This is a genomic window from Pseudomonas sp. P7548 (assembly GCF_013386585.1).
In the GTDB taxonomy this organism is placed as follows: domain Bacteria; phylum Pseudomonadota; class Gammaproteobacteria; order Pseudomonadales; family Pseudomonadaceae; genus Aquipseudomonas.
In genome coordinates this window covers 115,343-173,013 of the sequence record NZ_JACARO010000002.1, presented here as the reverse complement: position 1 = coordinate 173,013, position 57,671 = coordinate 115,343, and the positions used below count along the sequence as shown (strand labels likewise).

The following is a 57,671-nucleotide window of genomic DNA, read 5'->3' as shown; positions in this document are numbered from 1 at the left end:
TCGACGAGCCGCCTTCGACCATGTAGGTGGCCAGGGTCCACGGGCTGCCGGAGAAACCGATCAGCGGCACGCGGCCGTTGAGTTCGCGGCGGATGGTGCTGACGGCGTCCATCACGTAACCGAGGTCTTTGTGCGGATCCGGGATCGGCAGGGCTTCGATGTCGGCCAGGGTGCTCACGACTTTCTTGAAACGCGGGCCTTCGCCGGTTTCGAAGTACAGGCCTTGGCCCATGGCGTCAGGGATGGTGAGGATGTCGGAAAAGAGGATGGCCGCGTCCAGTTGTGGGTAGCGGTCCAGCGGCTGCATCGTGACTTCGCAGGCGAACTCCGGGTTCATGCACAGGCTCATGAAATCACCGGCGTTGGCGCGGCTGGCGCGGTATTCCGGCAGGTAGCGACCGGCCTGGCGCATCATCCACACAGGGGTGACGTCCACGGGTTGCTTGAGCAGGGCACGAAGGAAACGGTCGTTCTTGAGGGCAGTCATGTCGGCATCCGCAAAAAAAGTGCGGGCATTTTCTCAGAGCCAGACGCAAAAGGCACGGAGTGAGCCGTGCCTTTTGTCTATCGGGTCAATTTGTCGCAATGACTGGCGTCGCAAACCCCAATGTGGAATGGGGTTTGTGTGGGAGCTGGCTTGCCTGCGATGGCATCACCTAGGTCTAACTGATAGACCGAGTTGCCTGCATCGCAGGCAAGCCAGCTCCCACATTTTGAGCCCATTTCAACCCAGGGCCAGGGTCAGACCTGCAGGTAATCCAGGATCCCTTCGGCGGCATTGCGGCCTTCGAAGATCGCGGTGACCACCAGGTCAGAACCGCGCACCATGTCGCCACCCGCGAAGATCTTCGGGTTGCTGGTCTGGTGCTTGTACTGGCCTTGCTCCGGGGCCACGACGCGGCCCTGGCTGTCGGTCTGGATCTGGAACTGCTCGAACCACGGCGCCGGGCTTGGGCGGAAACCGAAAGCGATGACCACGGCGTCGGCCGGGATGATCTCTTCGGAACCCGGGATCGGCTCGGGGCTGCGGCGGCCACGGGCGTCCGGCTCGCCGAGACGGGTCTCGACCACCTTCACGCCTTCGACGCGGTCTTCACCCACGATCGCAATCGGCTGGCGGTTGTAGAGGAACTTCACGCCTTCTTCCTTGGCGTTCTTCACCTCTTTGCGCGAACCCGGCATGTTGGCTTCGTCACGACGGTACGCACAGGTCACCGACTTGGCGCCCTGGCGGATCGAAGTGCGGTTGCAGTCCATCGCGGTGTCACCACCGCCCAGCACCACGACCTTCTTGCCCTTCATGTCGACGAAGTCTTCCGGCGACTTTTCGAAACCCAGGTTGCGATTCACGTTGGCGATCAGGAAGTCCAGCGCGTCGTAGACGCCTGGCAGATCCTCACCGGCAAAGCCGCCCTTCATGTAGGTGTAGGTGCCCATGCCCATGAACACGGCATCGTATTCTTCGAGCAGTTGCTCCATGGTCACGTCTTTGCCGACCTCGGTGTTCAGGCGGAACTCGATGCCCATGCCGGTAAACACTTCACGACGGTTGCTCAGGACGGTTTTTTCCAGCTTGAACTCGGGGATACCGAAGGTCAGCAGGCCGCCGATTTCCGGGTTCTTGTCGAACACCACCGGAGTCACGCCGCCACGTACCAAGACGTCGGCACAGCCCAGGCCAGCAGGGCCGGCACCGATGATGGCAACGCGCTTGCCGGTCGGCTTGACCTTGGACATGTCCGGGCGCCAGCCCATGGCGAACGCGGTGTCGGTGATGTACTTCTCCACCGAACCGATGGTCACCGCGCCGAAGCCGTCGTTGAGGGTGCAGGCACCTTCACACAGACGGTCTTGCGGGCACACCCGGCCGCAGACTTCCGGCAGGGTGTTGGTCTGGTGCGACAGCTCGGCGGCGGCGAGGATGTTGCCCTCGGCCACCAGCTTGAGCCAGTTGGGAATGAAGTTGTGCACCGGGCACTTCCATTCGCAATACGGGTTACCGCACCCCAGGCAGCGGTGGGCCTGGTCGGCCGAGTGCTGGGGTTTGAAGGGCTCGTAGATTTCCACGAACTCTTTCTTGCGTTGACGCAACAGTTTCTTCTTCGGATCTTTGCGCCCGACATCGATGAACTGGAAGTCGTTATTCAGACGTTCAGCCATGTTAAAACCTCATCAAACTCTTCAGGCGCATATCACTGCGGGTTGGCACGGATGCTGGAAAGCAACGATTTCAAGTTGGCAGCCTTGGGCTTGACCAGCCAGAAACGACGCAGGTAATCATCGAGGTTTTCGGCGAGGTTGCGGCCCCATTCGCTGCCGGTTTCCTCGACGTACTCGTCCAGCACGTGCTGCAAGTGGTTCCGGTAGGACTCCATGGCTTCGCCGCTGATCCGCTGGATCTCGACCAACTCGTGGTTGACCTTGTCGACGAAGGTGTTGTCCTGGTCGAGCACGTAGGCGAAACCGCCGGTCATGCCCGAACCGAAGTTGTAACCGGTCTTGCCCAGTACCGCGACAAAGCCCCCGGTCATGTACTCGCAGCAGTGATCGCCAGTGCCTTCCACCACGGTGTGAGCACCGGAGTTACGCACGGCGAAACGCTCACCGGCAGTACCGGCCGCGAACAGCTTGCCACCGGTGGCGCCGTACAAGCAGGTGTTGCCGATGATGGCACTGTCCTGGGTCTTGTAGACGCTGCCTTTAGGCGGAACGATCACCAGCTTGCCGCCGGTCATGCCCTTGCCCACGTAGTCGTTGGCGTCGCCTTCTAGGTACATGTGCAGGCCACCGGCGTTCCACACGCCAAAGCTCTGGCCTGCAGTGCCCTTGAAGCGGAAGGTGATCGGCGCCTTGGCCATGCCCTGGTTGCCGTGCTTGCGTGCGATTTCGCCGGAGATGCGTGCGCCGATGGAACGGTCGCAGTTGCAGATATCCAGTTCGAATTCGCCACCGCTGGCTTCGCTGATTGCGCGACCTGCGATGTCCACCATCTTCTCGGCCAGCAGGCCTTTGTCGAACGGCGGGTTACGGTCCACACCACAGAACTGCGGCTTGTCGGCCGGGACGTGATCGCTGCCGAGCAACGGCGTGAGGTCCAGGTGGTGCTGCTTGGCGGTCTGGCCTTCGAGGATTTCCAGCAGATCGGTACGACCGATCAGCTCTTCGAGGGAACGCACGCCCAGCTTGGCCAGCCACTCACGGGTCTCTTCGGCGACGTAGGTGAAGAAATTCACCACCATGTCGACGGTGCCGATGTAGTGATCCTTGCGCAGCTTCTCGTTCTGAGTGGCGACGCCAGTGGCGCAGTTGTTCAGGTGGCAGATACGCAGGTATTTGCACCCCAGGGCGATCATTGGCGCAGTACCGAAGCCGAAGCTTTCGGCGCCGAGGATCGCAGCCTTGATCACGTCGAGGCCGGTTTTCAGGCCGCCGTCGGTCTGTACACGCACCTTGCCGCGCAGGTCGTTGCCGCGCAGGGTCTGGTGGGTTTCGGCCAGGCCGAGTTCCCACGGTGCGCCGGCGTACTTGATGGAGGTCAGCGGCGAAGCACCGGTACCGCCGTCGTAGCCGGAGATGGTGATCAGGTCGGCATAGGCCTTGGCCACGCCAGCGGCGATGGTGCCGACGCCGGCTTCTGCTACCAGTTTCACCGAGACCAGGGCCTGCGGGTTGACTTGTTTCAGGTCGAAAATCAGCTGCGACAAGTCTTCAATCGAGTAGATGTCGTGGTGCGGTGGAGGCGAGATCAGGGTCACGCCCGGCACTGCGTAACGCAGCTTGGCGATCAGACCGTTGACCTTGCCGCCCGGTAGCTGGCCACCTTCACCCGGTTTGGCGCCTTGGGCCACCTTGATCTGCAGCACTTCGGCGTTGACCAGGTATTCCGGGGTAACACCAAAGCGGCCGGTCGCGACCTGCTTGATTTTCGAGCTCTTGATGGTGCCGTAGCGCGCCGGGTCTTCACCGCCTTCGCCGGAGTTGGAACGCGCACCCAGGCGGTTCATGGCTTCGGCCAGGGCTTCGTGAGCCTCGGGCGACAAGGCGCCCAGGGAGATACCGGCGGAGTCAAAGCGCTTGAGGATCGATTCCAGCGGCTCGACTTCGTTGATGTCCATCGCCGTGTCCAGGGTCTTCACCTTGAACAGGTCACGGATCATCGACACCGGGCGGTTATCCACCAGCGAGGTGTATTCCTTGAACTTGGCGTAGTCGCCCTGCTGCACGGCGGCTTGCAGGGTGTTGACCACGTCCGGGTTGTACGCATGGTATTCGCCACCGTGCACGAACTTCAGCAGGCCGCCTTGCTGGATCGGCTTGCGCGCGCTCCAGGCTTCAGCTGCCAGGGCTTTCTGCTCGGCTTCGATGTCGACGAAACGCGCGCCCTTGATGCGGCTTGGCACGCCACGGAAGCTCAGTTCGCACACCTCTTCGGACAAGCCGATGGCTTCGAACAATTGCGCGCCACGGTAGGACGTGACGGTGGAGATACCCATCTTCGACAGGATCTTCAGCAAGCCCTTGGTGATGCCTTTACGGTAGTTCTTGAACACCTCGTAGAGGTCGCCCAGTACTTCACCGGTACGGATCAGGTCGCCCAGCACTTCGTAGGCCAGGAACGGGTACACCGCCGAGGCGCCGAAGCCGATCAACACCGCAAAGTGATGCGGGTCACGCGCGGTGGCAGTTTCGACGAGGATGTTGGAGTCGCAGCGCAGGCCTTTCTCGGTCAGGCGGTGATGCACCGCGCCGGTGGCCAGCGAGGCGTGGATCGGCAGCTTGCCTGGGGCAATGTGACGGTCGGTCAGCACGATCTGGGTACGACCGGCGCGCACGGCTTCTTCGGCCTGGTCGGCGACGTTGCGCACGGCGGCTTCAAGGCCGAGGCTCTCGTCGTAGTTCAGGTCGATGATCTGGCGGTCGAAGCCCGGGCGATCCAGGGTCATCAACGAGCGCCACTTGGCCGGCGAAATCACCGGCGAGCTGAGGATTACGCGGGAGGCGTGCTCAGGCGATTCCTGGAAGATGTTGCGCTCGGCACCGAGGCACACTTCCAGGGACATCACGATGGCTTCGCGCAGCGGGTCGATCGGTGGGTTGGTCACCTGGGCGAACTGCTGGCGGAAGTAGTCGTACGGCGTGCGCACGCGCTGGGACAGCACGGCCATCGGCGTGTCATCGCCCATGGAGCCGACGGCCTCGTAGCCTTGCTCGCCGAGCGGACGCAGCACCTGGTCGCGCTCTTCGAACGTGACCTGATACATCTTCATGTACTGCTTGAGCTGGTCGACGTCGTAGAAAGCCGAACCGTGGTCGTTGTCTTCCATGGTCGCCTGGATGCGCAGGGCGTTCTTGCGCAGCCATTGCTTGTACGGGTGACGCGACTTCAAGCGGTTGTCGATGGCGTCGGTGTCGAGGATCTGCCCGGTTTCGGTGTCCACGGCCAGGATCTGGCCAGGGCCAACACGGCCTTTGGCGATCACGTCTTCTGGCTTGTAGTCCCACACGCCGATTTCGGACGCCAGGGTGATGAACCCGTTGGTGGTGGTGACCCAGCGCGCCGGGCGCAGACCGTTACGGTCGAGCAGGCACACCGCGTAGCGACCGTCGGTCATTACGACGCCGGCCGGGCCGTCCCACGGTTCCATGTGCATCGAGTTGTACTCGTAGAACGCACGCAGGTCCGGGTCCATGGTTTCGACGTTCTGCCACGCTGGCGGAATAATCATGCGCACGCCACGGAACAGGTCGATGCCGCCGGTGACCATCAACTCGAGCATGTTGTCCATGCTGGAGGAGTCGGAACCCACGCGGTTGACCAGCGGGCCGAGTTCTTCCAGGTCCATCAGGTCGTTGGCGAACTTGGTGCGACGGGCCACGGCCCAGTTGCGGTTGCCGGTGATGGTGTTGATCTCGCCGTTGTGGGCGAGGAAGCGGAACGGCTGGGCCAGCGGCCATTTCGGCAGGGTGTTGGTGGAGAAGCGCTGGTGGAACACGCAGATTGCGGTTTGCAGGCGCTCATCGCTCAGGTCTGGATAGAAGGCGGTGAGGTCCGCCGGCATCATCAGGCCTTTATAAATGATGGTCTTGTGGGAAAAGCTGCAGATGTAGTGGTCGGTGTCGGCGGCGTTGGCCACGGACGAGCGACGACGGGACGTGAACAGCTTGATCGCCATGTCCTGGTCGCTCAGGCCTTCGCCCGCGATGAACACTTGCTCGATCTGCGGCAGGCGTTCCAGGGCCAGGCGGCCGAGTACGCTGGTGTCGATAGGCACTTTGCGCCAGCCGACGAGTTGCAGGCCGGCAGCGAGGATCTCGCGGTTCATGTTCTCGCGAGCGGCCTCGGCTTTGACCGGGTCCTGGTTGAAGAACACCATGCCCACGGCGTACTGCTTGGGCAGGTCGACTGCAAATTGCTCTTTTGCGACAGCGCGCAGGAACAGATCGGGCTTTTGAATGAGCAAGCCACAACCGTCACCGGTCTTGCCGTCGGCGTTGATCCCACCGCGGTGGGTCATGCAGGTCAGGGCCTCGATGGCCGTTTGCAAAAGGGTATGACTGGGTTCGCCCTGCATATGGGCTATCAGGCCGAAACCGCAGTTATCCTTGAATTCATCGGGTTGGTACAGACCTGCTTTCATAGACACTTTCTCACCAGGCTGCCTCTTATAACGAGGCAAATTTCTTTTCAATTCAACCGGTTACCTTCCACGCCGAACGTACGCCGGCTTAGCGGGGGCAAAAGGGAGGTCATTGTACACACCGACACGAACGCTCACAAATTTAGCGACGAAATGTCGCAAATCTATGTCGCATTTATGAAAGGTTTAAAGCGATATGCTGTGCTAGTCAAAACTTTTTTAATTCTGACCGCTACGACTCAAAAGCCACTGTGACGCAGACACCACAAAGCGCGCGGTCTCTAGAGACAGCACGCACTTGCGGTTTTTTTGAGGTGCCGGGAGGGCGGCCTGGGTAAGGCCGCCGGATCGTCAGCGAGTTGTTGCGAGTTCTTGTTGAACGCTGGCAACAGTGCGAGGCCAAGGTTTACCAGCCTGAACCTTCGCTGGCAAGGCCTTGATGGCAGAATCAGCCGCTGCACGGCTGGCGAAACTGCCATAGGTGATCACATAGAGAGGCTTGCCGTTGAGCACTTTCTTGAAATAACGGTACTCGCCGCCCTGCTCTTTCACAAACGCCTGGGCGTTGGCTTCGGAGCTGGTGCCGAGGATCTGCACCACGAAGTTGCCGGAAGGCTGACTGCCATACCAACCGCTACCCGCAGCACCGGCCTTGGCAACGGTGGCGGCCGGTTTCTCGGCAGGCTTGGCCGCTGGAGCTGGCTTGGCGGCTGGCGCAGGCGCGACCGGCTTGGTCACAGGCGCAGGCTTGGCGGTGGCAACGGTCGGTGCAGGGGTCGGCTTGGCAACTGCCGCCGGCTGGCCCGCTGGCACGCCCGCAGGCGGGGCAGTGGTGGTCACGGTTGGCGGCGTCGCGCTGGAACCTTCCACCGGCACGCCGTCGTCGCCTTCGGAGATGCCACCGGCTTCTTCAGCCAACGGACCGCGCATGACCGGCTGGCCGACCATCGGCAGGTTGGTCGGTTGGCCGGAATTGGCGAATTCGACATTTGGCGTGGGTTTGCCCAATGGCAACTGCGCCTGTTCGGTTGGCGCGCCGGCAGTCGTCGGTGCCTTGCTGCGGCCCGGGATCAACCAGGCGGCGGCTACAGCAACCACGACAACCGCGGAAATAGCCAATACGTGCTTCTTAGGCATAGTGAACCCCATCTTTGGACGCTTCACCGCAGAGCGGCTGGCAATCATGGCTTCGATCATTGCATCGCGGGCAACCTGGTTGATGGTGCCAGGCCAGCCGTCGGAGCTTTCGTGAATATCAGAGATCTGCTGGGCGGAGAAAAGTTCGATGCCCGCCCCCGCACCTTCCAGGCGCTGAGCCAGGTATTCGCGGGTTTCTTCCTCTTCGTACGGTTGCAGCTCGATGACGTGAAACAGCTCTTGATCACCGCTGATCTGCTCCAGATCGGCGATCAACGACGACTCACCGAACAGGAATACATGCGGACGGCCTTCCGGCGTGCCCGCCGCCAGCGCCAGCAGCGCTTCCAGGGCAGATTCGTCGAGCTGCTCGGCGTCGTCGACCAGCAAGTAGACTTCCTGGCCGGTCAGGCCCAGTTGTACCACCTGCTTGAGGATCGCGTTCGGCTCGGCAGTGGCCACGTCCAGGGCCTGGGCCACTTGGCGCAGCACACCCGCCGCATCACCGGCACCACGGGCCGACACCACCACGCTCTGTACCGACTGCTTGTTGGTGCTGGCCACCAGCGCCTGGCGCAGCAGGGTTTTGCCGCTGCCCAACGGGCCGGTCACGACCAGCAGCAGCTGGCTGTAACGCGCCAGGTGGTGCAACTGGCCGAGCACAGGCTTGCGCTGGGCCGGGAAAAATTTGAAGCCAGGCACCCGCGGAGCAAAAGGGTCGTGGCTTAACTGGTAATGGCCGAGGAACGCCTCGTCGGCATGCAAACTAGTCATCGGGATCTTATTAACCTTTAAGCTGGGCCAGGGCGCGGTAATCCGCTCCCAGCGTGGCCTGTAAAATCTCTTTCGGATAATCGTCGGTCACCACCGCTTCACCCATGCGGCGCAGCAGCACCAGTCGCAGTCGACCGTCGATCACTTTCTTGTCTATTGCCATATGTTCGAGGAAATCCGCCTCGGTCATTTCCTCCGGCGGGATGACCGGCAACCCGGCACGCTGGAACAGGCGAATGCCGCGATCGCGCTCCTGGGCGGTGATCCATCCCAGGCGCTGCGACATGTCCAATGCCATCACCGTGCCAGCCGCCACGGCCTCCCCATGCAACCACACACCATAGCCCATGTGCGTTTCGATCGCATGGCCGAAGGTGTGGCCCAGGTTCAAGGTGGCCCGCACGCCGGACTCGCGCTCATCGGCATTTACCACCAGCGCCTTGGCGGCACAGGAGCGGGAAATAGCTTCGGTGAGTGCAACCTGGTCCAGGTTGCGCAGGGCGTCGACGTGCTCCTCCAGCCAGGCCAGGAACGGCTCGTCGCAGATCAGCCCGTACTTGATGACTTCCGCCAGGCCCGCCGACAGCTCGCGGGGCGGCAAGGTGTTGAGGGTGGCGGTGTCGATCAGCACGGCATTGGGCTGGTAGAACGCACCGACCATGTTCTTGCCCAGCGGGTGGTTGATACCGGTCTTGCCACCCACCGACGAATCGACCTGGGACAACAGCGTCGTGGGTACCTGGATAAAGTCCACACCGCGCTGGTAGCAGGCGGCCGCGAAGCCGGCCATGTCGCCGATCACCCCGCCGCCCAGGGCGATCACGGTGGTGCGGCGGTCATGCCGTGCCGTCAGCAGGCCATCAAAAATCAGTTGCAGGGTTTCCCAGTTCTTGTGGGCTTCGCCATCGGGCAGGATTACCGAGATCACCGAGTACGCCGCCAGGCTGCGACTCAGACGCTCAAGGTACAGGGGCGCGACCGTTTCGTTGGAGATGATCGCCACTTGCCGCCCCGCGATATGCGGCGCCAGCAACTCGGGCCTGTCCAACAAACCTTCGCCAATATGGATTGGGTAGCTGCGCTCGCCTAGATCGACCTTAAGTGTCTGCATGTGTCCCCGCGTGAAGATATATTTACGATCGGCAACGCTCGGTTCTGACGTCGCCTGATGGCTCTACGCCATACTCCGAAGGACCATGGCGCGCCGCCGAGAATAGCGCATTTCGGGCCTGGCTTTAACGGGGTGGCAACTGCTGCAAGCGCTCCAGAATGTCGAGGACGACCATTCGAGGCGGCCGCTCATCGGTTTCCACCACCAGATCGGCGATCTCCCGATAAAGCGGGTCGCGCAGCGTCAGCAGGTCCCGCAAGGTTTTTGCCGGGTCAGCTGTGCGCAGCAACGGGCGATTGCGATCGCGGGCGGTGCGGCCCACCTGCTGCTCGACCGACGCATGCAGATAGACCACCCGACCACCGGCATGCAGCGCACGACGGTTTTCATCGCGCATCACCGCACCGCCGCCGGTAGCCAATACCACGCCGTCGCAGCCGCACAGCTCGGCAATCATCGCCTGCTCGCGGTCGCGAAAGCCCAGCTCGCCTTCCTTATCGAAGATCCAAGGGATATTGGCACCCGTGCGCAATTCAATTTCCTTGTCGGAATCTTTGAACGGCAGGCGCAGCTCTTTGGCCAGCAAACGGCCGATGGTGCTTTTTCCAGCCCCCATCGGTCCTACAAGAATCAAATTTCGCACAGAATCAACGACTCACAGCAATCGCCTGGTTATTCATAATACGCGGAGTCAGGAATACCAGCAGCTCGGATTTTTTCTCCGCCAGCACATCGCGCCGGAAAAGGCGGCCAAGATACGGCACATCGCCCAAAAATGGCACCTTATCTACCACTTTGCTTTGGGTATTGGAGAAAACCCCGCCGATGACGATGGTCTCGCCATCTTTGACCAGCACCTTGGCGTTGACCTCGTTTTTCTTGATCGGCGGCACATCGTTGAGTTTGTTCAGGTAGTCGGGCTCGTCCTTGGTGACCTTGACCTCCATGATCACGCGGTCGTCGGGGGTGATTTGCGGGGTCACCTCCAGCGACAGCGAGGCCTCCTTGAAGGACACCGAGGTGGCGCCGCTGGAACTGGACTCCTGGTAGGGAATTTCGGTGCCCTTGAGGATTCGCGCGGTTTCCTTGTCGGACGTCACCACCTTGGGCTGCGAGACGATTTCGCCATTACCGGTTTTTTCCATGGCGGTCAGCTCAAGGTCCAGCAACAGGTTGTCGGTGATAAAGGCGAGGCCAAGGCCTGAAGTCCCCGTCAGCGAGCCTAAATCGACAAACGGCGAACTGGGCGGGCTTTCCGGCAACTCGGCGCCTTCGGCCAACGGCTTGTCGATGCCCCCCGCGTTCCAATTGCCTCGGTTCAGCCGCCCGCCCCAGCGCACGCCCAGGCTTTTGTCGTAATCGACATTGGCCTCGACGATTCGCGCCTCGATCATCACCTGGCGCACCGGCACATCCAACTGCGCCACGATGCGCCGCAGCTCGTCGAGCCGCTCGCCGGTCTGATAGGCAATGATGTTGTTGGTGCGATCATCAACAGCCACCGAGCCTCGTTCATCCGTGGCGCCGTCCAGGCCGCTCACCGACTGGAACAACTTGGCCAGGTCGGCCGCCTTGGCGTAGTTGACCTGCAACAACTCGCGACGCAAAGGCGCCAGTTCGGCGATCTGCTTGCGCGACTCCAGTACCAGCAGTTCGCGGGCGGCGAGCTCTTCGGCAGGCGCCACCAGTAACACCCCCGCCTTCACTCGCTTATCCAAACCCTTGCTTTGCAACACCAGGTCCAGCGCCTGATCCCACGGCACGTCCTTGAGCCTCAACGTGATTGAGCCCTGCACCTCATCGCTGGCCACCAGGTTCAAGCCGGCCACGTCGGCAATTTGCTGCAACACGGCGCGCAGCTCGATGTTCTGGAAATTCAGGCTCAACTTGTCACCGGTATAAGTGCTCAGAGGCGCACTGACAGGTGGCGGCAGCTGGATCAAATCCACGCGATTGGGCACAGCGAAAGCCATCGGTGCTGTGAACGCTATCCATAGCGCCACACCGAAGGACGAGAAAGTCCTTTTCATTGGTTGATTCCGTTATGAGTTGACGTTTAACAAGAGGGTTCGCGAGCGCTCTAGCCAGGCACCCTGTTCATCGGGAAACAGCTCGGCGAGCTCCACATGACCCGACGTAATGGCGGTCACCCGGCCATGGTTGGGGCCCAGGTAGTCGCCGACCGCCAGCCGATGCACCTTCGACGCCGCACGCAGCAAGGCGAAGGTTTGCCTGCCACGGGACAGCGTGCCGACCATTTCGAACCGGTCGACTGCCAACCCCTCCAGCACTCCACGGGCACGGGTCAGGTCCGGTGCGGGTGCCCGCCGACCAGGCAGATAATCGCTAGGCGACACCGCCGACTGAAAGGGGTCACGCAGAGAAGCCGCCGCGTAGACAAACCGCTCTTGCGGCGCGACCGGCAGGCCGGGCCGAGCATGCGGTGATGAGCTGCGATAGGCCTTTACCAGTAGATCGAGGCGCAACATCGAGCCGTCCCGGCGAAGCGCTACATCCTGCACAGTGACGATCCTCGACAGGCCACCCAAGGCGCTGACGAAGGCAGCGAGGTTGTGATACGCGCCAAAAATACCGAGCTGCAACGGTTCCGCGACATAGAGCGAACCAGCCTCTGCATCCAGTACGGTGACGTCCTCAACCACCAGATCATTGGTCGCCGCCAGACGCGCGATGTCATCCAACAAACCAAGCACATCGGACACACCAGGCAACTGCCGCAACAGCCCCGACACCGTGTCCTGCATCAATTGAACCTGACGCGCGCGGTCTTCGAGGCTGGAAGCAACGCCGGCCTTTTGCTCAAGCACCTGGCGCAGGGCAACTTCACGCACCTCAGCCGCCTTCAACTGCTCACGGGATGGGCCCATGACCAATCCATCACCCACCCACAACACCACGCCTGCGAGCGCGCAGCCCAACAGGGCCTTACCCGGCAGGGGCCATTGGGTAGCGTTGTGAGAGAGTGTGGATAAGTCGAGCCTGGGCAGGCTCAAGGCTGGGCCTCGGTGGACTCGCCCTGGCGCACCATCAATTGAAACTCGTTGTTTCCGCGCCCGCCCTCCGCACGCACATGCTGCAACTGCGTGGCGTGGGTACCTTGCGAAGCCTCCAGGCGCCGCATCAGTTGAGCGATGTCCTGGCTGGACTCCGCGCTGCCGCTGACGCTGATCGTGTCGCCGTTGGCCACTACTTCGTGCAGGTGTACGCCCTCGGGCACTGCGCGGGCCAGTTGATCAAACATCTGGGTGCTGGAGGAGCGGGCATCATGCAGGTCTTGCACGACTTTCATCCGCTCAGCCAATTGCTGGCTCTGCTCCTGCAGGCTGTCGATGGTCTTGATGCGCGCGTCGACGACAGCCACTTCCTTGTTCAAATGGCTGTTGCGCGCCACTTGTCGGTCGATGGCCTGATCGATCACCTGGTCTGCCAGCCACACCGCTGCGAGTGCGGCACAGCCGAACGCCAGCAAAAACATCAGAAAGTATTTGCGCTTGCGCTGCTCCAGCGCCTGGCGCCAAGGCAAAAGGTTGATGCGTGTCATCAAGCAAAACTCCTCAGGGCCAACCCGCAAGCAATTCCCATCCCTTGGGCATCCACGGCCCATTGTGCGCCATCGACTCGATGGCCCGGCGTGAAGCTGGCGAAATCCTGACTGCAAGCGCGCTCCAATGCAAACCCTTCGACGTCCACCACCTGTGCCACGAGGCCGGCGCGGGTCAAAACCGTTGCGCGCGCTTCGACTTGTTCCCTGAGACAGGCGGCCAGCAGCACCTCGACCCGGGCAGGGTCCTGGGGCGAAGGTCCCTTGACCTGAAAGTCGATGGCCACCTCATCCAGCGGGTAAGGAATGTACTGGTCGGCCTCCATCTGGATGCGCCAAGCCATTTCTTCGTCGCTGAGCCCCGCCTCCAGCTCGATCACGCGCGTAATGACTGAAGGCCCGGCAACGGCAACCGCCGCCAGCCGTGTGGAGGCCAGCGACCGGGACACCGCCTCGTGCAAGGCGTGCCCGACTGCCTCGAGGTCCAGCAGCGTGCCATCAACCACCGCATGGGCCGCCAGCGCCTGGGTGGCATAGCCCTGCACCGTATACACACTGCCTGAACGGCCCAACTCAACCAGCTTGATCCCCGCGTCATTGATATCGACGCCCAGGACGCTGTCGTTTTTTCGCCTGAAAAATCCCTTTCTCATAAAACTCCCTAAAACTTTGCCTGTCATACCAGCCTGATTGCCGCTGGGCGCCCTGCATTCGGTCGGCTTGTTTAAGTGGTGCGAATGACGCCCCAAGCCGAAAAATGCTTTAATGCCCAGCGTTTTTTCCCGCTTTTTATCTGCAGCTCGGGTCGATCCATCGTTTGCCATGCATGCCCCGACGCGTAACTCTTTCTTTTCTCTGGAAATCCAAAAGCCTTGATTCGTCTGCTGAAGTTTTTCGGGTACTCCATTGTCGCGATTGTCTGCGGGCTGCTGCTCGTGCTCAGCGGTGCCTACCTCTACCTTAGTCCGGGTTTGCCCTCCGTAGAGGCCCTCAGAAGTATCCAGTTGCAGATTCCTTTGCGGGTCTACAGCAGCGATGAAAAGCTGATCGCGGAGTTCGGCGAAATGCGCCGCACACCGATCCGTTTCGCCGATATTCCACCCAATTTCATCAGCGCCTTACTGTCGGCCGAAGACGATAACTTCGCCAACCACTACGGCGTCGACCCCAGCAGCCTGGTGCGTGCAGCCACGCAGTTGGTAAAAAGCGGACACATTCAATCCGGGGGCAGCACCATCACCATGCAGGTGGCGAAGAACTTCTTCCTCACCAGCGAGCGCAGCTTCTCGCGCAAGGCCACCGAGATCCTGCTGGCCCTGCAAATCGAACGTCAGCTGACCAAGGACGAGATCCTTGAGCTGTATGTGAACAAGATCTACCTGGGCAACCGCGCCTACGGGATCGAAGCCGCGTCCCAGGTGTACTACGGCAAGTCCATCCGTGACGCCAGCCTGGCGCAAATGGCGATGATCGCCGGCCTGCCGAAGGCCCCTTCGCGCTTCAACCCCCTGGCCAACCCGGCGCGCAGCAAAGAGCGCCGCGACTGGATCCTGGGGCGCATGTACAAGCTGGGCAAGATCGACCAGGCCGCCTATGAAAGCGCCGTGGCCGAACCGCTGAACGCCAGCTACCACGTGCCGACGCCGGAAGTGAATGCGCCGTACATCGCTGAAATGGCCCGCGCCGAGATGGTCGGCCGCTATGGCAGCGATGCCTACACCGAAGGCTTCCGCGTAACCACAACGGTGCCGAGCGACCTGCAGGAAATCGCCAACAACTCGGTGCATTCCGGGCTGATCACCTACGACCAGCGTCACGGCTACCGCGGCCCCGAGTCGCGCCTGCCGGGCAAGACCCTGAGCGCCTGGACCACCGAGCTGGGCAAGCAGCGCCCGATCAGCGGCCTGGAGCCTGCCATCGTCACCCAGGTGAAGAAAGATGGCGTGCAAGTGCTGACCCGCACCGGCGAAGCCCATGTGAGCTGGGACAGCATGAAGTGGGCGCGCCCCTTCCTGAACACCAACAGCATGGGCCCGATGCCCAAGCAGCCGTCTGACGTCGCGCAAGTGGGCGACCTGATCCGCGTGCAGCGCCAAAAGGACGACAGCCTGAAGTTCAGCCAGGTGCCGCTGGCCCAGGGTGCGCTGGTGTCCCTGGACCCGCAGAACGGTGCGATCCGCGCGCTGGTCGGTGGTTTTGCCTTCGAGCAGAGCAACTACAACCGCGCCACCCAGGCCAAGCGCCAGCCGGGCTCGAGCTTCAAGCCGTTCATCTACAGCGCGGCCCTGGATAACGGCTACACCGCCGCCAGCCTGGTCAACGATGCACCGATCGTGTTCGTCGACGAATACCTGGACAAGGTCTGGCGCCCGAAGAACGACACCAACACGTTCCTCGGCCCGATCCGCGTGCGTGAAGCGCTGTACAAGTCGCGTAACCTGGTGTCGATCCGCCTGCTGCAGGCCATGGGTGTCGGCAAGACCATCGACTACATCACGCGCTTTGGCTTCAACAAGTCGGACCTGCCGCCGAACCTGTCCCTGGCCCTGGGTACCGCGACCCTCACGCCCATGGAAATCGCCACGGGCTGGAGTACGTTTGCCAACGGCGGCTACAAGATCTCGCCGTACCTGATCGATAAGGTCGAAAGCCGTAACGGCGAAACCCTGTTCACCGCCAACCCTCCACGGGTGCCAGGCGATGTGGTCAACGGCGTGGCCGCTACCGACGGCCTGGCAGCGCCAAGCCACGGCGGCATCACCATCGAACCGACACCAGGTGCAGCGCCCGCCGCAAGCACCACTGCACCGGCCGAGCCCCAGGCGCCGGCGGTTGCCGAACGCGTGGTGGATGGCCGTACCACCTACATCCTCAACAGCATCCTTGAGGACGTGATCAAGAAAGGCACCGGCCGTCGTGCACTGGCCCTGGGCCGTGCAGACATCGCCGGCAAGACCGGTACGACGAACGACTCCAAAGATGCCTGGTTCTCCGGCTACAACGCCGATTACGTAACCACCGTCTGGACCGGCTACGACCAGCCGGAAAGCCTGGGCCGCCGCGAGTTTGGTGGCACCGTGGCACTGCCGATCTGGATGAGCTACATGGGTGCAGCCCTCAAAGACAAGCCGCTGCACACCCAGCCAGAGCCGGAAGGCATCCTCAGCCTGCGGATCGACCCGATCAGCGGCCGCGCGGCCTCGCCGAGCACGCCGAATGCGTACTTCGAACTGTTCAAGAGCGAAGACACGCCGCCGTCGGTCAACGAGCTGGGCAATGGCGTTGCACCGGGCAGCCCGCTGCCAGCGGATGAAGCGGCGCCGATCGACCTGTTCTAACGCAGATCGAATGTGGGAGCGGGCTTGCTCGCGAATGCGGTGCATCAGTCGCCAAATTGGTTGACTGATACTCTGCTTTCGCGAGCAAGCCCGCTCCCACATTGGGTGTTGCGCAACTCTTGAGTTTATCGCCAGGTACAAAAAAAGCCCCGACTCGCAAGAGCCGGGGCTTTTTGTTGGTGCGCTACAACGGCTTAGCCGTTGAACACATCATCCACGCTTTTGAGCGGGTAGTGCTTCGGATACGGCAGGGTAGCCACGCCGGTCTCGATGGCGGCCTTGGCCACGGCATCGGAGATCAGGGTGATCAAGCGCTTGTCCATTGGTTTCGGGATGATGTACTCACGACCGAATTCCAGTTTGATACCGCCGTAGGCATCGCACACTTCCTGAGGAACCGGCAGCTTGGCCAGTTCACGCAGGGCGTTGGCGGCCGCCACTTTCATTTCTTCGTTGATGCGCTTGGCGCGAACGTCCAGGGCACCACGGAAGATGAACGGGAAGCCCAGTACGTTGTTGACCTGGTTCGGGTAGTCCGAACGGCCGGTCGCCATGATCACGTCGCTGCGGGTGGCGTGAGCCAGTTCCGGAGAGATTTCTGGATCAGGGTTGGAGCAGGCGAACACGATCGGGTTGGCCGCCATGGACTTCAGGCCTTCGGCGCTCAGCAGGTTCGGGCCGGACAGGCCAACGAACACGTCTGCACCGTCAAGGGCGTCAGCCAGGCTGCGCTTGTCGGTCGCGTGGGCGAACATCGCCTTGTACTGGTTCAGGTCGGTACGCTCGGACTGGACCACGCCCTTGCTGTCGACCATGAAGATGTTTTCCAGCTTGGCGCCCATGCTCACCAGCAACTTCATGCAGGAGATGGCCGCTGCGCCAGCGCCCAGGCAGACGATCTTGGCGTCAGCCAGGGTTTTGCCAGCGATTTCCAGGGCGTTGATCATGCCGGCTGCGGTGACGATCGCCGTGCCGTGCTGGTCATCGTGGAATACCGGAATGTCGCACTGTTCGATCAGGGCCTTTTCGATCTCGAAGCACTCAGGTGCCTTGATGTCTTCCAGGTTGATGCCACCGAAGGTGATGGAAATGCGCTTGACGGTGTCGATGAAAGCCTGCGGGCTTTCGGAGTCGACTTCGATGTCGAAAACGTCGATGCCGGCAAAGCGCTTGAACAGCACGCCTTTACCTTCCATGACTGGCTTGGAAGCCAATGGGCCGAGGTTGCCCAGGCCCAGAATCGCGGTGCCATCGGAAATCACTGCAACCAGGTTGCCTTTGCCGGTGTACTTGTACGCCAGTTCAGGGTCGCGGGCGATTTCACGTACGGGCTCGGCAACACCAGGGCTGTAGGCCAGCGACAGGTCGCGAGCGGTGGCAGTGGCTTTGGTGAGCTCTACACTCAGCTTTCCTGGACGAGGATGGGCATGATATTCGAGAGCGGCAGTTTTCAAATCAGACATATCGGCATTCCGCTTTTACTGTTGGTCGACGGACCGCCGAGGATACGCGTGTCGCAAAGTCCCCACAAGACTGGGCAGTCACAGGTGTCAAGGGCCCTGCGCTACGACTTTCGGCCAAGAGCCACGGGATACAAGGGCTCAACTGTTCACAATCGACATAAAAAATGTCTACATTTTTTTATTCAAACGACGATTTGAGCATACCGGGATCGGTGAGCGCCAGGAGCCAGCGCCCCCGCCCCTTTTTCAGGCCGTCTCGCCTGGAGCGATCCTGCACCCAGCCACGCGCCTCGATTTTCATGCCTTGCAGACCATCGAGCCAGGCACTGTCGAATTGTCGAGCCATATCGGGTGCAATGCGTAATACCAGTGCCCCCTCCAAGTCGATCCAAATACCGCCGCGATTGCGTTCTATCTTGCTCACCCGGCCGCTGACCAAGGCAAAGCCGGATTGCCTGAGCTGGGTGACAGGCTGCACGGGCGACTGCCGCCACACCCCCAGCCGTGCCTGGCGCGCACTGTTTTCGGCCAACTGCTGGCACGTGACGAGGTCCACGTTGGGCGCCACACCCACCTGGAACCCCAGGCCCTGCGCCAGCAACTGCGCTTCCAGGTTTTCGCCGTCAGCCCCATAGAGGTGGGCCAGGGTTCGGCCATACCGGTCTTTGCTCTCACGCCCAGGCACCATGCCTAGCTGGCCATCGCTGGCATGCACCAAGGCTTGCAGGTGCTGGCGGGCAGCGACGGCATAAGGCTCGTCAGTGAGGCCTTTCTTGGCGGTTTCGGGGGTATTGAGGCCAATCATCCGCACGCTGCGACCGTCCTTGAGGCGGACCGTGTCGCCATCGACCACGCGCTGCACCTCCACCCTGGCCACGTTGGCCGGCGCGGGGCAAAACACCTGGGCCTGGGCGGCCGACAGCCAAATCCCAGGCACAAAAAAGGCGCCCACCAGGGACGCCTTTTTCATCAGCATGGAAAAACCGTATCGGCCTCCCACATTGATCGGCCTTAGGCCTTTTTGGCACCGAAAGCGCCGAAACGGTCAGCAAAGCGCTGTACACGGCCGCCGGTGTCCAGAGTCTTCTGCTTACCGGTGTAGAACGGGTGGCACTCGTTGCATACGTCAGTACCCAGTGGCTTGCACAGGTTCGAACGGGTTTCGAACTTGTTGCCGCAGCTGCAGGTGACTTCGATGGTTTCGTACGCTGGATGGATATCGGCTTTCATGGCACTTCCTCAGGCTAGCGTGCCGCCACTCGACACTATTGTCGAATACCGCACGTAATTAGGCCGCGGATTCTACCAGACCTTTTTAAACGCGCAAGCGGCGGTGCCGGCCGATTCCGCACATATAAGCCCCTTTCATCAGAAATACCTATGCACCCCTACTTCCCTGTGGGAGCGGGCTTGCTCGCGAATACGGTAGAACAGCCGCTATCTCCAGCGACTGATACACCGCTTTCGCGAGCAAGCCCGCTCCCACAATGGATAGCCGTGTTCTGAAGGTCCAATTCCGGCACCGGAGACGGGACACCCCCACCACAGGTCTGCTAGGCTCCCGCCCCTGCGCCAACGCCTGCCTTTATAGATGAGACCCCCGCGTGCCCGACGCCATTTTGCGCCTAGCCCTGCCTTCGCCCCTGCGCCGCCTGTTCGATTACCGGGCCCCGGCCGGTGTGTCGCGGGCGCAGTTGCAGCCGGGCATGCGTGTGCGCGTGCCGTTCGGGCGCCGGGAAATGATCGGCATCCTGGTGGAAGTCGCCGATCACAGCGAAGTGCCCGCCGAGAAGCTCAAGCCCGCACTGGCCATGCTCGACGCGACCCCGCCGCTGCCGCCCGCCCTGTTCAAGCTATGCCTGTGGACGGCCCAGTACTATCAGCACAGCCTGGGCGACACCCTGAGCTGGGCGCTGCCGGTGCTGCTGCGCCAGGGCGAGCTGGCTGAAGCGCGCCAGGAACGCTTCTGGTCAATGGTGCCCGGCGCCCGTCTCGACGACCCGCGCATCGCCCGGGCCCCGCGCCAGCGTGAAGCCCTGGCGACCCTGGCCCAGCACCCGCACGGCGTGGCGCATCAACTGCTGAGCAAGCTGATGCTGAGCAAAGACAGCCTCGACCTGCTGCTGGCCAAGGGCTTGGTGCAGGTAGAAATCCGCAAGCACGCCCCCGACCCGCGCCACGACCACTGGCTGGCCCAGCCGGAATTGCCGCTCAACCCCGAGCAACGCGCCGCCTATGAAGCGATTCGCGCAGGCTTCGACAGCTTCCATGCCTTCCTGCTGGCCGGCGTCACCGGCAGCGGCAAGACCGAAGTGTATTTGCAGCTGATCCGCGAAACCTTGCAGGCCGGCAAGCAGGCGCTGGTGCTGATCCCCGAAATCAACCTGGGCCCGCAAACCCTGGCGCGCTTCGAGCAACGCTTCAATGCCCGCATCGCCCTGGTGCACTCGGCGGTCAATGACCGCGAGCGCCTGGAATCGTGGCTGGCGGCCCGGGACGGCGAGGCCGACATCATCATCGGCACCCGCTCGGCGCTGTTCACCCCGATGAAAAACCCCGGGCTGATCATCATCGACGAAGAGCACGACGGCTCCTATAAACAGCAGGAAGGCCTGCGTTACCACGCCCGCGACCTGGCCCTGGTGCGCGCGCGCCAGGAAGACATCCCGATTGTGCTGGGCTCGGCCACGCCATCCCTTGAAAGCTTGCACAACGCCTACACCGGCCGTTATGGACTCCTACGCCTCAACGAACGGGCCGGCGGCGCCAAGCAGCCGCGTTTCCTGCGCCTGGACGTCAAAAGCCGCCCGCTGGACAGCGGCATTTCCGGGCCGATGCAACAGGCTATCGGCCAGACCCTCGCGGCTGGCCAGCAAGTGCTGGTGTTTCTCAACCGCCGCGGCTTCGCGCCGACGCTGCTGTGCCATGACTGTGGCTGGATGTCCGAGTGTGAGCGCTGTGATGCGCGCATGACCGTGCACCAGCGTTATGGCGAACTGCGCTGCCACCATTGCGGCCACGTGGAGCGGGTGCCGCGCCACTGCCCGCAGTGCGGCAAGGTGGACCTGCGGCCAGTCGGCGCCGGCACCGAGCGCGCCGAAGAGCGCCTGGGCATCCTGTTCCCGGACTACCCGGTGCTGCGGGTCGACCGTGACAGCACCTCACGCAAAGACGCAATGAACCAGCTGTTCGCCACCATCCAGAAGGGCCAGCCGTGCATCCTGATCGGCACGCAGATGCTCGCCAAAGGCCACCACTTCCCTCGGGTGACCCTGGTGTCGATCCTGGATGCTGATGGCGGACTGTTCTCAGGCGACTTCCGCGCCAGCGAGCGCATGGCGCAGTTGATCGTGCAGGTCGCAGGCAGAGCCGGGCGCGCCGAAGAGCCGGGTAAAGTGATTATCCAGACGCACTTGGCTGACCATCCGCTGCTGATCCAGCTGACAGAGCAAGGCTACTTTGCCTTTGCCGAACAGGCACTGAGTGAACGGCGTGCGGCGGGCCTGCCACCGTTTTCCCATTTGGCGCTGTTGCGGGCCGAAGCGCACAAGCCTGGGCAGGCTGAAGGTTTCCTCGATGAAGCGTGCAGCGCTGCCGAGAGTTTGCTGGGTGAGCTGGGCCTGACGGGCATCGAACTGCTCGGCCCGGTGCCCGCCCCCATGGAACGCCGCGCCGGGCGCTATCGTGCTCAGCTACTCTTGCAGGCAACGTCCCGTGCGCCATTGCATCGCCTATTAAGTAGCTGGTTGCTTGCCCTGGAGCAAATGCCCAGCGGCCGGCAGGTGCGATGGTCATTGGATGTGGACCCGGTAGATTTGTATTGATAGATAGGTTGCTATCGCGGGCAAGCCCGCTCCCACAGTTTGAATTGTGAATACCTTAAATGTGGGAGCGGGCTTGCCCGCGATGAGGCCCGCAGGTCCGTCAACCTGTCTGAACGGTTGGCAAGCCCGCCCTCGCCACGGATAATGCCCAGTTTTTCCACCTGCGCATCGCGCGCCGCCGCTTGCGGTCGAAAGAGAACACCATGAAAGACACCATTCGCCAGCTGATCCAACAAGCCCTCACCCAACTCGTCAACGAAGGTGTGTTGCCTGAAGGCCTGACGCCGGCGATCCAGGTGGAGAACACCCGCGACAAGACCCACGGTGACTTCGCCAGCAACATCGCGATGATGCTGGCCAAGCCGGCTGGCATGAAGCCGCGTGACCTGGCGGAAAAACTCATCGCCGCCCTGCCGGCTGACGAAAGCGTCACCAAGGCCGAAATCGCCGGCCCGGGGTTCATCAACTTCTTCCAGAACACCCAGGCCCTGGCTTCGCGCCTGGACGCGGCCCTGGCCGACGCCCAGATCGGCGTGCGCAAGGCCGGCCCGCTGGAACGCGTCGCCATTGACCTGTCGGCACCCAACCTGGCCAAAGAGATGCACGTGGGCCACCTGCGCTCCACCATCATTGGCGACGGCGTGGCCCGTGTTCTCGAGTTCCTCGGCGACACCGTGATCCGCCAGAACCACGTGGGCGACTGGGGCACCCAGTTCGGCATGCTGATGGCGTACCTGCAGGAAAACCCGATCACCAGCAACGAGCTGTCGGACCTGGAGAATTTCTACCGCGCCGCCAAGAAGCGTTTCGACGAGTCCGAAGAGTTCGCCGACCGCGCCCGCGGCCTGGTGGTCAAGCTGCAAGCCGGTGACGAAGAGTGCCTGGCACTGTGGAACCGCTTCCGTGAGATATCCCTGTCCCACTGCCAGGAAATCTACGAGTTGCTCAACGTCAAGCTGACCATGGCCGACGTAATGGGCGAAAGCGCCTACAACGATGACCTGATCAACGTGGTCAACGACCTCAAGGCCAAGGGCCTGCTGGTCGAGAGCAACGGCGCGCAGTGCGTATTCCTCGAAGAATTCAAGACCGCCGACGGCGAGCCGCTGCCGGTGATCATCGTCAAGGCCGATGGCGGCTACCTCTACGCCACCACCGACCTGGCGGCCGTGCGCTACCGCAGCGGCGTACTCAAAGCCGACCGCGCCCTGTACTTCGTCGACCAGCGCCAGGCCCTGCACTTCCAGCAAGTGTTCGAGGTGGCCCGTCGCGCAGGCTTCATCACCCACCCGATGCACATGGAACACATGGGCTTCGGCACCATGAACGGCGCCGACGGTCGTCCGTTCAAGACCCGCGACGGCGGCACCGTGAAGCTGATCGACCTGCTGAACGAAGCCCAGGAGCGCGCCTACAACCTGGTGAAGGAAAAGAACCCGGAGCTGGCCGAAGCCGACCTGCGCAACATCGCCCGCGTGGTGGGCATTGGCGCGGTGAAATACGCCGACCTGTCCAAGCACCGCACCAGCGACTACAGCTTCAACTTCGAGCTGATGCTGAACTTCGAAGGCAACACTGCGCCGTACCTGCTGTACGCCTACACCCGCGTAGCCGGCGTGTTCCGTAAGCTGGGCAAGGATTTCAGCGAAGTGGAAGGCCACATCGTGCTGGACGCCCCGCACGAACAGGAACTGGCCGCCAAGCTGGCGCAATTCGGCGAAGTGCTGAACAGCGTCGGCGAGAAGGGCACGCCGCATATCCTGTGCACCTACTTGTACGAAGTCGCCGGCCTGTTCTCCAGTTTCTACGAGAACTGCCCGATCCTCACCGCAGACGACGAAGCCCAGAAGCAAAGTCGCCTGCGCCTTGCCGCACTGGCTGGACGGACCCTCAAGCAAGGCCTGGAGCTGTTGGGCCTGGAAACTCTGGAGCGTATGTAAGTTGGCTGCCAAGAAAAAACCTGCACCCAAGCGCGGCGCCAGCCGCTACCAGGCCCCGGCGAAGAAGCCTATTCCAGGCTGGTTGTGGATGGCCATCGGCCTGGCGGTCGGTGCGTTTGTCGTGATCCTGATGAAGCTGGAGCCGGGCAAGGGCGATGACGTCAAACGGGTCAAGCAAGAGCAGCAGAAGGCCACGAAGATCGCCGAAGCCAACAAGACCGCGCCAAGCCCGACAGCGCCGGTGAAGCCGAAGTACGACTTCTACACGCTGCTGCCGGAATCGGAAGTGATCGTGCCGCCTGACGCCGTGCCGGAGAAAACCCTGCCGACGCCACAAGTGCCGACCACGCCGGTAACACCAGCGGAGGCCGCGAAGATCGATACCGCACGCGCCCAGGCGGCGCTGGCCGGGATTACCCCGCCGCCACCTCCACCGGTGGCGACCACCAAGGCCGCGCCGGTGACCAAGTTCTTCCTGCAGGCGGGCTCGTTCCCGAAACAGGCGGACGCGGACCGCGTGCGTGCGCAGATCATTCTGTTGGGCCAGGCGGTGTCGGTTGAGTCCGGCACGGTGAAGGATGCGACCTGGTATCGCGTGCTGGTGGGGCCGTTCAGCAACCGTGAGCAACTGACCGTGGCGCAGAAGCAACTGGCTGGCGCCGGCTTTAGCAACCTGTTGTTACAACAACGCCAGAGCCGCTGACACAAGCTCAACACGGGACAAAAATGTGGGAGCGGGCTTGCCTGCGATTGCGGTGTAACAGTCAATATTTTCAGTGACTGACACACCGCAATCGCAGGCAAGCCCGCTCCCACATTTGGTTTTAGGGTGTTCTCAAAAGTGTGTAAGACCTATAAACACCACTCGTCCGCATACCTCCCTTACAGTTGAAATCCCCCCCGCCACCCCCATATGAGTTTTCATCAGGGCATTTTCGCCCCGCTGCGTGGAGACTCTCCCCTTGACCACCATCGTTTCAGTACGTCGCCACGGCAAAGTCGTCATGGGCGGCGACGGCCAGGTTTCCCTGGGTAATACCGTGATGAAAGGCAACGCCAAGAAAGTGCGTCGCCTGTATCACGGCCAGGTGCTCGCAGGCTTTGCCGGCGCGACCGCCGACGCCTTCACCCTGTTCGAGCGTTTCGAAGGCCAACTGGAAAAACACCAGGGCCACCTCGTTCGCGCCGCTGTCGAGCTCGCCAAAGAATGGCGCACCGACCGTTCCTTGAGCCGCCTGGAAGCTATGTTGGCGGTGGCCAACAAAGACGCGTCCTTGATCATCACCGGCAACGGCGATGTGGTGGAGCCGGAACACGGCCTGATCGCCATGGGTTCCGGTGGTGGCTACGCCCAGGCGGCTGCCAGCGCACTGTTGAAGAAGACCGACCTGTCGGCCCGTGAAATCGTCGAGACCGCCCTGGGTATCGCTGGCGATATCTGCGTGTTCACCAACCACAACCTGACCATTGAGGAGCAGGACCTCGCTGAGTAAGCCCCAAGGCTTATTCGGCTTGAGGCCGCCAAACACTATGTCCATGACTCCCCGCGAAATCGTCCATGAACTTAATCGCCATATCATCGGCCAGGACGATGCCAAGCGCGCCGTAGCCATTGCGCTGCGTAACCGCTGGCGCCGGATGCAACTGCCCGAAGAACTGCGCGTTGAAGTGACGCCCAAGAATATCCTGATGATCGGCCCGACCGGCGTCGGTAAAACCGAGATCGCCCGTCGCCTGGCCAAGCTGGCCAACGCGCCGTTCATCAAGGTCGAAGCCACCAAGTTCACCGAAGTGGGCTACGTGGGCCGTGACGTCGAGTCGATCATCCGTGATCTGGCCGACGCCGCCTTGAAAATGCTGCGCGAACAGGAAGTGACCAAGGTCAGCCACCGCGCCGAAGACGCCGCCGAGGAACGCATCCTCGACGCCCTGCTGCCCCCGGCACGCATGGGCTTCAACGAAGACGCCGCCCCAGCCTCGGATTCCAACACCCGTCAACTGTTCCGCAAGCGCCTGCGTGAAGGCCAGTTGGACGACAAAGAGATCGAGATCGAAGTCTCCGAAGCGTCCAGCGTCGATATTTCCGCACCGCCTGGCATGGAAGAAATGACCAGCCAGCTGCAAAACCTGTTCAGCAACATGGGCAAGGGCAAGAAGAAAAGCCGCAAGCTCAAGGTGAAGGATGCGCTGAAACTGGTGCGCGACGAAGAAGCTGGGCGCCTGGTCAATGAGGAAGAACTCAAGGCCAAGGCCCTGGAAGCCGTCGAGCAGCACGGCATCGTGTTTATCGACGAGATCGACAAGGTGGCCAAGCGTGGTAACTCTGGTGGCGTCGATGTGTCCCGCGAGGGCGTACAACGCGACCTGCTGCCGCTGATCGAAGGCTGCACCGTGAACACCAAGCTGGGCATGGTCAAGACTGACCACATCCTGTTCATTGCTTCGGGTGCCTTCCACCTGAGCAAGCCAAGCGACCTGGTGCCGGAGCTGCAAGGCCGCCTGCCGATCCGCGTGGAACTCAAGGCGCTGACCCCGGGCGACTTCGAGCGCATCCTCAGCGAGCCGCACGCGTCGCTCACCGAGCAGTACCGTGAGCTGCTGAAAACCGAAGGCTTGGGCATCGAGTTCCAGGCAGACGGTATCAAGCGCCTGGCGGAGATCGCCTGGCAGGTCAACGAGAAGACTGAGAACATCGGTGCTCGTCGCCTGCACACCCTGCTGGAGCGTCTGCTGGAGGAAGTGTCCTTCAGCGCCGGCGACCTGGCTGGGGCGCAGAATGGCGAGGTGATCAAGATCGACGCTGAGTACGTCAACAGCCACTTGGGCGAATTGGCGCAGAACGAAGACTTGTCTCGTTATATCCTGTAAGGCTAACGCAGGGCCGCTTTGCTTTAATGTGGGAGCGGGCTTGCTCGCGAATGCGGTGTATCAGTGCCAGATGTGCTGACTGACACACCGTATTCGCGAGCAAGCCCGCTCCCACAGTTTAAAGCCGGTCCCTTCAGGACTATCTCTGGGCGGTTCTCCAATGTCGAAATTCCCCACTGCCGTAAACCTGCACAAAACCTCCAACACCCTCGGCCTCACCTACGGGCCCGACGAGGTGTATCAACTCTCCGCCGAACTGCTGCGCACCCACTCGCCTTCCGCCGAGGTCCAGGGTCATGGCAAACCCATCCTGCAATTCGGCAAGCTCAACGTACGGTTGACCAAGATAGAACCGGCCGGTCAGTACGCACTGAAATTGACCTTCGACGACGGGCATGACAGCGGGCTGTTCACTTGGGACTACCTTTACCAACTGGCCGTGCGTCAGGACGCGCTGTGGGCCGATTACCTGGCCGAACTCAAAGCGGCTGGAAAAACCCGCGACCCGAGCGAGTCGGTCGTGCGGCTGATGCTCTAGCACACGCCTCTTGCTCTTTAGAGAGCATTTTCTAATTTCATCTGCTTGAATGCCCTGTCGCGCGGCCAATGACTGGCCCGCTTGCGAAAAAAATTAAACTCGGGTAACCAATGGAACTGGCAAGTTCCCTGCATTTGACGATGCGGTATCAACGGTCACCCGAGTCGCGTACCTGGCTTGTGTTGTGTATCGAAACCTGGTGCACAGCGGTACCCGGTACTCGTCTTTCGGACAATGGAGCGTCGTAGATGAGTAACAAGAACAACGATGACTTGAAACGCCAGGCCTCGGAAAACACCCTGGGGCTGAACCCGATCATCGCGTTACGGAAAAAGGATTTGCTCGCCTCGGCGAAAATGGTGCTGACCCAAGCCATCAAGCAACCGTTGCACAGCGTCAAGCACGTCGCCCACTTTGGCGTCGAATTGAAGAACGTGATGTTCGGCAAATCCCAGCTGGTGCCGGAACACGACGACCGTCGTTTCCATGACCCGGCCTGGAGCCAGAACCCGCTCTACAAACGTTATTTGCAGACCTACCTGGCATGGCGCAAGGAGCTGCACGACTGGATCGGCGACAGCAACCTGTCGGAACAGGACATCAGCCGTGGTCACTTCGTGATCAACCTGATGACCGAAGCCATGGCCCCTACCAACAGCGCGGCCAACCCGGCAGCGGTCAAACGCTTCTTTGAAACCGGTGGCAAGAGCCTGCTCGATGGCCTCTCCCACCTGGCCAAGGACCTGGTGCACAACGGCGGCATGCCGAGCCAGGTCAACATGGGCGCCTTTGAAGTGGGTAAAACCCTGGGCACTACCGAAGGCGCGGTGGTGTTTCGCAACGACGTGCTGGAGCTGATCCAGTACAAGCCGATCACCGAACAGGTGCACGAGCGCCCCCTGCTGGTGGTGCCGCCGCAGATCAACAAGTTCTACGTATTCGACCTGAGCCCGGACAAGAGCCTGGCGCGCTTCTGCCTGCGCAATGGCCAGCAGACCTTTATCGTGAGCTGGCGCAACCCGACCAAGGCCCAGCGCGAGTGGGGCCTGTCGACCTACATCGAGGCGCTCAAGGAAGCGGTGGATGTGGTCACGGCAATCACCGGCAGCAAAGACATCAACATGCTCGGCGCCTGCTCGGGTGGCATCACCTGCACCGCGTTGCTGGGCCACTACGCCGCGCTGGGGGAGAAGAAGGTCAACGCCCTGACCCTGATGGTCAGCGTGCTGGACACCACCCTGGACACCCAGGTGGCGCTGTTCGTCGACGAGCAAACCCTTGAGGCCGCCAAGCGCCATTCCTACCAGGCCGGCGTGCTGGAAGGCCGCGACATGGCCAAGGTGTTCGCCTGGATGCGCCCCAACGACCTGATCTGGAACTACTGGGTCAACAATTACCTGTTGGGCAACGAACCACCGGTGTTTGACATCCTGTTCTGGAACAACGACACCACCCGCCTGCCGGCCGCGTTCCACGGCGATCTGATCGAACTGTTCAAGAACAACCCGCTGGTGCGCGCCAACGCCCTGGAAGTGTGCGGCACGCCCATCGATCTCAAGCAGGTCACCGCCGATATCTACTCACTGGCCGGCACCAACGACCACATCACGCCATGGCAGTCCTGCTACAAGTCGGCGCAGTTGTTTGGTGGCAAGGTGGAGTTCGTGCTGTCGAGCAGCGGGCATATCCAGAGCATCCTCAACCCGCCCGGCAACCCCAAGGCGCGCTACCAGACCAGTGACGGCCTGGCGTGCAGTGCATTGGAGTGGCAGGAGAACGCCACCAAGCACACCGATTCCTGGTGGCTGCACTGGCAGGCGTGGCAGGCGGAACGGGCGGGCAAGCTGAAGAAAGCGCCGACTTCGTTAGGAAATAAAACTTACGCCGCAGCAGAAGCAGCGCCGGGTACTTATGTGCATGAACGCTAAGCCACACATATTTTTGTGATTGAAATGGGATCAAATGTGGGAGCGGGCTTGCTCGCGAATGCAGTGTGCCAGCTAGCACACCTGATACTGATACACCGCTTTCGCGAGCAAGCCCGCTCCCACATTTCGACCACATTCCGGCTGTAACACTTCACAGGGCTTGAGCATGCCGCAACCGTTCATCTTCCGTACCATCGACCTGGATGGCCAGACCATCCGCACGGCGGTGCGCCCGGGCAAGCCTCACTTGACGCCCTTGCTGATCTTCAACGGCATCGGCGCCAACCTTGAGCTGGTGTTTCCGTTCGTCCAGGCCCTAGACCCGGACCTGGAAGTGATCGCCTTCGATGTGCCCGGCGTGGGTGGCTCATCCACACCCAACCGTCCCTATCGCTTTCCCGGCCTGGCCAAGCTCACTGCACGCATGCTCGACTACCTGGACTATGGCCAGGTGAACGCGGTGGGCGTGTCCTGGGGCGGCGCGTTGGCGCAGCAGTTCGCCTACGACTACCCGGAGCGTTGCAAGAAGCTGATCCTGGCGGCCACGGCGGCGGGTGCGGTGATGGTGCCGGGCAAACCCAAAGTGCTGTGGCTGATGGCCAGCCCGCGCCGTTACATCCAGCCGTCCCATGTAGTGCGCATTGCCCCGATGATTTATGGCGGCTCGTTCCGCCGCGATTCGAAACTGGCCGCAGAACATGCCAGCAAAGTACGTTCGGCGGGCAAGCTGGGTTACTACTGGCAACTGTTCGCCGGGCTGGGCTGGACCAGCATCCACTGGCTGCACAAGATCCGCCAACCCACCCTGGTGCTGGCGGGGGATGACGACCCGCTGATCCCGCTGATCAACATGCGCATGCTGGCCTGGCGCATTCCCAACGCACAGTTGCACATCATCGACGATGGCCACCTGTTCTTGATCACCCGGGCCGAAGCCGTGGCGCCGATCATCATGAAATTTCTCGAGGAGGAGCGCCTGCGCGCGGTGATTCATCCGCGACCTGCGGTGTAAGGACCACACCGCCGCGCAACTTGCCAGGAACCGACTATGGTTCTGAATTGGCGTGCCTGTTTGATGGCTTGACGAAGGAGTGTTGGCTCATGCGAGAAAGACCCGTGACGAACCCGGCGCCCACCCCTGCCGTGTTCATCAATGCGCAAAACGCGATCACCGGCCTGCGCGGTCGGGACCTGCTGTCGACGCTGCGCAGCGTTGCCGCCCACGGCCTGCGCAACCCGGTGCATACCGTTCGTCATGCCTGGGCACTGAGCGGCCAGCTGGGCCGCGTGCTGCTGGGTGAGACGGTGCATGAGCCCAACCCCAATGACAGCCGTTTCAGCGACCCCACCTGGAAGCTCAACCCGCTCTATCGGCGCAGCCTGCAAGCCTACCTGAGCTGGCAAAAGCAGACGCGCCACTGGATCGACGACAGCGCGTTGAGCGCCGATGACCGGGCCCGCGCGCACTTTGCCTTCTCGCTGCTCAACGACGCCGTCTCCCCTTCCAACACCCTGCTCAACCCGCTGGCCGTCAAGGAGCTGCTCAACTCCGGGGGCAACAGCGTGGTGCGCGGTGTGACGAACCTGTTCGAGGACCTGCTGCACAACAATGGCCTGCCGCGCCAGGTGAGCAAGCACGCGTTCGAAGTGGGCAAGACGGTCGCCACCACGCCGGGTTCGGTGGTGTTTCGCAACGAGCTGCTGGAGCTGATCCAGTACAAGCCCATGAGCGAAAAGCAGTACGCCAAGCCGCTGCTGGTGGTGCCGCCGCAAATCAACAAGTACTACATTTTCGACCTCAGCCCCGCCAACAGCTTTGTGCAGTACGCCCTCAAGAACGGCCTGCAGACCTTTATGGTCAGTTGGCGCAATCCGGACGTGCGCCATCGTGAATGGGGGTTGTCCACCTACGTTGCGGCGCTGGAAGAAGCCCTCAACGTCTGCCGGACGATCACCGGTGCAAGGGAGGTCAACCTGATGGGCGCCTGCGCCGGTGGCCTGAGCATCGCCGCCCTGCAAGGCCACCTGCAAGCCAAGCGCCAGTTGCGGCGCATCTCCAGCGCCACCTACCTGGTGAGCCTGCTCGACAGCCAGATCGACAGCCCCGCCACGCTGTTTGCCGATGAACAAACCCTGGAAGCGGCCAAGCGCCGCTCTTACCAGCAAGGCGTGCTGGACGGCCGCGACATGGCGAAGGTGTTCGCCTGGATGCGCCCCAATGACCTGATCTGGAACTACTGGATCAACAACTACCTGCTGGGCAAGGAACCGCCGGCCTTCGACATCCTGTACTGGAATAACGACAACACGCGCTTGCCCGCCGCGCTGCACGGCGACCTGCTGGATTTCTTCAAGCACAACCCGCTGAGCCATCCCGGCGGCCTGGAGGTGTGCGGCACGCCCATCGACTTGCAGAAGGTCACGGTGGACAGCTTCAGCGTGGCCGGGATCAACGACCACATCACGCCGTGGGACGCGGTGTACCGCTCCACCCAGTTGCTGGGGGGGGAGCGGCGCTTCGTGCTGTCCAACAGCGGGCATATCCAGAGCATCCTCAACCCGCCGGGCAACCCCAAGGCCAACTACGTCGAGAACCCCAAGCTGAGCAGTGACCCGCGCGCCTGGTACTACGACGCCAACCACGTCGAAGGCAGCTGGTGGCCGCAGTGGCTGGAATGGGTGCAGCAGCGCTCCGGCGTGCAGCGCGAAACCCTCACCGCCCTGGGCAACCAGAACTACCCACCGATGGAAGCAGCGCCGGGCACCTACGTGCGTGTGCGCTGAACTCAACGATCACATTAAGAAGACTGGATGAAGACCCGCGACCGTATCCTTGAATGTGCCCTGCAGTTGTTCAACCAGAAGGGCGAGCCGAACGTGTCGACCATGGAGGTGGCCAATGAAATGGGGATCAGCCCCGGCAACCTCTACTACCACTTCCATGGCAAGGAGCCCTTGGTGCTTGGGTTGTTCGAGCGCTTTCAAAACGAACTGGCCCCCCTGCTCGACCCACCCGCTGACGCGCAGCTGGAGGCCGAGGATTACTGGCTATTCCTGCACCTGATCGTCGAGCGCATGGCCCATTACCGGTTTCTGTTCCAGGACCTGTCGAACCTCGCGGGGCGCCTGCCGAAACTGGCCAAAGGCATTCGCAACCTGCTCACGGCACTCAAACGCACCCTGGCGTCGCTGTTGGCACGGTTGAAGACGTCGGGGCAATTGGTCAGTGGTACCCAGGCACTGGGGCAACTGGTGGAGCAGATCACCCTGACCCTGCTGTTTTCGCTGGACTACCAGCGGATTCTCGACCGTGAAGGTGAGATACGGGTGGTGGTCTACCAGATCGTGATGCTGGTGGCGCCGCACTTATTGTTGCCGGCACGGCTGGCGACCGAGAAATTCGCACTCAAATACCTGGATGACTCCGTCTAAAAAGCAGGAGCGTTTATTGTAGTGAGCAAGCTTGCTTGCGCCGGGGTGCGAAGTTCGCCCAAAAAGCCGGCGACCGCTGCGCGATCAAGCGGGAGCAAGCTCCCTCGCCACAAAAGCCTTCACACTGTTGGATGTGTTGTGTCATTGAAAGCACCACCATAAAAAATGCCCGACCTTCACAGGCCGGGCATTTTTTGTGTGTCCTGAAAAAATCAGGACTGACTGGATGGCGTCGGGGTTGCCGGCGATGCAGTCGGGGTCACAGCAGCAGGGGTCGGTGCGGACACCGAGTTGGCTGTGGAAGCGGCAGGTGCCGCAGTTGCTGGCTTGGCCGCAACAGCAGGCTTGGCCGCTGCTGGTTTTTTCGCTACCGCTGGCTTCTTCGCGGCGGCTGGTTTTGCCGCAGGCTTGGCGGCCGCAGGTTTAGCAGCCGGTTTCGCGGCGGCCGGCTTGGCTGCAGGTTTCGCAGCAGCGGGCTTGGCAGCAGGTTTAGCGGCTGCAGTTTTAGCTGCTGGCTTGGCGGCCGGTTTTGCAGCGGCCTTGGCGGCAGGTTTAGCGGCAGGCTTGGCAGCCGGTTTTGCCGCTGCTGTTTTAGCCGCAGGCTTGGCAGCCGGTTTAGCGGCGGCTTTGGCGGGTGCCTTGGCCGCAGGTTTTGCAGCCGGTTTGGCAGCAGCTTTTACCAGAGGCTTGGCTGCAGTTTTCGCTGCGGGCTTGGCCGCTGCGGTTTTAGCGGCCGGCTTGGCAGCAGGTTTGGCGGCAGCCGTTTTCACAGGGGCCACTTTGGCGCCGGTGAGCTTTTCGATTTGCTTGGTCAACGTGTCGACCTTGCTGTGCAGTGCCTTCAGCTCTGCCTTGCTGGGTACGCCCAGTCGCGAAATCGCACTGTTGAGGCGTTTGTCGAAAGTTTCTTCCAACTTGCCCCAGGTGTCAGAAATACCCGACTTGGCGGAACCGGCAGTTGCCTTGGCCGCTTCAACTGTTTTACCGACTGTGCTTTTGGTCAACTTCTCGGCTTTCTCACCGTCCTTGACCAAAGACTCGAAGAGTTTTTTGCCTTCACCAATGCTAGCCTTCGAGTACACGCCTAAACCAGCAAGCCAGATCTTACGGGAATATTTTTCAACTTCCCCGACCCACGAGCTGCCTTCTTTCTGAGTAGTCTTTTTAACAGCCATCCCGATGTCTCCTTAGTGTTTACGCGCGACACGTTCTAGCAATGTCGTCAGCTCTTCGAGCTTAGCAGAGAGTGTCTCCACGTCATGTTTAGACGCAATGCCGATCCGATTCAAGGCACTTGCAACGCGTATGTCAAAAGCTTTTTCAACTTTATCCAGTTGAACTTCAACCAGGCCTTTGACGCTTGAGACATTACTCTTTACTTGGTCAATCTGACTGTTGGCGGCATCAAGTTGTTCAACCACAACTTTTTTACCTTTACTTTCAACATGTTGACCCTTCTTGACCAGCTCTTTGAAGTACTCGCTGCCTTCGCTGCCGACCTTGGCATAGGCGCCAAGACCCGCCAGCCAGATCTTGCGGGCATAGCGTTTAACGTCACTCAGGGCGGTGGACTGAACGTCGATTTTTTTCTTCAAAATAACTTTGGCCATGGCACACCTCACGCAAAAAAGGGTTGAGGAACGGCCCGCAGGAGTTGAGGGCTTGGGCACAAAGTAGGCAGAAAAATTAGAATCGGCACCCTAAGAAGACCCGGATCAGGCCAGTGCCTTATCCAGGGCTTTCTCGATTTCGGATTTGATAGTGCCACTCATGGCCGACATCAACAGGCCCAGTTCCACATCAATACGCAGGGAGTCCTCGGCCACCGACACGGTGCCTTTAACGCCTGAACGCTTGAGGTTCAAGGTATCGCCAGACCATGTGGACTCCAGGCCATATTGTTCCTTGAGTTTGCCTGCCAACTTGTCGGCTTTTGCCCGCGCGCCTTCTTTACCCAGGGTATGTGCACGCTCAACGGTAATACGGGCCATTGCAATGACTCCTCTTTTATAACGGTATGGATACCTGCCATGCGGCAAAAGGTCTCGGTCGCCGCCTATCTTACCCCGATGGTTGTAGTGAGCGGGCTTGCCCCGCGCCGAACGCAAGGCCACCGCAGTGTTTCAGAAAGACCTGGGGCCCTGGTTTGGGGCCACTTCGAAGCCTGGCGCGGGGCAAGCCCGCTCACGACATTGAGCCTTGCCAAGACAAAGCAGGTCGTGGGGATTATCATGTCCCGCATTCTCTTTTGGTGACAGCGATATGACTGACCAGCGCAAAGGCAGCGATGCCGAACCCACCACTCACTTCGGCTTCAAGAACGTTCCGGAAAGCCAGAAAGCGGAAAAAGTCGCTGAGGTGTTCCACTCCGTCGCGGCCAAGTACGACCTGATGAACGACGTGCTGTCGGGCGGCATGCACCGCCTGTGGAAGCGCTTCACTATCGAGCTGTCGGGTGTGCGCGCCGGCAACCGCGTGCTGGACATCGCCGGCGGCACGGGCGACCTGGCCGCCAAGTTTTCCAAGCTGGTGGGCCCTACCGGTCAGGTCGTGCTGGCAGACATCAACGGCTCGATGCTCAAGGTCGGTCGCGACCGCCTGCTGGATAAAGGCGTAGCCGGCAATATCGAGTTCGTCCAGGCCGACGCTGAGAAGCTGCCGTTCCCGGACAACCATTTCGATTGCGTGACCATTGCCTTCGGCCTGCGCAACGTGACCCACAAGGAAGACGCGATCCGCTCGATGCTGCGCGTGCTCAAGCCGGGCGGCCGCCTGTTAGTGCTGGAGTTCTCCAAGCCGACCAACGCGCTGATGTCCAAGGTCTACGACACCTACTCCTTCGCCTTCATGCCGCTGATGGGCAAGCTGATCACCAATGACGCCGAGAGCTACCGCTACCTGGCCGAATCGATCCGCATGCACCCCGACCAGGAAACTCTGAAGTCGATGATGGTAGAAGCCGGCTTCGACCGCGTGACCTACCACAACATGACCTCGGGCATCGTTGCCCTGCACCGCGGCATCAAGCCCTGATGCTGTTCGCAGGCCTTCTCGCCAGCGTCGAGCACGGTATCAACCGTGTGCTGCGCCTGGACAGCACCGCCCTGGCGCGGCTCGCGCACTTGAACGGCAAGATCATTGCCGTCGACTGCACGAGCCCCGCCTTGCAGCTGTTTATCCTGCCCAGCGATGAAGGCCTGCTGCTCGCCAGCGACTGGGCTGCCGACGCCGACTGCACCCTGCGTGCGCCAGCATCGAGCCTGCTGCACCTGGCCCTGAGCCGCAACAAGACTGCCATCCTGCACAGCGCCGAGGTGGAGCTCGAAGGTGACAGTTCGGTGCTGATGGACCTGGCCGCCGTGCTGCAAGACCTGGAACTGGACTGGGAATACGAACTGTCGCGCTGGATCGGCCCCGTGGCCACCCAGTTGATCAGCGGGCACCTGCGCAGCCGCACGCGCTGGTACCAACAAGGGTTCGCCAGCCTCAACCAGAACCTCGCCGAATACCTGAGCGAAGAATCGCGCATCCTGGTCGGAGAACGGGAAGCGCAAGCGCGCTTTCGTGAACTCGACAAGGCCAAAATCGACCTGGAACGCCTCGAGGCCCGCTTCGAACGCCTGAGCCGTTCCCTTGATCCAAGCGATAACGCATGAAGCTGCTCGCCGTCCGCCGTCTGTTTCGTATCCAGCGCGTCGTAATCCGCTACCGCCTCGATGACCTGCTGTTCGCCCTGCCCCTGCCGTGGTTCCTGCTGGCGGTGCGCTACGTGCTGCCGTGGCGCTGGTTCCCGCGCAAGCCGCTGGAGCTGAGCCGGGGCGCACGCCTGCGCCTGGCGCTGCAGGACCTGGGGCCGATCTTCATCAAGTTCGGGCAGATCCTCTCGACCCGCCGCGACCTGCTGCCCGAAGACATCGCCGACGAGCTGATGCTGCTGCAGGACCGCGTGCCGCCGTTCGATTCCCAGCAGTCGATGAAATTGATCGAAGAGCAATTGGGCAAGAAGATCAGCGACGTCTTCAGCCGCTTCGATGTCGACCCATTGGCTTCCGCCTCCGTGGCGCAGGTCCACGCCGCCCAGCTGAAAACCGGCGAAGAGGTAGTGGTGAAGGTGATTCGCCCGGGCCTCAAGCCGATCATCGGTCAGGACCTGGCATGGTTGTTCATCCTCGCCCGCGCCGCTGAGCGCTTCAGCGCCGATGCCCGCCTGCTGCACCCGGTGGACGTGGTCGCCGACTACGAAAAAACCATCTACGACGAACTCGACCTGCTGCGCGAAGCCGCCAACGCGAGCCAGCTCAAGCGCAACTTCGAAGGTTCGCCGCTGCTGTACGTGCCCCAAGTGTATTGGGACTGGTGCCGCCCCAAGGTGCTGGTGATGGAGCGCATCTACGGCGTGCAAGTCACCGACCTCGCCACCCTGGCCGACCAACGCACCGACATGAAGATGCTTGCCGAGCGCGGCGTGGAGATCTTCTTCACCCAGGTGTTCCGCGACAGTTTCTTCCACGCCGACATGCACCCGGGCAACATCTTCGTCAGCACCGTGAACCCGTGGAGCCCGCAGTACATTGCAATCGACTGCGGCATCGTCGGCAGCCTGACCCCGGAAGACCAGGATTACCTGGCCCGCAACCTGTTCGCCTTCTTCAAGCGCGACTACCGTCGCGTGGCGCAGTTGCACATCGATTCGGGCTGGGTGCCGGCCGAAACCAAGCTCAACGAATTCGAAGCGGCGATCCGCACCGTGTGCGAGCCGATCTTTGAAAAACCGTTAAAAGATATTTCTTTCGGCCAGGTGTTGATGCGCCTGTTCCAGACCGCACGACGCTTCAACATGGAAGTGCAGCCGCAGTTGGTATTGCTGCAGAAAACCTTGCTGAACATCGAAGGCCTGGGCCGCCAGCTGTACCCGGACCTCGACCTGTGGAACACCGCCCAGCCGTTCCTCGAACGCTGGATGCGCGAGCGGGTCAGCCCGAAAACCCTGATCGGCAACCTGCACAGCCAGTTCGAACAGCTGCCGCACCTGGCCAACATGACCCGCGACCTGCTGGAGCGCATGTCCCAGCCCCACGCCAAGGACCCCGCGCCGCCGTGGCACCGTCGCAAGGACGACTGGTTCCTGCGCCTGCTGGGCGCCGCGCACCTGGTGGGTGGCGCAGTACTCGCCCTCGGCGGGCCGCTGAACGAATTGGGCCACTGGCCGGCCGGCATCATGGTCGCCGTGGGTGTTTATCTGATCGTGCGTCGATAGCCAATCCGGTTATACACTGTCGCAAATTGCCGGAGCCGAACATGAAAGACTGGCTGGACGAGATCAAGTGGGACAGTGACGGCCTGGTGCCGGCCATTGCCCAGGACTACAAGACCGGGCGCGTGCTGATGATGGCCTGGATGAACCGCGAGGCCCTGAGCCTTACCGCCGCTGAGCAGCGCGCCATCTACTGGTCACGCTCGCGTGGCAAACTGTGGCGCAAGGGCGAAGAGTCCGGGCACGTGCAGACCCTGCACGAGATGCGCCTGGACTGCGACGCCGACGTGGTGATCCTGATGGTCGAGCAGATCGGCGACATCGCTTGCCACACTGGCCGTCACAGCTGCTTCTATCGCGTGTTCGAAAACGGCGAATGGAAGACCGTCGAGCCGGTGCTCAAAGACCCGCACGCCATCTACTCGGCAGGACACTGAACATGAGCGATACCCTGAACCGCGTGGCCCAGGTGCTGGAGGACCGCAAAGGCGCGGACGCCGACAGCTCCTATGTCGCCAGCCTGTATCACAAGGGCTTGAACAAGATCCTGGAAAAGCTCGGCGAAGAATCCGTCGAGACCATCATCGCCGCCAAGGACGCGCAAATCAGCGGCGACTGCAGCGATGTGATCTACGAAACCGCTGATTTGTGGTTCCACAGCCTGGTCATGCTCGCCCAACTGGGGCAGCATCCGCAGGCAGTGCTGGATGAACTGGACCGTCGCTTCGGCTTGTCCGGGCATGCCGAAAAGGCCTCGCGCCCGTCCGCCTGAATAACTTTCACAGAGGAATTGCAGCATGGGCATTTTTGACTGGAAACACTGGATCGTCATTCTGGTGGTGGTGGTACTGGTGTTCGGCACCAAGAAACTCAAGAACCTGGGCACTGACGTGGGCGAATCGATCAAGGGCTTCCGTAAAGCCATGAACGACGACGAGAAGCCTGCCGACCCGGCCGCCAACCCGGTTCCACCGGCGCAACCTGTGCACCCGCAGGCCACCCAGCCGATCACCGAGCGTCGTACCTTCGACGTGCAGGCTGAAAAAGTCGAAGAGCCGACCCGCAAAGACTCGTGAGCACTGACTAATGTTTGGTATCAGCTTCTCTGAACTGCTCCTCGTCGGCCTTGTTGCCCTGCTGGTGCTGGGGCCGGAACGCCTGCCCGGCGCCGCTCGCACGGCCGGCCTGTGGATCGGGCGCCTGAAACGCAGTTTCAACGCCATCAAACAGGAAGTTGAACGGGAAATCGGCGCCGACGAGATTCGTCGCCAACTGCACAACGAGCACATCCTTTCGTTGGAGCAGGAAGCGCGCAAGATTCTCTCCCCGGTGCAGGAGCCTGCCAAACCGGCCGAACCTGTGGCCGAGCAAAGCATCGCGCCGCCGCCCGTGGCCCAGGTGCCACCCGTGGTGGAACCCGCCCCGGCACCGGCCGCCCACAGCCCCACTGAGCCTGCGCCGGCGCCCGTCGCGGCGCCCGCTCCCCATGACCCTACATTGCCGCCGCGAGCCCCATGAGCGCTGATAAACCGGAAAACGACCAGCACATGCCGCTGGTCTCGCACCTCACCGAGCTGCGTACCCGCCTGCTGCGCTGTGTAGCGGCGATCTTCATCATCTTTGCCGGGCTGTTCGCCTTTACCCAGCAGATCTACACCTTCGTCTCCACGCCGCTACGCCAGTACCTGCCGGCTGGCGCGACGATGATCGCCACCGACGTGTCCTCGCCGTTCCTCACGCCGTTGAAGCTGACCATGATGGTGTCGCTGTTCCTGGCGATCCCGGTGATCCTGCACCAGATCTGGGGCTTTATCGCGCCGGGCCTGTACAAGCATGAGAAGCGCATCGCGGTGCCGCTGCTGGTGTCGAGCATCCTGCTGTTCTACACCGGCATGGCGTTCGCCTACTTCCTGGTGTTCCCGTTGATCTTCAAGTTCTTCGCCGCGGCCACCCCGGCCGGCGTGGAAATGATGACCGACATCACCAGCTACCTCGACTTCGTGATGACGCTGTTCTTCGCCTTTGGCGTGGCCTTCGAAATCCCCGTGGCCGTGGTGCTGCTGGTGTGGATCGGCGTGGTCGACGTCAAGTACCTGAAGAAGATCCGCCCGTACGTGATCATCGGCTGCTTCGTGGTCGGCATGATCCTCACGCCGCCGGACATCTTCTCGCAGACGTTGCTGGCCGTGCCGATGTGGATGCTGTTCGAGATCGGCATCCTGTTCGGCAGCCTGATCAGCAAGCGTGGCGACCACCCGGATGACCAGCCTGCCGACGACGACCAGCCGCCAGCGACCCAGCCGTGAACCTGCTGTTACTGGAAGAGGCCGACTTCATTGCGGCCGACCGTGTGGTGCTGCGTGACCGGCGCCTGGTGCACATGCAGGAAGTCCACCGTGCGGCCGTCGGCGACAGCCTGCGCGTCGGCCGCATTGGCGGGTTGATGGGCAATGCCCAGTTGCTGCGCCTGGACGCCGGCGAAGCCGAACTGCAAGTGAGCTTCGACCAACCGCCGCCCGCCAAACTGCCCTTGACCCTGCTGCTGGCCCTGCCGCGCCCGAAGATGCTGCGTCGGGTGCTGCAGACCGTGGCCGCCATGGGCGTGCCGAAAGTGGTGCTGGTCAACAGCTATCGCGTCGAGAAGAGCTTCTGGCAGACCCCGTTCCTGGAGCCCGAGGCGATCCGTGAGCAACTGATCCTCGGCCTGGAACAGGCACGCGACACGGTGCTGCCCGAGATCATCATCGAAAAGCGCTTCAAGCCGTTCGTCGAGGACCGCCTGCCGGCCATGGCCGAAGGCACCCTGGGGCTGATCGGCCACCCGGGCGACTACCCGGCGTGCCCGCGTGGGCTGGACGAGCCGGTCACCCTGGCCATCGGCCCGGAAGGCGGATGGATCCCCTACGAAGTCGACCTGCTGGCCAAGGCCGGCCTGCAACCGGTGCAGCTTGGCGCACGCATCCTGCGCGTCGAAACCGCCGTCACCGCCCTGCTCGCCCGCCTCTTCTAACCACCCATCGAACCCTGTGGGAGCCAGCTTGTGTGGGAGCTGGCTTGCCTGCGATAGCGGTGTATCAGCCAGCCGACCTGTGACTGATGCACCGCTATCGCGGGCAAGCCCGCTCCCACAGTGAATCTCTGTCGCTACAGAATCTTCCTACGCAGCCGATAGCCTTTGAATAAGTCCAAGCCTTGTTCCAAAGGAGATTGCAGCATGTATCGTCTGTTAGCCGAAAAACTGGGGAATGTGAGCGTCAATCGAAAGCTGGCCATTGGCTTTGGCTTGGTGTTGATCCTGACGCTGTTGATCACGTTCACCGGTTGGACCGGCCTGGGCGATGTGACCAGTCGCGGCGATAAACTGGGCTTTATCTCCAGCCTCAACGGCCTGACCAAGGACCTGCGCCTGGCGCGCCTGGACTTCGAGACCCGTCGCGGCGAGCAAGGCACAGGCGCCGTCAACGACCTGATAGCCAAGCTGGACAGCGGCCTGAAAACCGCCGAAACCCTGATCGAGCAACCCGACGACAAGGCTCTGGTTGAACAGCAACTGGACGCCCTCAACCAATACAAAAAAGCCTTCGGCGCCATGGTGCAGGCCGGCCTCAAGCGTGAAGGCGCACGCAGCAAGCTCGGTGACACCGCCGACAACGCCGTGGCCAAGATCAACGAGATTGAAAAAGCCCTGTTGCAAGGCGACAGCGTCACCCAGTTCAATAGCGTGGTCGACCTGAGCAAGTTGATCCAGCAATCGCGCTTCCAGGTCCGCGGCTACACCTACAGCGGCAAGACCGACGCTGAACAGCCCGCGCTCGACGCCATCGACAACGCCCTGAAGAAAATCACTGAGCTGCAAGGCCAATTGCCCGAGCCGTACCAGGCCAACCTGCAAGAGGCCGGTGTGTCGTTGCAGGCCTACCGTGCCGCCGTCAGCCAATACCGTGATTCTCAAACAGCCAGCGCAGCCGCCTTGGTCGTCATGACCGCCCAGGGCGATATCCTGTTGGGCAACAGCGACAAACTCACCGTCTCCCAAACCGTGGTGCGTGATACCGATGCTGCGCAGGCCAAGAACCTGTTGCTGCTGGCGACCGCCCTGGCGCTGATCTTCGGCATGGTCGCCGCCTGGGCCATCACCCGTCAGATCGTCATCCCGCTGAACCAGACCCTCAAGGTCGCCGAGCAGGTCGCCTCGGGCGACCTGAGTCACAACCTCAACTCGCTGCGCCAGGACGAACTCGGCCAGTTGCAACGCGCCATGCAAAGCATGACCGTAGGCCTGCGCGAATTGATCGGCGGCATCAGCGACGGCGTCACCCAGATCGCCAGCGCCGCCGAGCAACTGTCGGCCGTGACGGAGCAGACCAGCGCCGGGGTCAACAGCCAGAAGGTCGAGACCGACCAGGTGGCCACCGCCATGAACGAAATGGCCGCCACCGTGCAAGAAGTGGCGCGTAACGCCGAGGAGGCCTCCGAAGCCGCCGTGGCCGCCGATCAGCAGGCCCGTGAAGGCGACAAGGTGGTCGGCGAAGCCATCGCCCAGATCGAACGCCTGGCCACCGAGGTGGGCCATTCCACCGAGGCCATGGGCCACCTGCAGCGTGAAAGCGACAAGATCGGCAGCGTGCTCGACGTGATCAAGTCAGTAGCCCAGCAAACCAACCTGCTGGCCCTCAACGCAGCGATTGAAGCCGCCCGTGCCGGTGAGGCGGGGCGAGGCTTCGCCGTGGTGGCCGACGAGGTGCGCAGCCTCGCACAACGCACCCAGAAGTCCACCGAAGAGATCGAGGAGCTGATCGTCGGCCTGCAAAGCGGCACCCAGCAGGTGGCAACGATCATGGACAACAGCCGCGGCCTCACCGACAGCAGCGTCGAACTGACCCGCCGTGCCGGCGATGCGCTGGGCAATATCACCCGTACGGTCTCGACCATCCAGGCGATGAACTCGCAGATCGCCACCGCCGCCGAGCAACAAAGCGCCGTGGCCGAAGAGATCAACCGCAGCGTGTTGAATGTGCGCGACGTATCTGAGCAAACCTCGTCAGCCAGCGAGGAGACCGCAGCGTCGAGCGCCGAGCTCGCGCGCCTGGGCATCTACCTGCAAACCCTGGTCGGGCGCTTCCGCGTCTGACCCGCTGTACGCGGCGACCGCTCCCGGCCGCCGCGTGCCAGCAACTTGTGAAATCTCCTACGCGCTTATCATCCCGCCATGCCCCCCGGCCGCCCTCGAATCGAATTAGCGTCAGCACTGAACGCTTTGCCTGATTCGGAGGCTCCCCATGTTTCGTCGGCTGACCCGCCTGCTGGGCAATGCCAGTGTCACGCTCAAACTGATCCTGGGCTTTGGCCAGGTGCTGATCCTCAGCCTTATCATCGCGATCACCGGTTGGCAGGCGCTGAGCGCTGCGCTTGACCGCTCAGGCAACCTGACCGTGCTGGGCAAGCTGACCGCCGTTGCGCAGGCCATGCGGGCCGATCGCATCGTGTATCGCACCCTCACCGATACGGCCAGCCTGGACAAAATGCACCGCCAGATCGAAACGATCGACCAGCAACTGGCCTATCTCTCCAGCCGACTCAAAGACCCGGACGACCTGTCACGCGCGCAACAAGCCATTGAGCTGGTCAATGCATTCAAAACCGCGCTGACACAACTGCCGCCCTTGATCGAACATCGAGAGAACACCCGCAGCCCGGTGCAAAAAACTGCGCTCCAGGCCAGCGACACGTTGGCCCAACTGGCCAGCGAATTGCCCGACCAGCACGATCAGACCGCCTTGGACGCTATCGAGAACCTGCGCCAGGCCATCGCCCAGGCCGAGCAACGCGCCCAACGCCCGGCCTGGTCCGCCGAATCGTTGCAAGCTTACGCACACAGCATCAGCCAGACCCTCGACGCCCTGGAAACGGCGCTGGCTGCAGTGACTGCGCTTCCTGTGGACGCCACGGTGCTCAAGGTCGACCTGGCGGCGTACCGCGCGCAACTCACCGCGCTCAAGGACGCCCAGCTCAGCACCGAAGCCGTGCAAAATCGCTTCGAGCAGCAGCTCAACAGACTGCTTGAGCAGAGCGAGCAATTGAGCCAGGACCAAGTGCTCAAGGGCGACAATGACGCACGCCAGACACACACGCTGCTGGTGTGCATCACCCTCGCGGCCTTGGTGCTGGGCAGCCTTGCTGCGTGGTGGATCGCCCGGCAAATCGTGGTGCCGCTGCGTAAAACCCTGGCCGCTGCCAACCGCATCGCCGACGGCGACCTGAGCCATACCCTTCAAGACGAGCGCCGTGATGAGCTCGGCCAACTGCAACAGAGCATCGCCCAGATGACCCAGAACCTGCGCAGCCTGATCAGTGGTATCGGCGACAGCGCCCGGCAAGTCGCGAGTGCTGCCACACAGTTGTCGACGGCGGCCGAGCAGACGCGTGCCGGGATCAACAACCAGCGCGACGAAACCGATCAGGTCGCCACGGCAATGAACCAGATGCTCGCCACCGCCCAGGAAGTCGCTCGGCATGCCGAACACGCCTCGACGGCGGCCACTGAGGCCGACAGGCAAGCTGGCACCGGCGACAAGGTGGTAACCCTGGCCATTGAGCAAATCGGTCAATTGGCCAGCGAAATGGCACGCTCCGGTCGCGCAATGCTGGCGCTGCAACAAGAAAGCCAGAAGATCGGCAGCGTGCTGGACGTGATCAAGTCCGTGTCCCAGCAGACCAACCTGCTGGCCCTGAATGCCGCCATTGAAGCGGCGCGGGCCGGGCCGGCGGGCGAAGGGTTTGCGGTGGTGGCCGACGAGGTGCGCAGCCTGGCGCAGCGCACCCAGGAATCAGCCGAAGAGATCGAAGGGCTGATCCTGAGGCTGCACACGGGCACCCAGCAAGTCGCCGACATGATAGACAACAGCCGAAGCCTGACCGACTGCAGCGTGGGCCTGACCCGCGATGCGGGAGACGCCCTGGCCGCCATCGCCCGCACGGTGTCGGTCATCCAGGAAATGAACCCGCAGATCGCCGCTGCCGCCGAAGAGCAAAGCCTGGTGGCCGAGGACATCAATCGCAGCGTATTGAAGGTCAAGCAGGTGTCGGAACAGACAGCCGCCGCCAGCGACGAAACAGCCGCAGCCAGTACCCAGCTGACACAACTGAGCCTGAACCTGCAGACACTGGTCGGCAAGTTCAGGCTCTGAAGATCACAACACCTGGCGCAAAAATGCCTGGGCGCGAGGGTCTTTCGGCGCGTCGAAGAACTCGGCCGGGGCGGCGTCTTCGAGCAGCTTGCCATGGTCGAAGAACAGCACCCGGTCGGCCACTTCGCGGGCAAAGCCCATTTCATGGGTGACGCAGACCATGGTCATGCCTTCCAGGGCCAGGGTCTTCATCACGTCCAGGACTTCGCCGACCATTTCTGGGTCCAGCGCCGAGGTGGGTTCGTCAAACAGCATCACCTTGGGGTCCATCGCCAGGGCCCGAGCAATGGCCACCCGTTGCTGCTGACCGCCAGAGAGGCGCGACGGAAACTCGTTGGCCTTCTGTGCGATGCCGACCTTTTCCAACAGGGCCAGGGCCTTGGCTTCGCGTTCTTTCTTGCTGCGCTTGCGCACGACCTTCTGGGCCAGGCACAGGTTTTCCAGCACAGTCATGTGGGGGAACAGGTTGAAATGCTGGAACACCATGCCGACTTCGCGGCGGTAGGCATTCACATCGGTCTTTGGGTCGGCCAGTTGCAGGCCGTCGATGCTCACCGAGCCCGAGTCGAATTCCTCCAGGCCATTGAGGCAGCGCAGGAACGTGGACTTACCGGAACCCGACGGGCCGATCACCACCAGCACTTCGCCCTTGGCCACTTGGGTGCTCACGTTGTCCACCGCGCGCACCACCTGCCCACGGGTGTCGAAGACTTTTACCAGATCGCGGACTTCAATCACTTTGCGCGAGCCTCCGCTCAAGCCGGCTGGCCATTTTCGACAGCGGCAGGTTGATCAGCAGGTACAGGCCTGCCACACAGAACAGGATTTCAAACGGCGAAAACGAGGTGGTGATCACTTCGCGGCCGCTCTTGAGCAGTTCGGTAATCGCGATCACCGAGACCAGCGAGGTGTCCTTCACCAGGCTGATAAATTGCCCGGCCAGGGGCGGCAACACGCGTTTGAAGGCTTGCGGCAACACCACATGGCGCATCGACTGGCTGGCACTCAGGCCCAGGGAACGAGCAGCTTCGTTCTGGCCACGGGTGATGGACTGCACGCCGGCCCGCACGATTTCCGCCACATAGGCACCGGTGAACAGCGACAGCGCCGCGATGCCGGCAAACTCCCGGGACAGGTTGAGCACCGTGCCGATAAAGAAATAGAAAATGAAGATCTGCACCAGCAGCGGCGTACCCCGCACCAGTTCGACGTAGATCGTCGACAGATCGCGCAAGGTGGGGTTGCTGGACAAGCGGCACAGCCCGGTCGCCAAGCCGATCACCAGGCCCAGGATGCCGGACACCACCGACAACCACAGCGTGGTCCACAAACCCCACATCAACGGCCCCAGCGCCCACTGCCGGGTCACGCCGATCACGTCGCCTTCGGCCACGTCATCGCCGCGTGCCACTTGCAGGCTGTTGTCGGCAACGGTGAGCTTTTGCTCGGCGCCCGCGTCGTTGCGCAGGGTGACTTCAGCCACATCGCCTTTGCGCACCAGCTCAACCACTGTGGAGATGTCGGCCGCGCGTTGGGACGTTTCAGCCTGATAGGCGAAGTACTGCGGTACGCGGTTCCAGCGCCACTCGTAGGACATCAGCGACGTGGCGTAGTACAAGGCGCCAGCCAGGCCGACCAGCACGACCACGGTCAGCAGGTGCCAGGGCCATTGGGCTTTTTTCTGTTTCATTACTCAACATCCAAAAAAGTCTAAGGCAAGCGCCTTTGTGTAGTGAGCGGGCTTGCCCCGCGCTGGGTGGCGAAGCCGCCCTAAGACCAGACGCCGCGGTATTTCAGAAAGACCGAGGTGTATGGATTTGGGGCGGCTTCGCCACCCAGCGCGGGGCAAGCCCGCTCACTACAAACCAGCCTTATTCCATGTCCTTGAGCCACTCGGAGCTCTTGAACCACTTGTCATGGATGCGATCGTAGGTGCCGTCGTTGCGGATCTGGTGCAGGAAGTTGTTGATGAAGTTGATGCTATCGTAATCGCCTTTTTTCAAGCCGAACGCCAGGGGTTCGAAGGTGAAGGGTTCTTCGAGGAACACCAGCTTGCCGTTACCGACCTTTTTCTCGGCAACCACGTTGTACGGCGCGTCATACACAAAGGCATCAGCCTTGCCGTTGACCACGTCCAGCACGCCTTCCTGTTCGTTGTCATAGCCGTGGTACTTGGCCTTGGAGATCAGCTTCTTGGCAACCATCTCGCCGGTGGTGCCGAGCTTGGAGGTCAGGCGGTATTTCTCGTCGTTCAGGTCTTTGTAGGACTTGATAGTGCCTTCCAGGTCCTTGCGGATCAGCAGGGTCTGGCCCACCACGATGAAGGGTTCGCTGAAGTTCAGGCGCAGGTTGCGCTCCTGGGTCAGGGTCATGCCGCTGCCGATCATGTCGAACTTGCCGGTCAGGAAAGCCGGGATGATGCCGTCGTAACCGGTAGACACCAGCTCCAGCTTGACGCCCATGGACTTGGCCATGGCCTTGAGGATGTCGACTTCGAAGCCGATGATTTCACCGCGTTTGTCTGTCATTTCGAACGGCATGTAGGTCGGGTCCATACCGACTTTCAGCGTGCCGCGCTTGACTGCATCATCGATGGCGCCGGCCTGGGCCGCAGTGGCGGCAACCAATGCGGTGACGCCAAGCATCAGCATCGAAAGATACTTTTTCATCATCAAGTCCCCTGAACGATTCTTGTAAGGTCGGCGCATAAAAAGGGCTGCACCATTTCGGGGTGCGATCCTAACCCACTCGCCTCCCGTCACAAAGGTTTCACGGGTATTTGTTATCCGCGTATGTCGGAAAAGCCCCACGACGGTGCAGCGCAACGCAGATGTAGACGTGTTGCCGAACAGATCCCGCAAGCAATTGATGTGTAAGCAGTTATGACTTCAGTCGATTTCCGTCATCCAGTCGGTCTCCCTGAACCACTTGTCGTGCAACCGATCGTAGGTCCCATCCTGGGCCACTTGGTTGAGGAAATGGTTGATCCAGTTGACGCTGTCGTAATCGCCTTTTTTCAAGCCAAAAGCCAGCGGCTCGAAGGTGAAGGGCTGTTCAAGGGACAGCAGCGCGCTGTTTTCCGGCCTGGCCAGCGCGATCAGGTTGTAGGGGGCGTCGTGGATAAAAGCATCGGCCTTGCCCTCCACCACCTGCCTGACGCCGTCTTCCGGGTTCGCGAAACGGGTCACTTGTGCGGCCCCCAGGAATCGTCGCGCCGCCAACTCCCCCGTGGTGCCTTCGCTGACAGCGATGCGATAACCGGCTTCATCAAGGTCTTCTACGCTACCGACCCGACCGGCAACGCTGGGGTGCAGCAGTACGGTCTGGCCCACCACGATGAAGGAGTCGCTGAAGTTAAGCTTCAGGTTGCGCTCTTGGGTGACAGTCATGCCGCTGCCGATCAGGTCGAACTTCTTCGCCGCCAATCCCGGCAGCAGGTCGCCATAAGGCACGGCCACCAATTCAAGCTCAACACCCAGCGCCTGGCTCATGGCCTGGAGCAGATCGATCTCAAAGCCCACGATCTGCCCGTGTTTATCGATCATTTCGAAAGGCATGTAGGTGGGTGTGGTACCGACTTTCAGCACACCGCGCCGAACGGCGTCATCGATGGCCCCCGCCTGCGCAAGGCCCACCTGGATCAACGCGATAGCGCCGATCAACCATGCCGAACAATACCTGTTGATCATGAATCCCCCCGTAGCCGAATCAAATTTCGGGGGCGATCCTAACCCAGCCACGGGCACGACAATACGCCCTGATCCGGGGACTTTTGTTTCGAAATAACAAGGAGTTAGCGCCAACAGGAAGCGGCAGGAAACGCTGTAGGACCCGCGCTCAAAGCGCCCCCGAGAGGAACCCCGGGGGCGTCTGAATCAGGCCGTCTGGGCCTGCGGTGACTGCGGTTGCAGGGGCAGCAACGGCGCGTGCGGATCAGCCTTGATCGACTGGCGCCATGCGCCGAGCCACTCGGCATGCCCTTCGCTCCACACCTGCTCGTGCAGGCGGCCCAAGGCGACCGGGTCGCTGAGCAAGGCCAGGCGTTCACCGTTGTTGAGGCCGGCCGGGCCGACTTTCAACGCGTGACGAACGCGCTCCAGGCGCAGGTACTCGATCGGCTCCGCCTCGCGGTGACGCGAAGTCGCCAAAGCACAGGCCAAGGCGTTCTGCTGCGGGTCGACCACTGAACGAATAAAGCCGTCGTTGAGCGCATGCCAACGGTTTTCGTGGGTGTACTTCTCGGTCGACAGCAGGGCTTGCGGCGGGTTGTATTCCTCAGGGATCAGGAACAGGCTCTCGTCGCGGGACTTGAGGCCCAGCTTGACCCGACTGGAAATCACCGACACCGGAATCGACAGCATCAGCGAGCCGACAATCGGGATCAGCCACCACAGGAAGCTCGGGTTCAACCACACCACCAGCAGCGCCCAGAGGAAGCCCAGCACGGTCTGTGGGCCGTGACGCTTGACCGCCTCGCCCCACGGAGTGGAGTCATCGTCACGCTGCGGCGAATTCCAGGTCGCGGCCCAGCCGAGGAACGCGGCGAGCACGAAACGGGTGTGGAAGATCATCCGCACCGGTGCCAGCAGCATGGAGAACAGCATCTCCAGCAGCATCGACAAAGTGACTTTGAACTTGCCGCCGAACTCTTTGGCGCCCTTGGCCCAGATCAGGATGATGCTCAGCAACTTGGGCAGGAACAGCAGCACGATAGTGGTGGAGAACAGCGCCACCGCCTTGTCCGGGTGCCATTGCGGCCACAGTGGGTACAACTGGCGCGGGGCCATGAAGTACTGCGGCTCCATCAGGGTGTTCACCGCCAGCAGCGCGGTGGACAACACCAGGAAGAAGAACCACAACGGCGCCGACAGGTAGGACATCACGCCAGTCAGGAACACCGCGCGGTGCACCGGGTGCATGCCCTTGACCAGGAACAGGCGGAAGTTCATCAGGTTACCGTGGCACCAGCGACGGTCACGCTTGAGTTCGTCCAGCAGGTTCGGCGGCAGTTCTTCGTAGCTGCCCGGCAGGTCGTAGGCAATCCACACGCCCCAGCCGGCACGGCGCATCAGCGCGGCTTCAACGAAGTCGTGGGAAAGGATCGCACCGGCAAACGCACCTTTGCCCGGCAACGGCGCCAAGGCGCAGTGCTCGATGAACGGCTTCATGCGGATGATTGCGTTGTGACCCCAGTAGTGAGATTCACCCAGTTGCCAGAAGTGCAGGCCGGCAGTGAACAGCGGGCCATACACACGGGTGGCGAACTGCTGCATGCGCGCATACAGGGTGTCCATGCCCGACGCACGGGGCGCGGTCTGGATAATCCCGGCATCCGGCGTGGCTTCCATCAGGCGCACCAGGCTGGTGAGGCATTCGCCGCTCATCACGCTGTCGGCGTCGAGCACCACCATGTACTTGTATTCACCGCCCCAACGACGGCAGAAGTCGTCGAGGTTACCGCTCTTGCGTTTCACACGACGGCGACGGCGGCGATAGAAGATCTTGCCGAAACCACCGGCTTCGCGGCATACGTCGAGCCAGGCTTGCTGTTCGGCGATGCAGATGTCGGCGTCGTTACTGTCGCTGAGCACGAAGAAGTCGAAACGGTCCAGGTCGCCTGTCGCGGCCACCGATTCGAAGGTTGCACGCAAACCGGCGAATACCCGGGGTACGTCTTCGTTACAGATCGGCATCACCAGCGCGGTACGGGCGTCTTTCGGAATCGGCTCGTCACCGGCACTTTTACCGGAGATCCGGTATTTATCGTGACCGGTCAGCAGTTCCAGGAAGCCCATCAGCGCAGTCCAGAAACCGGCCGAAACCCAGCAGAACAGGATCCCGAACATGATCAGGATGCTGGTTTGCAGGGCGTAAGGCAGCACCTGGGTAGCGGTTTGCAGCAGGGTCTGGTTGCGGATCTCGTCGAAGTCGACCAGCGACCAGCCCTGGTACGGCATGATGCCCTTCATATACCAGCCGGCCACAATGGTCTGGCCGAGCATCAGGATCAGCAGGATGTAACGGCGGATCGACCCCACGGTGCGCCAGCGCGCAGCCGGCAGCACACGCTCGTCTTTCGGCGGTTTGGGCGGGTTGGTGCGACCGGTCAGTCGGCGCCAGCCGCGCACCAGGATATTGGTGCGCCATGGCTCGGGCACCACCTTGGTCCGACGGATCGGCGGCGTGGCCTTCAGGCACACCCGGCCACTGGCATCGAGCGCCAGCATTTCAGCGTCTTGCAGCTCTTCGGCGGTGCTGAGGGTCAGGCGCGTGCCCACCGACGCTTGCGCAGCGTCGGTCGGTGCGTCGAAACTCTTGGACGACAGGCGTTCATGCAGCTCGCTGAAGGACGTGCAGCCCGCCAGTTCGGCGCGCTGCTCGGCGGTCATCGGGAGGTGCGCCAGGTACTCGGACAGAGTCTCTGGCGTGGCTTGAGAATTACTCATCGGCAGGCAACTGATAGCTCCAGGTCTCGGTCAGGACTTGTTCGGTCTTTTCCGGCTCCGGTGTGGCTGGGGCAGCTTCTGGCTGCTTGGCTTCCTTGTCTTTTGCATCTTTGGCGTCTTTCTTGGCCTGTTTCTCGTGTTGCTTGGCCAGGACCTTGTCGGCCTTGAGCACTTGGGTCGAGACCTTCTCAGGCTCCGGCTTCACGATATCCTGGACCAGGGCCGCACGCATCTCGGTCGGCTTGCCGGCGTCCTTGATCTTCATGCGCAGGGTCAGGCGCCAGCCTTTGGTGTGCTCGTTGTAGCGCACGCTGTTTTCAACGACTTCGGCGTTATCACCCACGCTGACCTGGCTGCGCACCGGGGCGTCCGATGGCAAGGCCTTGAGGGACGGGCCCTCGAAGTCCACCAGGTAGGCCACGCTGCCGTCAGGCTGGCGGATCAGGTTGGATTGCTTCACGTCACCGGTGGAACGCAGGGTCTGCTTGACCCAGGCGCTGTCGGCCGGGTGCAGGGCTTTTTCGTCCATGGTCCAGTGCAGGCGGTAGCTGACATCCAGCGGCTCGCCGACTTTCGGCAGCTCGGCCGGGCTCCAGAACGCAACGATGTTGTCGTTGGTTTCATCGGCGGTCGGGATCTCTACCAGGTCGACGGAACCCTTGCCCCAGTCGCCTTCAGGCTCGATCCAGGCGCTCGGGCGCTTGTCGTAGTTGTCGTCGAGGTCTTCGTAGTGGCTGAAGTCGCGACCCCGTTGCAACAGGCCGAAACCACGCGGGTTTTCCACGCTGAAATTGCTGACCGACAGGTGTTTAGGGTTGTTCAGGGGGCGCCAGATCCACTCGCCGTTGCCGGCATGGATCGACAGGCCGCTGGAGTCATGCAGCTCGCGACGGTAGTTGAGGACCTTGGACGGCTGGTTCGCGCCGAACAGGTACATGCTGGTCAACGGGGCAACGCCCAGCTTGCTGACCTTGTCGCGCAGGAACATCTGGGATTTGACGTCGACGATGGTGTCGCTGCCCGGACGCAGGGTCAGGCGGTAGGCGCCCGTGGCCCGTGGCGAATCCAGCAGGGCGAAGATCACCAGCTGCTTCTCACCCGGTTTCGGACGCTCGATCCAGAATTCGGTGAAACGCGGGAATTCTTCGCCGGACGGCAATGCCGTGTCGATCGCCATGCCGCGGGCGGACAGGCCATAGGACTGGCCCTTGCCCACGACGCGGAAGTAGCTGGCGCCGAGCATGGTCATGATTTCGTCTTGCTTGTCGGCCTTGTTGATCGGGTACAGCACACGAAAGCCGGCGTAACCCAGCTGCTCGGTGGCTTTAGGATCGAACTTCACGTCGCCGAAATCGAAGCGAGTCGGGTCGTACTTGATTTCCTGGACGCTGTCGGCGGTGACTTCGTTGATCTTCACCGGCGTGTCGAAGTGCATGCCCTGGTGATAGAAGGACAGCTTGAACGGCGTGTTCTGATCGGCCCACTCGGCTTTTTCGTTGCGGAAACGAATCTTCTGGTAGTCAGCGAATTTCATTTCGCGGAATTCGTTCGGCAGATTGCTGCGCGGAGCTTCGTATTTCTGCCCGGCCAGCTCTTTTGCCTTGGCCGACACATCATCCAGACTGAATGCCCACAGTTGACCCGCGCCGAACAGGCAAAACAGGGCGGAGCCCGTCACCAGTGCGTTTCGTAACCGTTTGGCAGACAATTTTGGTGCATTACAGGGACTAACAATCACGAGCAACCCTCGCCGAAAACAGATCAAAAAACCAACGGCCAGCTATCTATATGCCAGGTTGGCGAGCATTGTTCCGACTCCCCTGGGGCAAAATGATTCCCCATTGGCTATCGGACAAGTCTCTACCTAAGTCAAAAATGGACCAAACAACGCTGATCCCCGTAGCGCGCGATTATCTAGTAGCCCGCGAAACAACGCATCAGGGACAACGAAGTATTTGTAGCGAAACCCTGCGTTTTTAGGCATTAAAAGTCGTTTTTAATACATTCACGTCTGCAAGAGGAAGGTCACAGGGCCATCATTGACCAAATGCACCTGCATATCAGCGCCAAAACGCCCCGACGCCACCTTGCCATGCAATTGTTGCGCTTGTAACAGCAAGTGATCGAAAAGCGCTGCTCCCAGGGCCGGGGGGGCCGCTGTGGAGAAGCTTGGCCGCAGCCCGCTCTTGGTATCCGCCGCCAGGGTGAATTGCGACACCAGCAGCAAACCGCCGCCGATGTCCTTCAAGGACAGGTTCATCTTGCCCTCGTCGTCGCTGAACACCCGATAGTTAAGCAGCTTGTGCAACAGTTTGTCGGCGCTCTCGGGCGTATCGCCCGGCTCGACGGCTACCAACACCAGCAAACCCTGGTCAATCGCCCCGACCACTTCGCCCGCGACTTCGACCCGGGCGCCGCGCACCCTTTGTAACAACCCCTTCATGCTTCTTCTGGCGGCAGATCAAGCAGGCGCCGTGCCATTTCGCCGGTGGCGCGCACCAGCGCATCGGTGATGCCCGGCTCGGACGCGGCATGGCCGGCCTCGCGGATCACCTGCAGCTCGCTGTTGGGCCACGCCTGGTGCAATTCCCAGGCGTTATCCAGCGGGCAAATCATATCGTAGCGCCCGTGAATGATGACGCCAGGCAGATGGGCGATCTTGTGCATATCGCGAATCAGCTGGTTCGGCTCCAGGAAGGAGTTGTTGGTGAAGTAGTGGCACTCGATGCGCGCGATGGACAGCGCCCGCTGGGGTTCGGCAAAACGCTCCACCTGCGCCTGGTTCGGGCACAGGCCCAGCATGCGACCTTCCCAGGTGGACCATGCCTTGGCCGCGTGCATCTGGGCAATCTGGTCGTTGCCGATCAGGCGCTTGTGGTAGGCGCCGAGCAGGTCGTGCCGCTCATCCTGCGGGATCGGCGCCAGGTAGTCCTGCCAGTAGTCCGGGAACATACGGCTGGCACCGGTCTGGTAGAACCACTCAATGTCCTGGGGCCGGGCGAGGAAAATGCCGCGCACGATCAGGCCGAGCACGCGCTCCGGATGGGTTTGCGCGTAGGCCAGGGCCAGGGTCGAGCCCCAGGAACCGCCAAACAGCACCCACTTGTCGATGCCCAGGTGCTCGCGGATGCGCTCCATGTCGGCGACCAGGTCCCAGGTGGTGTTGTTTTCCAGGTTGGCGCGGGGCGTGGAGCGCCCGCAGCCACGCTGGTCAAAGGTGACGATGTGGTAAAGGTTCGGGTCGAAATAGCAGCGGCTGTTGGCGTCGCAACCGGAGCCGGGGCCACCATGGATGAATACGACGGGCAAGCCTTCGGGGGAGCCACTTTCATCGACGTACAGGGTGTGGATGTCATCGACGGCCAGATCGTGCCGGGCGTAGGGTTTGATCTGCGGGTACCAAGTCTGCATTGCGCGCTCCGTAGGGTGTCGGGTTCATCCCTGGGGGGACGTCTATTATTTTGCCGTCTGGCACTATAAACCCGAATTGTGCAATGAGCATGTCCTTGAGCACTTAGACCTGTGTCAGCCCTTCGCTCCTCAGGTAATACAACAGGTAGTCATAAAGCCGGTCCACTTCCGGTACTTGCCCACGCGCGCGCAGGCAGCCATGGACCAGGCCTTTCCCCGGATACAGCACCGCATCGCCCCCTGCCCCGCGCAAGCGCTCGGCATACAGCATGCCGTCATCGCGCAGCGGGTCGAACTGGGCCACGGCAATCAGCGCCTTGGGCAACCCGCCGAAATCCTTGGCCAGCAGCGGCATGGCATACGGCGACGGCGGGTTAGCCCCCTGCAGGTAAAGCGCCAGGTACGACTCGGTGTCGGCACTGCTGAGCAAGGGCGCATCCCTGCAATCACGGCGCGAGGGCAAATCGGCCGGGCCGCCCAGCCCCGGGTAGATCAAGACCTGGGCACGGGGCAGCGGCTGGCTGTCATCGCGCAAGCCCAGGCACAAGGCCGCGGCCAGGTTTCCGCCGGCACTGTCACCGACCACCGCCAGGCGCCGCAGGTCAATCGGCTGCGGCGCCTCGCTCGCCTGAATCGCTTGCCACACGGCCCGGCAATCCTCGTAGGCGGCCGGAAACGGATACTCGGGCGCCAGCCGATAATCGATGGCGATCACCAGCACGTTGAGGGCCTTGGCCAGTTCGAAGCAGATGAAATCGTGGGAATCCAGGCCGCCGACGGCCCAGCCGCCACCGTGCATATAAAGGAGGCAGGGCCAGCCTTCGGCTGGAGCCTCTGCCGTGGGCAAGTAACTGCGCACGCCGACGCCGCCCAAGGCAAAGTCCGAGACTTGCAGCCCCTCAGGCTTCGGCGGGGTGAAGGCCTTGCACATGCGGTCATAGTTCCGGCGCAGGCCAGGCAGGGATGAGTCGTCGCTGGTGAAGGCTTCGGTTTTGGCGATGAAGGCAGCTAGCTGTGTAGATATCAGATACATGCGCAAATATCCCTATCAATGGAGATCAAGTGTGGGAGCTGGCTTGCCTGCGATGGCTATCTGTCAGTTGATGCATCTTTGACTGATAGACCGCTATCGCAGGCAAGCCAGCTCCCACATTGGGATTCGCATCCGACTCAGGGTTTGAGGCTGGCCTGCACTGCGGTCGCGCCATCACCGCCATCAAACGCTTGAACGCCGGCCAGCCAGCGCTGCAAATCCTCGGGATGATCACGCAACCATTGCTTGGCCACATCCTGCGGCGATTGGCGCTCCATGATCGGCACCATCAGCTGGCTTTCCTGGGCAGCGGTGAAGGTGAGGTTTTCCAGCAAGCGGTTGGCATTCGGGCAGCGCTCGGCAAAGTCCGGCGCGGTGACGGTGGACACGGTGGCGCGGCCTTCGTCGGGGCCAAACACGTCTTCACTGCCGGTGAGGTAGGTCATTTTCATGTTGATGTTCATCGGGTGCGGGGTCCAGCCGACGAACACCACGAATTCCTTGCGGTTCACCGCACGTTGCACCGCCGCCAGCATGCCCGCTTCACCAGAGGCCACCAGCTTGAAGCCGCCGAGGCCGAAATGGTTGGTGTCGATCATTTTCTGGATATCGGTGTTGGCACCGCTGCCAGGCTCGATCCCATAGATCTTGCCGCCCAGCTTGTCCTTGAAGCGGGCGATGTCGGCGAAGGTCTTCAGGCCCGCATCAGCCACGTACTGCGGCACGGCCAGGGTGGCCTGGGCATCGGCCAGGCTGGGTTTGTCAAAGACCTTGACCTGCTTGGCGGCCAGGAACGGCGCGATGTTGTTGTCCATCGCCGGTTTCCAGTAGCCGAGGAAGATATCCAGGCGCTTGTCGCGGATGCCGGCAAAGATGATCTGCTGCACCGCGCTGGTCTGCTTGCTGTCGTAACCCAGACCGTTAAGCAGTACGTCGGCCATGCCGGAGGTGGCGATCACGTCAGTCCAACTGACCACGCCCATACGGATGCTTTTGCAGGAGGCCGGTTCGGCGGCCATGGCTTGGGCACTGAGCAGTGCCGCGCCGGTGAGGGTCAACAGGTAACGGTTGAACAGTCTTTTCATGAAAGAGGTCTCACTCGGCAGTTTTTATTGTGGGGAGTGGCGTCTGGTGCGCCGTATCCACAACCTTACCCAGCGGGATCTCGATAAACACGACCTGTGGCGACTGGCAGTTGCACAGAGGCGACCGTGAGGGCCTCATCGCAGGCAAGCCAGCGCCCACAATTTGACCCCATTCTCATGTTGAAACTCGGTCAAAGGTGGGAGCGGGCTTGCTCGCGAAAGCAATTTCAGCCGTAACGCTTCTGCCCCCAGGCCAGCACGCCTTCCAGCAATTGCTTCAACACCACCTGCGTCGGCTCTGCCAGGTCCGGCCGATACCGGAACGGCTCAACCTCTTCCATATACGTGCTCTGACACAACTCCAGCTGCACCGCGTGAATATCCTGCGCCGGGTTGCCGTAATGCCGGGTGATGTGGCCACCCTTGAAACGCCCATTGAGCACATGGGTGTACTGCGGGTGCTGGGCGCAGATGGCTTCCAGCTGGCTGGCCAGTTCCGGGTCGCACGCGGCGCCGTTGAAGGTGCCGAGGTTAAAGTCCGGCAACTTGCCGTCGAACAGGTGCGGAATCACCGAGCGGATCGAGTGCGCATCGAACAGCAAGGCGTAGCCGAACTCGGCCTTGAGCCGGGCAAGTTCTTCTTGCAGAGTGCGGTGGTACGGCCCCCAGATCTTTTGCAGGTAGGTCACGCGCTCTTCCTCG

48 protein-coding genes and 2 pseudogenes (2 of these 50 running past the window's edge) are annotated in these 57,671 nt (G+C 61.7%); 23 read left to right on the top strand and 27 right to left on the bottom strand.

Annotated elements, in window-relative coordinates; genetic code table 11:
• From hemE to pilM, 10 genes and pseudogenes are all read right to left on the bottom strand, one after another.
• Positions 1-487, bottom strand: the start of a protein-coding gene (gene hemE, locus HX803_RS01340) for a uroporphyrinogen decarboxylase (RefSeq protein ID WP_176997225.1). It extends 581 nt beyond the left edge of the window; 487 of the gene's 1,068 nt are visible here — the first part of the coding sequence; the start codon lies at positions 485-487; the stop codon falls past the left edge of the window.
• Positions 488-741: 254 nt separating this feature from the next.
• Positions 742-2,160, bottom strand: a complete 1,419-nt coding sequence (locus HX803_RS01335; protein ID WP_060755199.1) for an FAD-dependent oxidoreductase — start codon at positions 2,158-2,160, stop codon at positions 742-744.
• Between the two features lie 32 nt (positions 2,161-2,192).
• Positions 2,193-6,638, bottom strand: coding sequence for a glutamate synthase large subunit (gltB, locus tag HX803_RS01330; protein ID WP_178918598.1), 4,446 nt, complete (start codon positions 6,636-6,638; stop codon positions 2,193-2,195).
• Between the two features lie 351 nt (positions 6,639-6,989).
• On the bottom strand, positions 6,990-8,549 hold the full coding sequence (locus HX803_RS01325; protein WP_178918597.1) for an SPOR domain-containing protein: 1,560 nt from the start codon (positions 8,547-8,549) through the stop codon (positions 6,990-6,992).
• Positions 8,550-8,559: 10 nt separating this feature from the next.
• Positions 8,560-9,660 (bottom strand): 3-dehydroquinate synthase, encoded by a 1,101-nt coding sequence (aroB, locus tag HX803_RS01320; protein WP_178918596.1) that lies wholly within the window; start codon positions 9,658-9,660, stop codon positions 8,560-8,562.
• Positions 9,661-9,784: 124 nt separating this feature from the next.
• Positions 9,785-10,303: a shikimate kinase AroK gene (aroK, locus tag HX803_RS01315; protein ID WP_017138567.1), complete on the bottom strand. Its 519-nt coding sequence runs from the start codon at positions 10,301-10,303 to the stop codon at positions 9,785-9,787.
• Positions 10,304-10,307: 4 nt separating this feature from the next.
• Positions 10,308-11,561, bottom strand: a pseudogene (locus HX803_RS01310) (type IV pilus secretin PilQ); the annotation flags it as partial.
• A 141-nt stretch (positions 11,562-11,702) separates the two neighbouring features.
• Positions 11,703-12,674 carry a pilus assembly protein PilP gene (locus tag HX803_RS01305; protein WP_178918595.1) on the bottom strand — a complete coding sequence of 324 codons (972 nt, stop codon included), beginning with the start codon at positions 12,672-12,674 and terminating at the stop codon, positions 11,703-11,705.
• Positions 12,671-13,222 (bottom strand): PilN domain-containing protein, encoded by a 552-nt coding sequence (locus HX803_RS01300; RefSeq protein ID WP_178918594.1) that lies wholly within the window; start codon positions 13,220-13,222, stop codon positions 12,671-12,673. The genes HX803_RS01305 and HX803_RS01300 overlap by 4 nt, the downstream gene beginning before the upstream one ends.
• The gene (gene pilM / locus HX803_RS01295; protein WP_178918704.1) at positions 13,222-13,875 is read right to left on the bottom strand and encodes a type IV pilus assembly protein PilM; all 654 of its coding nucleotides are present in this window, start codon (positions 13,873-13,875) and stop codon (positions 13,222-13,224) included. The genes HX803_RS01300 and pilM overlap by 1 nt, the downstream gene beginning before the upstream one ends.
• 219 nt (positions 13,876-14,094) lie before the next feature.
• Between pilM and HX803_RS01290 the strand changes: the two genes are divergently transcribed.
• On the top strand, positions 14,095-16,560 hold the full coding sequence (locus HX803_RS01290) for a penicillin-binding protein 1A (RefSeq protein WP_178918593.1): 2,466 nt from the start codon (positions 14,095-14,097) through the stop codon (positions 16,558-16,560).
• 194 nt (positions 16,561-16,754) lie between these two features.
• On the opposite strand, the gene HX803_RS01285 is transcribed toward HX803_RS01290, so the two are convergent.
• From HX803_RS01285 to rpmE, 3 genes are all read right to left on the bottom strand, one after another.
• Positions 16,755-18,023, bottom strand: coding sequence for a malic enzyme-like NAD(P)-binding protein (locus tag HX803_RS01285; protein WP_178918592.1), 1,269 nt, complete (start codon positions 18,021-18,023; stop codon positions 16,755-16,757).
• 178 nt (positions 18,024-18,201) lie between these two features.
• Positions 18,202-18,999 (bottom strand): thermonuclease family protein, encoded by a 798-nt coding sequence (locus HX803_RS01280; protein WP_178918591.1) that lies wholly within the window; start codon positions 18,997-18,999, stop codon positions 18,202-18,204.
• A gap of 35 nt (positions 19,000-19,034) precedes the next feature.
• Positions 19,035-19,253: a 50S ribosomal protein L31 gene (gene rpmE, locus HX803_RS01275; protein WP_010213765.1), complete on the bottom strand. Its 219-nt coding sequence runs from the start codon at positions 19,251-19,253 to the stop codon at positions 19,035-19,037.
• A 374-nt stretch (positions 19,254-19,627) separates the two neighbouring features.
• Here rpmE and HX803_RS01270 point away from each other — a divergent pair, with 374 nt between their 5' ends.
• The 10 genes from HX803_RS01270 (at position 19,628) to HX803_RS01225 (ending at position 32,553) form a co-directional block, all read left to right on the top strand.
• On the top strand, positions 19,628-21,847 hold the full coding sequence (locus HX803_RS01270) for a primosomal protein N' (protein WP_178918590.1): 2,220 nt from the start codon (positions 19,628-19,630) through the stop codon (positions 21,845-21,847).
• 203 nt (positions 21,848-22,050) lie between these two features.
• Complete coding sequence (gene argS, locus HX803_RS01265; protein WP_178918589.1) at positions 22,051-23,787, top strand: arginine--tRNA ligase; 1,737 nt, start codon at positions 22,051-22,053, stop codon at positions 23,785-23,787.
• A 1-nt stretch (position 23,788) separates the two neighbouring features.
• Complete coding sequence (locus HX803_RS01260) at positions 23,789-24,490, top strand: SPOR domain-containing protein (RefSeq protein WP_178918588.1); 702 nt, start codon at positions 23,789-23,791, stop codon at positions 24,488-24,490.
• 259 nt (positions 24,491-24,749) lie between these two features.
• Positions 24,750-25,280, top strand: a complete 531-nt coding sequence (gene hslV / locus HX803_RS01255; protein ID WP_016972722.1) for an ATP-dependent protease subunit HslV — start codon at positions 24,750-24,752, stop codon at positions 25,278-25,280.
• Positions 25,281-25,317: 37 nt separating this feature from the next.
• Positions 25,318-26,655: an ATP-dependent protease ATPase subunit HslU gene (gene hslU, locus HX803_RS01250; RefSeq protein WP_176997236.1), complete on the top strand. Its 1,338-nt coding sequence runs from the start codon at positions 25,318-25,320 to the stop codon at positions 26,653-26,655.
• Between the two features lie 160 nt (positions 26,656-26,815).
• Positions 26,816-27,193: a gamma-butyrobetaine hydroxylase-like domain-containing protein gene (locus HX803_RS01245; RefSeq protein ID WP_064054062.1), complete on the top strand. Its 378-nt coding sequence runs from the start codon at positions 26,816-26,818 to the stop codon at positions 27,191-27,193.
• A 248-nt stretch (positions 27,194-27,441) separates the two neighbouring features.
• On the top strand, positions 27,442-29,121 hold the full coding sequence (gene phaC / locus HX803_RS01240) for a class II poly(R)-hydroxyalkanoic acid synthase (protein ID WP_178918587.1): 1,680 nt from the start codon (positions 27,442-27,444) through the stop codon (positions 29,119-29,121).
• Positions 29,122-29,287: 166 nt separating this feature from the next.
• Positions 29,288-30,133, top strand: coding sequence for a poly(3-hydroxyalkanoate) depolymerase (gene phaZ / locus HX803_RS01235; protein WP_025858688.1), 846 nt, complete (start codon positions 29,288-29,290; stop codon positions 30,131-30,133).
• An 89-nt stretch (positions 30,134-30,222) separates the two neighbouring features.
• Positions 30,223-31,905 carry a class II poly(R)-hydroxyalkanoic acid synthase gene (phaC, locus tag HX803_RS01230; protein ID WP_178918586.1) on the top strand — a complete coding sequence of 561 codons (1,683 nt, stop codon included), beginning with the start codon at positions 30,223-30,225 and terminating at the stop codon, positions 31,903-31,905.
• A gap of 27 nt (positions 31,906-31,932) precedes the next feature.
• Positions 31,933-32,553 (top strand): TetR/AcrR family transcriptional regulator, encoded by a 621-nt coding sequence (locus tag HX803_RS01225; protein WP_178918585.1) that lies wholly within the window; start codon positions 31,933-31,935, stop codon positions 32,551-32,553.
• A gap of 212 nt (positions 32,554-32,765) precedes the next feature.
• Here HX803_RS01225 and HX803_RS01220 read toward each other — a convergent pair whose 3' ends face one another.
• The 3 genes from HX803_RS01220 to HX803_RS01210 all read right to left on the bottom strand — a co-directional run bounded on the left by HX803_RS01220 (position 32,766) and on the right by HX803_RS01210 (position 34,544).
• A complete protein-coding gene (locus HX803_RS01220; protein WP_178918584.1) occupies positions 32,766-33,728 on the bottom strand; it encodes a phasin family protein in 963 nt (320 codons plus the stop codon).
• A gap of 12 nt (positions 33,729-33,740) precedes the next feature.
• Entirely contained in the window at positions 33,741-34,163 is a 423-nt protein-coding gene (locus HX803_RS01215) for a phasin family protein (protein ID WP_178918583.1), read from the bottom strand.
• A 105-nt stretch (positions 34,164-34,268) separates the two neighbouring features.
• Complete coding sequence (locus tag HX803_RS01210; RefSeq protein ID WP_178918582.1) at positions 34,269-34,544, bottom strand: polyhydroxyalkanoic acid system family protein; 276 nt, start codon at positions 34,542-34,544, stop codon at positions 34,269-34,271.
• A 271-nt stretch (positions 34,545-34,815) separates the two neighbouring features.
• Between HX803_RS01210 and ubiE the strand changes: the two genes are divergently transcribed.
• From ubiE to HX803_RS01155, 12 genes and pseudogenes are all read left to right on the top strand, one after another.
• A complete protein-coding gene (gene ubiE, locus HX803_RS01205) occupies positions 34,816-35,586 on the top strand; it encodes a bifunctional demethylmenaquinone methyltransferase/2-methoxy-6-polyprenyl-1,4-benzoquinol methylase UbiE (protein WP_060754560.1) in 771 nt (256 codons plus the stop codon).
• Complete coding sequence (locus HX803_RS01200; RefSeq protein WP_178918581.1) at positions 35,586-36,209, top strand: SCP2 domain-containing protein; 624 nt, start codon at positions 35,586-35,588, stop codon at positions 36,207-36,209. Before ubiE ends, HX803_RS01200 begins: the two co-directional genes overlap by 1 nt.
• Positions 36,206-37,810: a ubiquinone biosynthesis regulatory protein kinase UbiB gene (gene ubiB / locus HX803_RS01195; protein WP_178918580.1), complete on the top strand. Its 1,605-nt coding sequence runs from the start codon at positions 36,206-36,208 to the stop codon at positions 37,808-37,810. Before HX803_RS01200 ends, ubiB begins: the two co-directional genes overlap by 4 nt.
• A gap of 41 nt (positions 37,811-37,851) precedes the next feature.
• Positions 37,852-38,244 carry a phosphoribosyl-AMP cyclohydrolase gene (gene hisI, locus HX803_RS01190; RefSeq protein ID WP_178918579.1) on the top strand — a complete coding sequence of 131 codons (393 nt, stop codon included), beginning with the start codon at positions 37,852-37,854 and terminating at the stop codon, positions 38,242-38,244.
• Between the two features lie 2 nt (positions 38,245-38,246).
• Positions 38,247-38,579 (top strand): phosphoribosyl-ATP diphosphatase, encoded by a 333-nt coding sequence (locus tag HX803_RS01185; protein ID WP_003209299.1) that lies wholly within the window; start codon positions 38,247-38,249, stop codon positions 38,577-38,579.
• A 25-nt stretch (positions 38,580-38,604) separates the two neighbouring features.
• Complete coding sequence (locus HX803_RS01180; protein ID WP_003171180.1) at positions 38,605-38,883, top strand: twin-arginine translocase TatA/TatE family subunit; 279 nt, start codon at positions 38,605-38,607, stop codon at positions 38,881-38,883.
• 10 nt (positions 38,884-38,893) lie between these two features.
• A complete protein-coding gene (gene tatB / locus HX803_RS01175) occupies positions 38,894-39,325 on the top strand; it encodes a Sec-independent protein translocase protein TatB (protein WP_178918578.1) in 432 nt (143 codons plus the stop codon).
• On the top strand, positions 39,322-40,113 hold the full coding sequence (tatC, locus tag HX803_RS01170) for a twin-arginine translocase subunit TatC (RefSeq protein ID WP_176997247.1): 792 nt from the start codon (positions 39,322-39,324) through the stop codon (positions 40,111-40,113). The genes tatB and tatC overlap by 4 nt, the downstream gene beginning before the upstream one ends.
• Complete coding sequence (locus HX803_RS01165) at positions 40,110-40,817, top strand: 16S rRNA (uracil(1498)-N(3))-methyltransferase (RefSeq protein ID WP_178918577.1); 708 nt, start codon at positions 40,110-40,112, stop codon at positions 40,815-40,817. The genes tatC and HX803_RS01165 overlap by 4 nt, the downstream gene beginning before the upstream one ends.
• 204 nt (positions 40,818-41,021) lie before the next feature.
• A pseudogene (locus HX803_RS33025) lies at positions 41,022-42,080 on the top strand (methyl-accepting chemotaxis protein); the annotation flags it as partial.
• The gene (locus HX803_RS33020) at positions 42,066-42,938 is read left to right on the top strand and encodes a methyl-accepting chemotaxis protein (protein ID WP_372339884.1); all 873 of its coding nucleotides are present in this window, start codon (positions 42,066-42,068) and stop codon (positions 42,936-42,938) included. The pseudogene HX803_RS33025 and the gene HX803_RS33020, both read left to right, overlap by 15 nt.
• A gap of 148 nt (positions 42,939-43,086) precedes the next feature.
• Positions 43,087-44,994 carry a methyl-accepting chemotaxis protein gene (locus HX803_RS01155; protein WP_178918575.1) on the top strand — a complete coding sequence of 636 codons (1,908 nt, stop codon included), beginning with the start codon at positions 43,087-43,089 and terminating at the stop codon, positions 44,992-44,994.
• 3 nt (positions 44,995-44,997) lie between these two features.
• On the opposite strand, the gene HX803_RS01150 is transcribed toward HX803_RS01155, so the two are convergent.
• From HX803_RS01150 to hutG, 11 genes are all read right to left on the bottom strand, one after another.
• Positions 44,998-45,732, bottom strand: a complete 735-nt coding sequence (locus tag HX803_RS01150) for an amino acid ABC transporter ATP-binding protein (RefSeq protein WP_178918574.1) — start codon at positions 45,730-45,732, stop codon at positions 44,998-45,000.
• Positions 45,725-46,684 (bottom strand): amino acid ABC transporter permease, encoded by a 960-nt coding sequence (locus tag HX803_RS01145; RefSeq protein WP_178918573.1) that lies wholly within the window; start codon positions 46,682-46,684, stop codon positions 45,725-45,727. The genes HX803_RS01150 and HX803_RS01145 overlap by 8 nt, the downstream gene beginning before the upstream one ends.
• A gap of 181 nt (positions 46,685-46,865) precedes the next feature.
• Entirely contained in the window at positions 46,866-47,663 is a 798-nt protein-coding gene (locus tag HX803_RS01140) for a transporter substrate-binding domain-containing protein (protein WP_060767882.1), read from the bottom strand.
• 219 nt (positions 47,664-47,882) lie between these two features.
• Positions 47,883-48,683: a transporter substrate-binding domain-containing protein gene (locus HX803_RS01135; protein WP_178918572.1), complete on the bottom strand. Its 801-nt coding sequence runs from the start codon at positions 48,681-48,683 to the stop codon at positions 47,883-47,885.
• 186 nt (positions 48,684-48,869) lie between these two features.
• A complete protein-coding gene (gene mdoH, locus HX803_RS01130) occupies positions 48,870-51,440 on the bottom strand; it encodes a glucans biosynthesis glucosyltransferase MdoH (RefSeq protein ID WP_178918571.1) in 2,571 nt (856 codons plus the stop codon).
• Complete coding sequence (locus HX803_RS01125) at positions 51,433-53,121, bottom strand: glucan biosynthesis protein G (RefSeq protein WP_218646893.1); 1,689 nt, start codon at positions 53,119-53,121, stop codon at positions 51,433-51,435. The genes mdoH and HX803_RS01125 overlap by 8 nt, the downstream gene beginning before the upstream one ends.
• A 324-nt stretch (positions 53,122-53,445) precedes the next feature.
• Positions 53,446-53,883, bottom strand: a complete 438-nt coding sequence (gene dtd / locus HX803_RS01120; RefSeq protein WP_178918569.1) for a D-aminoacyl-tRNA deacylase — start codon at positions 53,881-53,883, stop codon at positions 53,446-53,448.
• Complete coding sequence (gene pip, locus HX803_RS01115; protein WP_178918568.1) at positions 53,880-54,851, bottom strand: prolyl aminopeptidase; 972 nt, start codon at positions 54,849-54,851, stop codon at positions 53,880-53,882. Before pip ends, dtd begins: the two co-directional genes overlap by 4 nt.
• A 103-nt stretch (positions 54,852-54,954) precedes the next feature.
• Positions 54,955-55,884, bottom strand: a complete 930-nt coding sequence (locus tag HX803_RS01110) for an alpha/beta hydrolase (RefSeq protein ID WP_178918567.1) — start codon at positions 55,882-55,884, stop codon at positions 54,955-54,957.
• 137 nt (positions 55,885-56,021) lie between these two features.
• Positions 56,022-56,969, bottom strand: coding sequence for a choline ABC transporter substrate-binding protein (locus HX803_RS01105; RefSeq protein WP_178918566.1), 948 nt, complete (start codon positions 56,967-56,969; stop codon positions 56,022-56,024).
• A 227-nt stretch (positions 56,970-57,196) separates the two neighbouring features.
• Positions 57,197-57,671, bottom strand: partial view of an N-formylglutamate deformylase gene (hutG, locus tag HX803_RS01100; protein ID WP_178918565.1) — the 3' portion only. Its footprint extends 326 nt past the window's final position; the window shows 475 of its 801 coding nt (coding positions 327-801); the start codon falls outside the window, past its right edge; its stop codon occupies positions 57,197-57,199.

Excerpts from the sequence above, each read along its gene's own strand:
- HX803_RS01335 (WP_060755199.1), bottom strand. The coding sequence starts at position 2,160 with ATGGCTGAACGTCTGAATAACGACTTCCAGTTCATCGATGTCGGGCGC.
- gltB (WP_178918598.1), bottom strand. The coding sequence starts at position 6,638 with ATGAAAGCAGGTCTGTACCAACCCGATGAATTCAAGGATAACTGCGGT.
- HX803_RS01325 (WP_178918597.1), bottom strand. The coding sequence starts at position 8,549 with ATGACTAGTTTGCATGCCGACGAGGCGTTCCTCGGCCATTACCAGTTA.
- aroB (WP_178918596.1), bottom strand. The coding sequence starts at position 9,660 with ATGCAGACACTTAAGGTCGATCTAGGCGAGCGCAGCTACCCAATCCAT.
- HX803_RS01300 (WP_178918594.1), bottom strand. The coding sequence starts at position 13,222 with ATGACACGCATCAACCTTTTGCCTTGGCGCCAGGCGCTGGAGCAGCGC.
- pilM (WP_178918704.1), bottom strand. The coding sequence starts at position 13,875 with ATGAGAAAGGGATTTTTCAGGCGAAAAAACGACAGCGTCCTGGGCGTC.
- HX803_RS01285 (WP_178918592.1), bottom strand. The coding sequence starts at position 18,023 with ATGTCTGATTTGAAAACTGCCGCTCTCGAATATCATGCCCATCCTCGT.
- HX803_RS01280 (WP_178918591.1), bottom strand. The coding sequence starts at position 18,999 with ATGCTGATGAAAAAGGCGTCCCTGGTGGGCGCCTTTTTTGTGCCTGGG.
- rpmE (WP_010213765.1), bottom strand. The coding sequence starts at position 19,253 with ATGAAAGCCGATATCCATCCAGCGTACGAAACCATCGAAGTCACCTGC.
- argS (WP_178918589.1), top strand. The coding sequence starts at position 22,051 with ATGAAAGACACCATTCGCCAGCTGATCCAACAAGCCCTCACCCAACTC.
- hslU (WP_176997236.1), top strand. The coding sequence starts at position 25,318 with ATGTCCATGACTCCCCGCGAAATCGTCCATGAACTTAATCGCCATATC.
- HX803_RS01245 (WP_064054062.1), top strand. The coding sequence starts at position 26,816 with ATGTCGAAATTCCCCACTGCCGTAAACCTGCACAAAACCTCCAACACC.
- phaC (WP_178918587.1), top strand. The coding sequence starts at position 27,442 with ATGAGTAACAAGAACAACGATGACTTGAAACGCCAGGCCTCGGAAAAC.
- phaZ (WP_025858688.1), top strand. The coding sequence starts at position 29,288 with ATGCCGCAACCGTTCATCTTCCGTACCATCGACCTGGATGGCCAGACC.
- phaC (WP_178918586.1), top strand. The coding sequence starts at position 30,223 with ATGCGAGAAAGACCCGTGACGAACCCGGCGCCCACCCCTGCCGTGTTC.
- HX803_RS01225 (WP_178918585.1), top strand. The coding sequence starts at position 31,933 with ATGAAGACCCGCGACCGTATCCTTGAATGTGCCCTGCAGTTGTTCAAC.
- HX803_RS01220 (WP_178918584.1), bottom strand. The coding sequence starts at position 33,728 with ATGGCTGTTAAAAAGACTACTCAGAAAGAAGGCAGCTCGTGGGTCGGG.
- HX803_RS01215 (WP_178918583.1), bottom strand. The coding sequence starts at position 34,163 with ATGGCCAAAGTTATTTTGAAGAAAAAAATCGACGTTCAGTCCACCGCC.
- HX803_RS01210 (WP_178918582.1), bottom strand. The coding sequence starts at position 34,544 with ATGGCCCGTATTACCGTTGAGCGTGCACATACCCTGGGTAAAGAAGGC.
- ubiE (WP_060754560.1), top strand. The coding sequence starts at position 34,816 with ATGACTGACCAGCGCAAAGGCAGCGATGCCGAACCCACCACTCACTTC.
- HX803_RS01200 (WP_178918581.1), top strand. The coding sequence starts at position 35,586 with ATGCTGTTCGCAGGCCTTCTCGCCAGCGTCGAGCACGGTATCAACCGT.
- ubiB (WP_178918580.1), top strand. The coding sequence starts at position 36,206 with ATGAAGCTGCTCGCCGTCCGCCGTCTGTTTCGTATCCAGCGCGTCGTA.
- hisI (WP_178918579.1), top strand. The coding sequence starts at position 37,852 with ATGAAAGACTGGCTGGACGAGATCAAGTGGGACAGTGACGGCCTGGTG.
- HX803_RS01185 (WP_003209299.1), top strand. The coding sequence starts at position 38,247 with ATGAGCGATACCCTGAACCGCGTGGCCCAGGTGCTGGAGGACCGCAAA.
- HX803_RS01180 (WP_003171180.1), top strand. The coding sequence starts at position 38,605 with ATGGGCATTTTTGACTGGAAACACTGGATCGTCATTCTGGTGGTGGTG.
- tatB (WP_178918578.1), top strand. The coding sequence starts at position 38,894 with ATGTTTGGTATCAGCTTCTCTGAACTGCTCCTCGTCGGCCTTGTTGCC.
- tatC (WP_176997247.1), top strand. The coding sequence starts at position 39,322 with ATGAGCGCTGATAAACCGGAAAACGACCAGCACATGCCGCTGGTCTCG.
- HX803_RS33020 (WP_372339884.1), top strand. The coding sequence starts at position 42,066 with ATGCAAAGCATGACCGTAGGCCTGCGCGAATTGATCGGCGGCATCAGC.
- HX803_RS01155 (WP_178918575.1), top strand. The coding sequence starts at position 43,087 with ATGTTTCGTCGGCTGACCCGCCTGCTGGGCAATGCCAGTGTCACGCTC.
- HX803_RS01145 (WP_178918573.1), bottom strand. The coding sequence starts at position 46,684 with ATGAAACAGAAAAAAGCCCAATGGCCCTGGCACCTGCTGACCGTGGTC.
- HX803_RS01140 (WP_060767882.1), bottom strand. The coding sequence starts at position 47,663 with ATGAAAAAGTATCTTTCGATGCTGATGCTTGGCGTCACCGCATTGGTT.
- HX803_RS01135 (WP_178918572.1), bottom strand. The coding sequence starts at position 48,683 with ATGATCAACAGGTATTGTTCGGCATGGTTGATCGGCGCTATCGCGTTG.
- mdoH (WP_178918571.1), bottom strand. The coding sequence starts at position 51,440 with ATGAGTAATTCTCAAGCCACGCCAGAGACTCTGTCCGAGTACCTGGCG.
- dtd (WP_178918569.1), bottom strand. The coding sequence starts at position 53,883 with ATGAAGGGGTTGTTACAAAGGGTGCGCGGCGCCCGGGTCGAAGTCGCG.
- pip (WP_178918568.1), bottom strand. The coding sequence starts at position 54,851 with ATGCAGACTTGGTACCCGCAGATCAAACCCTACGCCCGGCACGATCTG.
- HX803_RS01110 (WP_178918567.1), bottom strand. The coding sequence starts at position 55,884 with ATGTATCTGATATCTACACAGCTAGCTGCCTTCATCGCCAAAACCGAA.
- HX803_RS01105 (WP_178918566.1), bottom strand. The coding sequence starts at position 56,969 with ATGAAAAGACTGTTCAACCGTTACCTGTTGACCCTCACCGGCGCGGCA.